The organism is Shewanella sp. YQ_9, from assembly GCF_043103185.1.
Taxonomy (GTDB): Bacteria; Pseudomonadota; Gammaproteobacteria; order Enterobacterales; family Shewanellaceae; genus Shewanella; species Shewanella algae.
The window spans coordinates 1-57,671 of sequence record NZ_JBICJO010000061.1 but is presented as its reverse complement, the minus strand read 5'-3'; the positions used below and the strand labels follow the sequence as shown (position 1 = coordinate 57,671).

Genomic DNA, 57,671 nt, shown 5'->3' with positions numbered 1-57,671 from the left:
CCACCAGACAGGTTTCGCAGGCGCTGGCGGCTTCGACTCCGGCCTGATACTGAGGCGATGGACTGAGGTTATCCACCCCGTCGGGAACCGTTGTCGGTTGTTTGAGGCTATTGATATAGGCTTGCCATTGGAATCCCCAATCGGCTTCTCTGGCTTCCTCACCTTCACCTATGGTTTCGGTCACATGGGTCAGCTGAGCGATACCAAATCTGAGGTCATAATCTTTGTTCAGACCCAGCACAGCCACACCATTGGCATTGGTCAACATAAAGTCGACCGTGACCTTGCCTGCTTCGACTTTGGCGTCGGTAAACTTGACCTTGAGTGTGGGAGTGGCATCGATATTCACTCCGATCACGCCGTCCTTGCCGTCTTCGCCATCCTTGCCGTCACTGCCACATGCCATGAGCGTCAGCGACATCAGAGTGGCCAATGCCAGGCGGGTATGCCCTTTAACCAGTCTTGAGCTTTTCATCATTATTTCCCTGCATTGCTTTGATTGCACGACTGAGCCAGCTTTTGAAGACCGGCCCGTTCCTGTAATTGCCGCCCTTAAAGGGCGGCTTATTGTTGTTACTGGGCGATAGGATGCACCTTGGTGACATCGGCCATGCCGCCCTGACCATGACAGGTGGCGCAGCTTTCCGTTCCTGCCTTGGCATCGGCTTCAGTGCCTTGGAACACGGCTCCCTGTTGCGTCATATGGTTGCGGGCACTATCGCTCTGGTGGCAGTTACTGCAGACTGCCGCCGTGGGGCTGGTGAAGCTGCCATCATCCAGACTCAAGGGTTGCACCGCCGGGCTGAGTGGCAGTGCCATACTCAGCACGTCATTTTCATCTTTGCTGTGGCAGTGAGCACAGTTGCCTATGTTCCCCGGGAATTGCAGCGTCTCGAACCCTTCAAAATTGGCCGAGTGCAGCGCATGGATCAACTGCTTGAAGTCGGCGCTGCTCGCTGATGGATTGGCAGCAGTGGCATCGGCCTGCATATTGGGGTTGTGGCACAGTTGACACTGGCCGGCCAAATCGTTGCGAGAGCCGTGGAAGTTCAACTGTTGATCGCCATGGCAACTGCCGCAGGTTTCGTTGCTGACCACCTGGCGCCGTCCGGCCGTGGTGAGGCCGGCCATGTTGAATGACTGATGGCTCGACTTGATAACCAACACACTGGCGGCGCTGTCACTGCAGTCGACCAGCATGCCTTGGCTGGCACAGACTCGGCCCTGAATCGCCAGGGTACCTGCATCGGCTTCACTGCCGGCGGGAATGGTCAGTCCATCCAACTGATACTGATAGATACCATCACTGCCGGACAGTGGTACCACTTCATGCACCCTAATTGAGCGGGCAGAGCGGGTGGCGTAATCAAAGCTGGTGCCCCAGTTGGCGTAGACCCTGAGATCGTTGACAAACACCTGCTTGTCGGCGCTGTCGTTATAGGCTGCACCTGTCTGCGGGTTACTCAGCTTGAGCGAGAAGCTCAAACTGCTGCCGCTGACACTGGCGTTGGTGACCTCGGCCTTGAATTGATCTAGGGCCGCCATGTTCTCCTGATTGGCATGTACTTCGCGGGTCCAATCCGGATTGTGGCAAGCGACACAATTGCTGTTATCCGCTTGCGCCGGATGACCTTCGCCTTTGATGAAGTCGATATTGTTATGACAACTGCCACAGGACTCCATGGTTGGCACCCGGAACCAGTTGTGCTGTTCGCTGAGGGTTTCATCCTCTTTATGACAGGTCTGACAGTCGGACAAGGGTTTGGGGAATCCGGCCAGATGTTTGGCATGGATCATTTGCGGGAAGATGTTTTCCGGATTGCTGACCCGAGTGGCATTGTGGCAGGTAACACAGGTTTCCACCTGGTTATAGTTACCGCCGTGAAACGCCAGGTCATTGTGACAGCTGTTACAGGTGTCGATGGAGACAATGTTGCGGCTGTAGGCCGGAGCACCACCTGGGGGCTGCCAGTCGTAATGGTCATTGGTTACCGGCAATGCGGTGCCATCGGCCAAGGTATCACCACCGAGTTTGATCACTACTCTGTGAGTGGCGCCGGCGATTTCAGCTATTTCATTCATCCCGTCGAAAGGGGCACTGAAACTGTAGGAGTAGTTGCCATTTTTATGGTCAACATAGGTGCCAGGGCAGCTGCTGGAGCAGGTCTCGGCGGTGAAATACTGCCATTCACTGCTGTTCCCGGCCCCACTGGTGCCTTCCGGCAACAACTGTGCGGCAATGAAGCGCCCTGAGGGGATACCGACTACCGGCTCGTCATCCTGATTGGTGACCCGGTAATCTACCCGGGTAATGCCCTCTTCGAGAGCCGTTTCCTTGACCTCAATATTGAGCTTACTGATATTCATCGCCGGCTCGCCGCCCGGTTCGCCTGGGGTTCCCGGGTTGCCATCGTCACCTCCGCAACCTGAGAGAGCCAACATGGCGGTCAGCAGGGGCGCGCCTAGGTAAAACAGGGGAGTTTTTGGGGTGTATTCCTTTGACATCGCTCTTCGCCTCTTGCTCTTATAGGGAGTAACTCAGTGTCAGCCCCAGATAGTGGGCGTTATAGTCCTGGCCAAGATCTCCAAAGCTGAGTACGTTGGGGATGCTATCCGGGGTTAATCCCTGATTGAGCCAGTCACTGTCCTGATAGTGTTCAAACAACCAATCCAGCCTCAATGCCATCTTGTCGCTGAAGTGATACTTGGCAAAGGCGTTGAAGGTATGACGGCGTGAATAATAGTCGCCGTAATTCAGAGTGAGCCCCTGGCTGACATCTGTGTCGCTTTCGCCTTTTGAGTATTGCCAGTCGAAGCCCAGATCCAGTTGTTTATCCAGCAACTCGTTATAGTAGATGCCGAAGCCGGCGACAGTGCTGCTGTCGCTGGCACGGCTGTACCAACCGCTGGGGCCGAAAGAAGCTGAGCCGGTTTGATCTGTATCCTGCCAGTCCTGATTGAGCCAGGCATTGAGGCCAAACTGGGCTGAGAATTGATAGTTGCCACTGAGGCCATAGCCCCAACTGCTGACTTCATCCAGGCCGATAAGCGTCTCATCATAGTCTTGCTGCTTGTGATTCAGCGCCAAGCTGAACGACAGGGCATCGCTGAAGCGGTAATCGTTTTGCAGTCGCAACAGGGTTTGCTTGCGATCTGCCAACCAATACTGACGCATCCAGGGATTATTGGGACTTTGGCTCAGCTCGGATGCCTGATAACTGCCGCCACTGCGCTCACTGAGTTCACCTTTGAACCACAACTGCCAGTCGCGGCTGGCACGCAGGTTCAGCTTGGCAAACACGCTGGATTGGAACAGGGATTCGCGCGCCAGATCGCTATAGCTGTGGTGTTCATACTCGTAACCTGCGTCAAGAGACAGGGCGCGGGTAAAGCGGTAGTTGAAGGCGATATCGGCTCTTTGGCGGGTGTGGTCATAGGCCGCGGGCGTCGCACTGCCCTGGTGCCAGCTGTCACTGCTCACCTGTGGCCATTCTTTAAATTGTGTCTTGTTTTCCCGGTCGCGATAGTCATAGCCGGCGCGAACCGACAAGCCTCTGCTGAGGCGAGCGGCATACTTGAGTTTGAGTTCCAGCACATCGACCTGCATGTCGCCATCGGTTGCGGGCAACTGGGGTGAAGGACCATTGATGGTGGCCGGTAACAGCGCCTGATCCTGAGTCATGCGGGTGAATGCCGTGTGCATCAATATTTGATGTCCGGCCTCGGATAACTGCAGATCGGCACCGACTCTCAGCGCCTTGTTGTCCGGATTGTCGGCGAGTTGACCATTATAGGCGGCGCCGAATGTGGGAAAGAAGGCGTTTTCCCAATAGAGTGCCTGATAGTCGTTACTGTATTGGCTCAGGGTCGAATTGAAGCCGGCCAGCCAGCCCTTTCCTTTGAAATAGAGTTTGGCTTCCAGCTCGTCAGTACTGTCATCCACCCGGGTGGCCAATGCCATGGAGTTGGTAAGAAAGTTGCCGTTGGTTTGGCGGGTGCCATCACGTTGCTCGTGACGGTAATTGAGCCCCGCCTTATAAAAGCTGCCCAGGTAATGGGCATCCAGGGTGAAGCGATCCCGCTTCATTTCCAGTCGCTGGCTTGTCAGGCTGTCATCAAGCCCCGGCATTTGCGAGGTGAGGGCGGCCGCTTGCCAGTTGTCCGGCAACATCAGTCTGTTGTCCTGATTGATATAGGGGCTCATGCCATTGTCCGGGCCGAAGTTGGCCAAGGCACGATAACCCAGACGGATATCAAATTGGCCGGGTCTTCCGGTACTCAGGCTGGCGCTGCCGGTGTCATAGCCCAGTTTGTCGGCTTCAATGTGGGTACGGTAACCCTGTTCACCATAAAAGACGACATCGCCGCCAAGGTGCCCCGTGGCGCCATCGGCATCTGTGCCACTACTGTTGGCAAACACCGCATTGTCGCCATCATTGTAGGCCACACCGGCTTCGAGCGTGCCGCGGCTTTCCTGTGGCAACTTGCACTGGCCGCAACTCCACTTGTCTTGCTTGAGCTCGGCGCGATTGGCCTGTTGCAGCGAATAGCCACCAGCCCAGGCCGGCTGCAGTGCACAGGCTATGGTGAGCGCCAGCAGTGATAGTTTCATCTGTGTCTGTTTCTCGATAACCATACTCAGCTCCTTATCGCTGCAAGAGTTTGCCGGATGGATGGTTGGAACCATGCACCTGGGTGTGGCAGTTCAGACAGGAGTTGCCGGCGTTATAGGCGTTGGGCATCAAGCCGGTTTGCTCATTGGCCGGGAAGTAGGCTCTGGCTGCATGGCCGTCGGAAGCATGGCATTGCTGACACAACTGAGGCGGTTTGGCCAACAGCATAGCTTCGTTGACGCTGCCATGAGGGTTGTGACAGCTGGCGCAGTTGTCTGTAACCGGGGCGTGTTCCCACAGCTTGGGCCCGCGCTTTTCGGCGTGGCAGCTGTAACAGTTTTCGTTGACCGTCATCTGCTTCAGGCTGGCGTCCCCCAGACTGCCGTGAGGATTGTGGCAGTCGCTGCAGACCATCTGCTCTGTGCGTATCGGGTGCGCGGAACGTTTGTGAATGTCGGCACGTTGCTCTGAGTGACAGCTGCTGCAAACGGCGACTTCGGTTTCACGGCTCTGGATGGGATCCTGGCCTGTATGCACCTGGTGACAACTGGCACAGGCAACTCCGGCCGTGTCGTGGTGGCTGGCACTCCAGCCCAGACGCTGTTCATCCTGGTGGCAACTGAGGCAGACGCTGTTTTGCTTGTCAGCCGGGACCGGCGAGTCGGCACCAAAGGTGATCATCGGTTCCTTGCCGCCGCGGTTGTGTTTCCCCATCGGGCCGTGGCAGGCTTCGCATTGCAGATCGGCCATAGGAGATTGAGAGAGGTTGGGATTGCCGTGGACACCATCAAAAAGCGCCATTACCTTCTGGTTCTTTTTGTGACACATCAGGCAGCTGTCAGCACCCTTGGGGGAGTATTTGCCTTCGGCAAATTTCTTGTCCAGTGTGGCTTCAACTTCGGCCGGATCCTGGTTGTCCCACGGGGTAGCTTTGGCCGGGAAGGCCAACAATAACAATAAGGGGAGAGCGCAACCCAACCCCCAAAGGCTTGGTTTACTCGAGTTATCCATTTTCATCATTCCATCCTGAGCGCGTTCATTGCCGATTTATAGTTATTAGGCATGCATCAGTAATTTACCGAATTGCTAATGTTAAAGAATAGAGCAAAAAAGTGACAAAGCGATAACTTTTTGATGATGCTTATGGGTAAAGAAGGCTGATTTAAAAAAGAAAACAACAAAGTGTGATCCATGCCTCGTTTTGGGTATGGTGTGTCTTTGTTCGAATTTGGGATCCGCCGCAGAAAAAGCCGCGGTTCAGTTACTTTTATTTGCAGTTAAACGGTTTATTCCAGCTAGCTTTTGTCCCATAATAGCCAACACAATTGAAAACTATTATCGTTACCAGTTGAAAAGCTTGATCCAGATAAAGTTCTTATTTGACTGTTTCAGGTAGAATCGAATCATTACCCGCATGCTTGCATGCTGTTTTCAGTGGTAGAGGCAATGAAGTTAAGTGAATTGAAACCCGGTGATCGCGCCATGATTTCCGAAGTTGGCCATCTGGATCTGCCTGCAGTGGTCAAACGCAAGCTCCTGTCCATGGGGATCACCCCCAATACCTGTTTTTCTTTGATCCGCCGTGCTCCCATGGGATCCGGGTTGGAATTGGACATTCGCGGCAGCAAGTTGTGCATGCGTCAGGATCTGGCACAGATTATAGAGGTGGAAAAGGCCAATGACTAAGCAGTTCCATTGTGTCACTGTCGGTAATCCCAATGCCGGTAAGTCGACATTGTTCAACGCCCTGACAGGTGCCAATCAACAGGTAGGTAACTGGTCCGGGGTGACAGTCGAGAAGAAGACCGGCCACTTTTCGCTTAATGGCGATGATGTCTTTCTAACCGATTTACCCGGCATTTACGATCTTCTTCCCGCCGGTAGCAACTGTGATTGCTCGTTGGATGAGCAGATTGCCCAGCAGTATCTGGCCAACCAGAAAGTAGATGGCATTATCAACCTGGTGGATGCCACCAATATCGAACGTCACCTGTATCTGACAGTGCAACTGCGTGAGCTGGGTATTCCCATGGTTGTGGTGCTCAACAAAATGGATGCGGCGGTCAAGCGCGGCATTCGGGTCGATACCCAAGCCATGAGTCGAGAGCTGGGTTGCCCCGTAATAGGCGTGACTTCAAGAGAAGCCAAAGACGTCGAGCGGGTCAAGGAACAGGTGATAGAGCTGCTGGAAGGGCGGGTTTCAGAGTCGCCTTTGATGCTGCAATATGACGCCACCATTGAAACCGGTGTCACAGCCATTATGGGCAGCGACAGTCAATTAAGCCGGGGCCGGGCGCTGGCCATGTTGGCCAATGGCTTGGGCTGTGGTTCTTGCCAGAACAATTTGCTCGATGAACAAGTCTCCAGGGTGACGGATAAACTGGCACTGGAAGGCAAAGACATAGAGATCATGGTGGCCACCACACGTTTTGACTTTGTTGAGCGTGTTTATAAGGGGTCGGTCAATGCCGACGGCCAGCTGACCTTGAGTGACAGGCTCGATAAGTTGGTATTGCATCCTGTGTTGGGTATTCCGGTATTTTTGCTGGTGATGTACCTGATGTTCATGTTTGCCATCAACGTGGGCAGTGCCTTTATCGACTTCTTCGATATCAGTGCCGGCGCGCTGTTTGTCGATCATTTCGGGGCTTTGCTGACCAATATAGGAGCTCCTGCCTGGTTGGTGACTCTGCTGGCCGGTGGTATAGGTCAGGGTATTCAGACGGTATCGACCTTTATTCCGGTTATCGCGGCGCTGTTTTTGGCTTTATCTGTGCTGGAAGGCTCTGGCTATATGGCCCGTGCCGCCTTTGTGGTTGACGGCCTGATGCGCCGTATCGGCTTGCCCGGCAAGGCCTTCGTACCCATGATTGTCGGTTTTGGCTGCTCTGTGCCTGCCATCATGGCGACCCGCACACTGGGCAGTGAGCGTGAACGTATTGTCACGGGTATGATGGCGCCCTTTATGTCCTGCGGTGCCAGATTGCCGGTATACGCCTTGTTTGCGGCGGCCTTTTTCCCTGATTCAGGTCAGAATCTGGTGTTCGGTCTCTACCTTATCGGTATTTTGGCTGCGATAGGCACAGGCCTGCTGCTGCGCAAGACCTTGCTGCCCGGTAACAGCAGTGCCGTAGTGATGGAGCTGCCAAGCTATGAACTGCCCAAGCTCAAAGCGGTGGCTTCTCGTACAGGTAAGCGTACCAAGAGCTTCATTCTCGGTGCCGGCAAGACAATTGTGGTTGTAGTGACTCTGCTCAACTTTATCAATGCCATAGGCGTTGACGGCAGCTTCGGCCATGAAGACAGTCAGGAGTCTTTGCTCAGTGTCGCCAGTCAGAAGATCACTCCGGTGTTCTCGCCCATGGGGATAGAGGAAGACAACTGGCCGGCTACTGTTGGGATAGTTACGGGTATCTTCGCCAAAGAAGCGGTAGTGGGTACGCTCAATAGCCTGTATAGCACAGCTGATGGCGGTGATGGCGAGCTTACTCCATTGATGGACAGCTTCTCCGAGGCGCTGGCGACGATTCCGGCCAACCTGTTCGGCATAGTGATGGAAGATCCGCTCAAGCTGTCTGTGGGCCATGTTGAGGATAAGACGCTGGCTGCCGAAGAGCAGGGGGTTGATCAGTCCACATTCGGTGCACTGCAGGCAGGGTTCAGCGGACAATTGGCTGCCTTCTCCTATCTGCTGTTTATTCTGCTCTACACGCCTTGTGTGGCCGCCATGGGTGCACTGGTGAATGAATTTGGCAGTCGCTGGGCTACCTTTGCCGCGACCTGGACCTTTGCACTGGCTTACGGCAGTGCCACTGTGGTCTACCAAGGTGCGACTTTTGCCGAGCATCCATTGCAGTCCAGCGCATGGATAAGCTTCTTTGTCCTCGCCCTGATAGGTTTCTATATGTGGCTGAAGCGTAAAGGCCGCAAGACCCAGGAGATCATTCCGGGTATAAAGATAGTGACTGAGTAAGGTCGCAGATAAAAAGCAGCCATCTTGGCTGCTTTTTTGATCACGGCGCCGGGTTTGACGAAGTGCGCCGCAGTTTTTATTCTAGAAGGATTGTAACCGGGCATGATCTGTAGGATCATGCCTCTTTTCGTTAGACAGCCATTGTTCGCAAAGAGGAATTTCATGAGTCATGTGGACACCGAAGTACGTCCAAGTAACTTCATTCGCAATATCATAGATGAAGATTTGGCGAGCGGTAAGCACACCAATGTGCACACCCGTTTCCCACCAGAGCCTAATGGCTTCCTGCACATAGGTCACGCCAAGTCTATCTGCTTGAATTTCGGTATTGCCAGGGACTATCAGGGCCAGTGCAACCTGCGCTTTGATGACACCAACCCGGAAAAAGAAAACATTGACTATGTAAATTCCATTAAAGCGGACGTGCAATGGCTGGGCTTCCAGTGGGCCGGTGATATTCACTACTCGTCAGACTACTTTGATAGCCTCTATGGTTATGCCGTTGAGCTGATCAAAAAAGGTCTGGCTTATGTGTGTTTTCTCAATGGCGAGCAGATGCGCGAGTACCGCGGCACTTTGAAAGAGCCGGGCAAGAACAGCCCTTATCGTGATACCGGCGTTGAAGAAAACCTGGCGCTGTTTGAAAAGATGCGCGCCGGTGAATTTAAAGAAGGCGAGTGTTCACTGCGGGCCAAGATAGACATGGCATCACCTTTCATGTGTATGCGCGACCCGGTGATCTATCGGATCAAGTTCGCTCATCACCATCAGACGGGTGATAAGTGGTGCATCTATCCCATGTACGACTTTACCCACTGTATCTCTGATGCACTGGAAAATATCACTCACAGCCTTTGTACGTTGGAGTTCCAGGATAACCGTCGCCTCTATGACTGGGTGTTGGATAATCTTGATGATTTCAAGATCCCCAACCGTACCCGTCAGTATGAGTTTTCACGCCTGAATCTGGAATATACCCTGATGTCCAAGCGTAAGCTCAACGAGCTGGTGGTACGTCAGTTGGTCAATGGCTGGGATGATCCCCGCATGCCGACTATCGCCGGTTTGCGCCGCCGCGGTTACACCCCGGCCTCCATCCGTGAGTTCTGTGATCGCATTGGTGTGACCAAGCAGGATAACCTGGTGGAAGTGGGTATGCTCGAAGCCTGTATCCGGGAAGAGCTCAACGACAATGCCCCGAGAGCCATGGCGGTTATCGAGCCGGTTAAGGTGATCATTGAGAACTATCCTGAAGGGCAGTTGGAGCATGTCAGTGCGCCAGTGCATCCCAATAAGGAAGAGCTGGGTAATCGTGAGCTGGCCTTTGGCCGTGAGCTTTATATCGATGCGGCCGACTTCCGTGAAGAAGCCAACAAGCACTACAAGCGTCTGGTGATGGGCAAAGAGGTGCGTCTGCGCAATGCCTATGTGATCAAAGCCGAGCGTTGTGACAAGGACGCAGACGGTAAGGTCACCACCATTTACTGCAGTTATGACCCAGAGACTCTGGGTAAAAACCCTGCCGATGGCCGCAAAGTCAAGGGCGTGATCCACTGGGTCGAAGCCAGCAGCGCTGTGCCTGCCGAGTTCCGTCTCTATGATCGCCTGTTTGTCGATGCCAATCCGGCCGCGGCAGAAACTGTGGACGAAGTGCTGAACCCGGAATCTTTGGTGGTTAAGCATGGTCTGGTTGAGGCTGGTCTGGTGCAAGCGGAGGCCGAGAAGGCCTATCAGTTTGAGCGTGAAGGTTACTTCTGTGCCGACAGCAAGGACTCAAGCCCAGATAAGCTGGTATTTAACCGCACCGTGGCATTAAGAGATTCATTCGCTTAAGTCAGTACCATTCTGTAAAGCTGTGGCTGACTAGACTTGTTTTTCGCAAGCTTAGTCAGCCGTCGGCTTCACAAGCCCGCTTATTTCCCTCTGCGCTTTAAACCGTTTCCAGGCCAGTGAGCCGATATAGAGCACCCGTGGGACTCGTTCGCACCTTCCCTTGAATAACTGGTTAAGCTGCTCTCGATTGATATCAGTAAAGACACAATCATTCTTCAACAGATGCTGAAGTGATAGGGATTATTTAAGCGTTAACAACTTGGATGTATATAAGGTATCTAAATGTTGATTCAACAAGCACATGAAGTCGAAGAAGCAATAAATAATGGTGACATAGAATCAATCAGGAACGATCTGGACTTTAGGGTATTGACCTCGATAATTGAGAGTAACAGGTTTGATCTAGTCGAAATAATTTACAATCATTTTAAAGATACCGAACCTATGGAGCAGCTAATTTTTAATGCTGTTGTCGAGAGTGCCGGTGTTGATATCACCCCTACGGCCATCCAGTGCCTCAACTTCTTAAAGTCGCTCGACAAAGGAATATCCTATGAGTTCGACGATGAAGATGCTCTCTATCATATGTGCCAAATCCCCGGCAGGGTTGAACTATTCAAATTAATGCTCGATATGAAGGCAGACATACCTTGGGGTTATGTTTTACAGGTGAGCTGTAACTTTATTTGTCGTGATACCATTGAGTTTTTGATTGCCAATATTCAAGTATCCAACGAAGAGCTTAATCTTGCCTTTGGCTACTTGGTTAATGCCAGTGTCACTTCCTGTTATCATGAAAACTCCGATCAAACCGAAATAATTTCATGGTTTATAAACAAGCTCAATGTGGATGTGAACTTAACGACGGGCAGTGATTATGGATGGGCGTATTTGGATTGCTTCATTAATGCACCCAATGCGGCTAAACACTTTTACGTTGAACGATTTAACTCCGGCATTATCAATTCGGAAGATTTTTGGGCGAAGTTTATTGAAGCTTACCTTGAGGATCAAAAGTTCAAGCAAGCATTTGCTCAAGCTTTTGAAGACCTAAGGAACAGCAGCATAGATTTAACTGAGTTGGTCACATTATTTGACCGTTTGGGCCATGACGCGCTTGCAAAGGAATTACTGAACTAGGGCTTGGCCTGTAAGTCTGTACAGAGCAGATGTAAGGCTTCTTAGCAGTTCTGCATGACGGATATCTCCTGCTTACCCAACACATCCTGGGTTCCGTTGGGGGATGCTATATGGCTAGGGCTGAATTGGACGTAAGAAAGGCGCTCAAGGAGCGCCTTTTTCGTCTCTGGTGTTTTGATGACTGCTTTTATTATTGCAGTATTGGGCCGAGTCCCATGCTCCAGAGGATCACGCTGCTGGCCATCAGAGCGACCAGGAGCACCAAACCTGCAGTCACCACAGAGCTGGCATAGATAAAGCCTTTTTCCTCGGGAATATTCATTATGATAGGGACCCCGGTATACAGCAGGTATACAGAGTAGCTAAGGCCTATCAGTCCTATCACCATAATAAACCAAAGCTCTGGATAGAGCGCCGCCAGTCCCACCATAAACAGTGGGGTGGCAGTATAAGACGCCAGTTCCAGGCACTGGGTAAAGTCCGGATGGGCATCAAAAGTTTGTCCCATCCAGTAGGCCAGGTAGGCGAGGGCGAACACACCGAATACCAGGCCGCAATACATGCCGGCGCACATGATGAAGCCGCTTTGGGCTGTTAGAAACAAGGGTTCGCCGGCACCTGGGTTCCAGCCGATATGCACGGCGGCGATATAACTACAGACAGAAGGGATGAGCGCAATGAGTAGCAGGTGACTGAGACAGCTTTTAAGTGCCTCATGGTTTTGTTCTATGGTTTGCCATTCCTGTTTGGGATGAGTATACAACCCCATTAAGTGATTCAATACCATTATAATTATCCTTATTCCGCTTTGACTTTTGCTCGTCAAACTGCAGACGAGCGTTTTACCGCTCTGCGTTTATTTATTGAACAAAAACAGCGGGCCGTCAAGTTTGTACTCCGAGAGGCTGTGGGCATAGCATTGGCTTGCTGGTAGACTTGGCGGCCTTGAAAACTCTTGTGGAAGCTTGACCTCAATGCAGCAGTTACTCGCCCCTGTAAAAGAGTTACCTTACTTTTACCTGAAACTCATAGAAGTTATTCAAAGCTTCAAAAGCCGAAAACACGTTCCATCCAAGTTGTTTCAGATCTGCTGCTGAAGCCATATTGATTAATACGGCGACTTTACGTCTAGGCCAACACAGATCAATGGAAATCATTTTACCACCGTTGTTTATCACAATCCCCAGGTCAGGAACCGTCAATCTTGTTGATTGGCATTTGCTGACCAAGCCTTCCAAGGCTGTATCTGCACATTCAAGTACATTGTCGTAGTTGAATACGTCGAACTTCTGCTGCTCACGACGGTATTCGTTTATTTTCAGGGTGTCTTCGTTGCTGACGTAGAGGTGACCATGGTGAGGTTGTTTTTTATGACAGTCTGCACAGAGCGCCCTTAGGTTTTCCCGGCAGTTGTCTGTTTTATTGCCATTAATGTGGTGTACATGTAAGAGCTTGGTGTTACCAGTCAGATTTACCCCACATTGTTCACAAGTATAGTCTAGTTCACTTCTCAGTTTTGCTGAAATACCGGGCCAGTCGGATGTATAGCCACCTGATTGGAAACCAACAGTCGATTTGGGTAAGAACTTAAAATATGAACTGTAGGTTTCGAAGAATTTTGCATACGAAAACTCATTCACAAACTTGGTTTTATCACCCCAACTAAGATTGGGGAAGTCCTTATGGTTAAGGAGACTTAAACAGTTTTGACAAACGGCTAGATCGGCATCTCCCTTTATTTCCCGCTGAGAGTGGAAGTCGATACCAAACACGGGGAATAGTCCATCAATCCTGTTGATAACATCATATCTGTCGTTAAACCTTCCACGTTCTCGCATACTTATGATGGTCTTACACTCAGCTACATGTACTCGTTTGGCACCTTTTTGCTTCCCGTCCGCCAAGACCTGCGTTATGTAGGTTCCCTGATCAGGGATGTAGAGCATTACCTGATGACCATTGTAATTGAGAATACCACTGGTTCCGTCGATATCAGCGAGCTGAATGTCTTTACCCAGGATCATCCCGCTTTTTAAGTGATCACCAATATCAACCCATCCACTGGAGTTACTCTGGATGGAAAAGTTGGTGATAACTTTTCCAAGAGGTGCGACTGCTCTGTGAAGCGCACTGAGATCGACTGTTAGTTTCACTTAGTTGTTCTCCAGAATACGCTTGATTTGAATATCAGCATTGGTGATAGCTCTAAAAGATACTCGGCGGGATTTAGCTGCATCTTCAACACCATCTTTCATTACCAGCCTAGATGATGAAAACCCTACAGCCGCAATGTTGGCCTTAATCCAATCAGTTTCTTCAGGCATGAGTGCATAACCGTATTCGAGCACAGCACGTGTACGTCCCTGAGACAGGCGCATATTGTAGAAATAGGCTTCTGCTTCTGTAGAACCACGCAAACCTACACTGGATGTGTGTCCCTCGATGCGGATTTCATCCAAAGAATCACGGTATGGTTTTAATACATTGATATAACGTGGAAAAAAATCATCCAAAATATCTTTGTACGCGGTGCTTAGGCGTGTTTCGTTGTTAGCAAACAGCACATCAGGTGATTGAAAATTGAATGCCAGTGTTTCTTGATCAATAGTTGCACCCCACTTATCAAGGTCATCTTTGAACTCTTGCTGTAGAGCTTCATAGATGGCGACCTGATTTTGTTGATATGCGACTGCAACATCCTTGATTTTGTTGTTTTCTTGCTGAGTAATCATCATAAAGACAATAGCAATAAACAGAAACACCATCATCAGTCCAGCCATCAGATCTGAGACTGTTAACCAGTGCTCGCCGCTTTCCTGAGAGTCCTTACTGGTTCCAAATAGCTTTTCCATTATGCAACCCGTTTGCTCACAATCTCATTCATGGCCTGAGTTAGTTTGATGTAATCCTCGACAAACTTGCCGCTGACTTGGGCAAGTGCCTGTCCCATTTCATTCATCACCCGATTGATTTCCTGCTGCATGGCGGAATCAATCAGTTTAAGCTGAGAATCAACAGCTTCAGCGGTAAAGCCTACTTGTTGCTTAACCTGGTCTTCTATTGCATCAAAGGTACGTTTTGCCTGATTGATTTGCTGGGTTGCTGCTTCATCAATCACCTCATTGAGGCGCTGCTGAAGCTTTTCGGTGGATTTAATCACGGTATCACGTACCTGCTCGGTATCGCTTGCCAGGTTGTGATTAGCTTCTTTAATGGTTGAAGTCATTTCTTTAGCGTCACTGACCATCTTCTCAATCATGTCGCGCATCACACTGTTGAGATCGCTTACCGCATCTTTCAAGTGCTGTTTTATCACTTCCGAATGTTCTTGCATACTTTCAGAATTATTCAATAGTTGCTCATTTGTCCTGTTTGAGTTGTCAGAGAAAATGTTTGCTGCTATTTCAATTTCATTGTTAATCCGCTCGGAGCTCTCTACCAGACGGTCTCTTACCTTGGTGATACCTGTTTCTGTCTCATTGGCAAACTTCTCCAATAGTTCATTGGATGTATTTACATGGGCCTTGATATATGCATCGGACTCAGTGAGCAACTGCTTATAGTGCTCACTGGCAGTAGAGACAGCGGCAGAAATATCATTAACTGTATCTTGCACCTGTTGCTGGATTTGCGGTACTGCTTCTACGGCTTTATCACGCATATCTTTAAAGGCTTCCAGATGACGTTCAAGCTCAGCTAATTGGTGTTGATTGACCTCCATGACGGTTTTTAAGTCATTCATGGATTCAGGGATGATTTTGCTTTGCTCACTGATATGGGCAACAGATGCTTCAGTGGCTGAAATAGACTCGACACCATGAGCATATTGCTGCTGCATTTGCTCTAGCTGAAGCTTGTAGTTCTCCTGCCATTCAACCAGTTTGTGGACGGCTTCATTGAGCTGCTTGAAATTTTCACCAAACTGTTCGGTCAGATTATTATTGAAATCAACAATGACCTGCTTCAGCGCTTCGATAACCTGTTCTGTCGCGGATTTCGACAAGGTGTCGGCGAAATCCTGAAGCTTCAGCCACAGCTTTTCAGAAAACTCATCAAAGTGCTGTTGTTGCTTGTCTGCTTGCTCTTTGGCGTTATTCAACGACAGCTTGGCGTTGTCATTAATATCACCTCGCAAGATTTTCAGTTGACCAAATAAAGTCGACTCTTCGTTGCCTACCATAGATTGTCTGAGTGTTTTAATTTCAGCAACCTGAGCTTGCATCGTACCGAGAATCGCCTCTGGCGTGGCATGAGAGCTGCTTTCTTCAATCTTTTTGGGCTTGAGGAGGTCGAAGGTTGATAAGGTTTTGAAAATCAGGGATGAGAAAATACCCGCCAGACTGGTAATAAAAGCGGTTTTCAAACCTTCCAGCAGTGGTGGAATACTGGCTTCAATGTTGTTCTGGTTAAAATCTAGCAGGCCCAGCACAATACCTAGAAAGGTACCAAAAATACCCAAAGTGGTGAGCAATGTTGGCACATAGTTTACGAACTTAACTTGCCTGGCTTGCTTGGTGTGCCAAAGTCCAAGTCCAAATATCGCTCCCATAGCGACCAAAATACAGTTGTTGACAACATCCGTGTTAAAACTTCGCAGTAAATTCTCTAATATTTCCATTTTGACGTTTCTTGTTTCAGTTAAAGAAGGTACATATACTCCGCATCGTTTTAGGAACTGTAGTTTGGTTTTCTTTGGTAACAGTTTTTCTTAAAACAATAGGTTCGGAGTAAAGGTCATAGATAACCCCTTATTTTCCACAAAATTTTGAGTTGGAGCAAAGCTCTTCTTAGTATTTGTGACTTTTGTTGGCTTGAAGGCGAATCAGGTTGTTCACAAGTTTTCTACAATTCAGTAACTAGGTTTGAGCATCACTTTAGCCAAGAGATTGGTACTAATCTCGGGAAATGGTCAGGAGTTCTTAGTTCTTGAGCATAGTTATTTCATAGTTTGCGGTCTTCATGAAGTGCAAAGTTATTGGAAACAGAGTAGGGGTATCCAGAAATTCACTATGGTAGAATTTTGAGCTTGGATAAACGTGTTGTAGAGATTGGTAACGTTGGACGAATTATTACAGCCGATTAAATGTTTTCTCAAATGTGAAACCCCTGACAGCTGGATAGCAGCTGCCAAAGAGGAGCATAGACTGGCCGAATTGCTGATAGATCACTGTAATTGTGAGCTTAAGGCGGCGCAGACGGCGATGTATTTGGTCCGCAAGTATGCGGTGGACAAGCAAAGTGGCGAGCAGTTGCTAACCTGGGCCAAGCCTTACGAAGAGTTTGTTTATCACAACGACAGGGATATGGCGGCATTTCTGGCCAGAGAGGTGAAGAAGAACGAGTTGATTGGTGAGTTGACGCCCAGGGCGGGGTTCCCCCATGGCCCTGAACTTATCGCCAAGATGATCCGCCTTATCAAAGAGGAGTTCCACCACTTTGAACAGGTGCTGGAACTGATGTTGGCGCGCAATATCCCATACAGCAACATCCGCGCCGGCCGTTATGCCAAGGGGATGATGAAACACGTTCGCACCCATGAACCTGCGACTCTGATAGATAAACTCATAGTGGGCGCCTTTATCGAGGCCCGCTCCTGTGAACGTTTCGCCAAGCTGGCGCCTTGGCTCGATGATGAGCTTAAACGTTTCTATATTTCACTGCTGCGTTCTGAAGCGCGCCACTATCAGGATTATCTTTCATTGGCCGAGGCGATTGCCGGCGAGGATATCAGCGCCAGAGTGGCTTATTTTGCCGAGGTGGAAGCCGAGCTTATTCTAGCGCCGGATGATGAATTCAGGTTTCACAGCGGGGCGCCGCTTTAAACTACTCGATATTGCGCCTACATAGATAAAGATGCCGACAGGGTCGGCAACTGCTGGATTGGAAGGGTTTTATAGGTTATCAGGGCTGGCTAGGTTCAATGCGAGCCGACTCAAGCCAAACAGATAAAAACCGAGTCTACTGGCTTTATTCTATGAAAGGCAGGCTGGTCAGTTCTATGTTGTCGGCACTGATGCTCAAGACACTTCCCTGTTCATACCAGTCTCCTACCACCAAGCGCTGCTTATTACCCGCTAATTGATGGATATCCGGTCTATGGGTGTGACCGTGGATCATCAACTCGGCGCCAGTACCGGCAAACAGTTCATCCACCGCGCTCGGCTCAACATCCATTATCTCAATGCTTTTCAGCTGATTCTGCATCTGGCTGTTTTGCCTGAGTTTGGCGGCAATATTGCTGCGGGTCTTTTTCGGCAGATGGCGGTATATCCAGCGGGGCAAAGCCATATTGCGAAAACGCCGAAAACGCTGGTAGGCCTTGTCCAGAGTGCAGAGGCTGTCGCCATGCAGCAGCACTGTCTTGTGGCCATAGAGATCGAGTCGATACACCTCGGGCAGTAAGGTTATCCCCGCTTTGGCGGCGTATTCTTTCCCCAGCATAAAGTCGCGGTTGCCGTGGATAAAGTACACCGGCAGGGTGCGGCTGACTTCATAGAGACGCTCGGCCAGCGCCAGAGCAAAGGGCTCGGCCAAATCATCACTGACCCAAACCTCAAACAGATCCCCCAAGATATAGAGAGCATCAACCTGTTCAAGACCGGTATCGAGAAATTGATAGAAGGCGTTGAGGATATCTTGGCGATCGGCACTGAGGTGCAGATCGCCGATAAAGAGAGTGCGCATTCAGAAGTTATCAGTCTGCTATGGTCACTTTCTCGATGATCACGGCTTCCAAGGGCACATCCTGATGCATGCCGTGGTTGCCCGTGCTCACGCCTTTGATGGCATTGACCACGTCCATACCTTCAACCACTTCACCGAATACACAGTAACCCCAGCCTTGGATGGATTCGTTTTTGAAATCCAGGAAGGTGTTGTCGTTGACGTTGATAAAGAACTGCGCTGTAGCGGAATGAGGATCGGAAGTGCGGGCCATGGCTATGGTACCTGTCTTGTTTGACAGGCCGTTGTTGGCTTCGTTACGCACTGGGGCATTGGTAGGTTTCTGTGACATCTGCTCGGTAAAGCCGCCACCCTGAACCATAAAGCCATCGATAACGCGGTGGAAGATAGTACCGTCATAGAAGCCTTCCTGGGCGTACTTAATAAAGTTGGCCGCAGTCAGAGGGGCTTTTTCACTATCCAGCGCCAGTTTGATGTCGCCGTGGTTGGTGTGCAGTGTAATCATGATCGGATCCTCAGGATAAATTTTGTTGGCGGATTCTAACTTATCCGACTCCGGCTATAAAGGGCAGTATTCAAGAGCTTTTGGCAATGCTAAACTGCCAGATTCGTTTTACCCACTAATCCTATATTGTTGAAGAGAAAGTCGATGTTGAAGATATACAACAGTCTGAGCCGCCAAAAAGAGGAATTTAAACCGATTAACCCAGGTAAAGTGGGTATGTATGTGTGTGGTGTCACCATATACGACTTGTGTCATATCGGTCATGGCCGGACCTTTGTTTCCTTTGACATGATAGTGCGCTACCTGCGTTACGCGGGTTACCAGGTTAACTTCCTGCGCAACATCACAGACGTGGATGACAAAATCATCAAGCGCGCCAATGAAAATGGCGAGAGCTGCGATAGTCTCACTGAGCGTCTCATCGGCCAGATGCACCAAGACTTTGATGCCCTGAACATGCTGCGCCCCGATATGGAGCCAAGGGCGACTCTGCATATTGGCGAGATTATCGAAATGGTCGAGGCGCTGATCGCCCGTGGTCATGCCTATGTGGCCGATGATGGCGATGTGCTATTCAGCGTCGCCTCTTTCCCTGAATACGGCAAGCTTTCCGGGCAGAACCTGGAGCAGTTGCAGGCCGGAGCCCGGGTCGAAGTGGACGAGCACAAGCGCGATCCCATGGACTTTGTGCTGTGGAAGATGTCCAAGCCTGGCGAACCTACCTGGGATTCACCTTGGGGCCCGGGGCGTCCCGGTTGGCACATTGAGTGCTCTGCCATGAATAGCAAACACCTGGGATTGCATTTCGATATCCATGGCGGCGGCAGTGATCTGCAGTTCCCGCATCATGAAAATGAAATCGCCCAGTCTTGCTGCGCCCACGACACGCCTTATGTGAACTACTGGATGCATACCGGCATGGTGATGGTCGACAAAGAGAAGATGTCCAAGTCGCTGGGTAACTTCTTCACCATTCGCGATGTGTTGGCGCATTATGATGCCGAAACCGTGCGTTACTTCCTGTTGTCCGGCCACTACCGCAGCCAACTGAACTATTCGGAAGACAACCTCAAGCAGGCCAGAGCCGCGCTTGAGCGAATTTACACTGCGCTCAAAGACCTTGACCTGAGTGTTACAGCCTCGCCTGCCGAAGAGTATGTTGAGCGCTTCAAGGCGGCGATGGATGATGACTTCAACACCCCAGAAGCCTACTCAGTGCTGTTTGAGATGGTGCGTGAAATCAACCGCCTCAAGGGCGTGGATATGGCGGCGGCCTCGGCCCTTGGCGTGTCACTGAAACAACTGGCCGCAGTGCTTGGGATTGTCAGCTCTACACCTGAAGCCTTCTTCAAAGGCGAGGGCAGCGACGATGAAGTAGCTGAAATCGAAGCACTTATTGCCGAGCGCAACCGCGCCCGCGCCGAGAAGGATTGGCCGGCAGCTGATGTTGCCCGTGACAGGCTGAATGAGCTGGGTGTGGTGCTGGAAGATGGCCCACAGGGGACCAGCTGGCGCAAGAAGTAATCCTTCTTTGCCAATAATCGAATCGAAACAAAAACGCCGGCTGTTGAAGCCGGCGTTTTTTATCGCTTGAAATTGCAAACCAAACTGAGGTTGGTTTCAATCTACCCTTAGTCGTGATATTGCTCCGCGGCAAACAGGGTATTTTCCAGCAAGCTGGCTATGGTCATAGGGCCCACGCCACCGGGAACCGGGGTGATATGGCTGGCGCGCTCACAGGCAAGATCAAAGTCAACATCGCCCACCAAACGGCCGCTGTCGAGACGGTTAATGCCCACATCTATGACTATGGCACCTGGTTTGATCCAGCTACCGGGGATAAAGTCGGGTTTGCCGACGGCAACCACCAGAAGATCGGCGCGGCTGACCTTATCCTTGAGATCTTTGGTGAATCTGTGACAAGTAGTGGTGGTGCAGCCGGCCAGCAGCAGCTCCAGAGTCATGGGACGACCCACGATGTTGGAGGCGCCAACCACAACCGCATCCAGACCATAGGTATCGATACCGGTAGACTTGATAAGGGTCATGATCCCCATGGGAGTGCAGGAGCGCAGTACCGGGATCCGTTGAGCCAGACGGCCGACATTATAAGGGTGGAAACCGTCGACATCTTTGTCGGGACGGATCCGCTCGATCACCTTGGATTCTTTAATATGTTCCGGCAGCGGCAGCTGCACCAGAATGCCATCAATGGCGGCATCTTCATTGAGTGAATCTATCAGGGCCAGCAGTTCTTCTTCACTGGTGGAATCCGGCAGATCATAGGAGCGGGAGATGAACCCCACTTCTTCACAGGCTTTACGCTTACTGCCGACATAAACCTGAGAGGCAGGATCAGCACCCACCAGAATAACAGCCAAGCCTGGGATACGTTGTCCCGCTGCTTGACGTGCAGCGACTTTTTGCTTTAGCTGTTGTCTTATGGATTGCGCAATCGCTTTGCCATCTATTAGTTGGGCTGTCATGGGTGTAGGATATCCTTTGTATGGCGCGATGTTGAAAACGGCGCTATTTTACCAGTGAGGCTTGGGAGTGTCATGGACAAACCTGCTCCAGAACACAGAATTTCGTCAAAGCAGCACGTAATTTCGCCAAGCAGATAAAGCGCTTAAAAAAATCGTTGACGCTTGTTGGGTGAGGGGCTAAGATGCGCTCCGTTCTCGAGGCAAGCCGGTTGTAACCGCGCTTGGAGAAAATTTTCGGTGATTAGCGCAGCCTGGTAGCGCATCTGCTTTGGGAGCAGAGGGTCAGAGGTTCGAATCCTCTATCACCGACCAGATTTCAAGGGCAGTGTGGATAGCATTGTCAGTACCGCTTAGGATGCAAATTGAATTTGCAGATCCTGCGCCCGTAGCTCAGTTGGATAGAGCATCCGCCTTCTAAGCGGATGGTCGCAGGTTCGAATCCTGCCGGGCGTACCATTTTCGGTGGTGATTGTAGCTCAGTTGGTAGAGCCCTGGATTGTGATTCCAGTTGTCGTGGGTTCGAGCCCCATCAGTCACCCCACTCTTTTATAAAAAAAGCGACCTTAGGTCGCTTTTTTTATGCCTTTTTCTGTGGCATTGAGGCTCGACTCCACTAAGAACGGTCGATATAATGCTGCGTCTTGATAACAATCAACAATGTGCGACCGGTGCCGGAATTCACTTCTGATGGGCATTTCAGTCAAGTTAAAGATCAAGAAACGAATACCTGAATAGTTGAAACAATCGGCTATTGCAAAGGACGTTAGACACATTTCGAGGTAAAACAATGCAAGTTTCTGTTGAAACAACCCAAGGCCTGGAGCGTCGCCTGACCATCTCTGTTCCTGCAGAGCAGATCGAACAACTGGTTAAAGACAGCCTGCAACGCGAAGCCAAGCGTGCCCGTATTCCAGGTTTCCGTCCAGGTAAAGTCCCAGCAAGCGTGATTGAAAAGCGTTATGGCAAAGCGATTCGCCAAGACATTACCGGTGAAGTAATGCAGCGCAACTTCATTGAGGCCATCATTGCCGAGAAGTTGAACCCTGCCGGTGCTCCTACCTTTACCCCAGGTGCCACTGACGCCGAAAAGTTTGAGTTCACCGCGACCTTTGAAATTTATCCAGAAGTTGAAATCAAAGGCCTGGACGGTATCGAAGTTGAGCAGCCTGTTGCCGAAGTACAACAAGCCGACGTTGACAACATGATCGAAACCCTGCGCAAGCAACACGCGACTTACGAAGCAGTTGAGCGCGCTGCCGAAGACGGTGACAAAGTCGTTATCAACTTTGTGGGTAGTGTTGACGGTGAAGAGTTTGAAGGCGGCAAGGCCGAAGACTTCGAACTGCAACTGGGCAGCGGTCGTATGATCCCTGGTTTTGAAGAAGGCGTTAAAGGCCACAAAGCCGGTGAAGAGTTCGACATCGACGTGACTTTCCCTGAGGAATACCACGCCGAAAACCTGAAAGGCAAAGCCGCCAAGTTCGCTATCACAGTGAAAGAAGTCAAGGGTGCCAACCTGCCTGAAGTTAACGACGAGTTCGCCAAGTTGTTCGGTATCACTGACGGTGGCATCGATGCTCTGAAAGCTGAGATCAGTAAGAACATGAGCCGTGAGCTGGAACAAGCTCTGAAAGCCAATGTGAAAGAACAAGTGCTGAACGGCCTGCTGGCTGCCAACGAAATCGAACTGCCAAAAGCGCTGATCGACGGTGAAGTTAACGTTCTGCGTCGCCAGGCCATGCAGCGTTTCGGTGGCCAAGGTGCCAACATGCCTGAGCTGCCAGCCGAGCTGTTCACTGAACAAGCCGAGCGCCGCGTTAAAGTCGGCCTGCTGCTGGGCGAAGTGATCAAGTCCAACGAGCTGAAAGCTGAAGAAGAGCGCGTACAGGCGTTGATCGCTTCTATGGCTTCTGCCTACGAAGATCCAAAAGAAGTGATCGAATACTACAACGGCAACGAAGAGTTGATGCAGAACATGCGCAACCTGGCTCTGGAAGAGCAAGCCGTTGAAGCGGTTCTGAAATCAGCCAAAGTGACTAAGAAAGATGTCGCTTTTGAAGAATTTATGAACAAGGCTACCGGCCGCGCATAACCTAAGCTTGACTTGCTTGGTTGTTCGCCATTTATAATGGCTCGTATGAGGTCCCTCATGCGGGCCGTTTTTTTATTTAGGGAAAGTTAATGATGCATAACGCGCCAGAATCAGTACTTAATGCACTCGTTCCTATGGTGGTTGAGCAAACTGCCAAGGGAGAACGCTCTTACGATATCTATTCACGTCTGTTGAAAGAGCGGGTGATCTTCCTGGTTGGTCAGGTTGAAGAACACATGGCCAATTTGATCGTGGCACAGTTGCTGTTTTTGGAATCAGAAAACCCGGATAAAGAGATCTCTCTTTATATCAACTCACCAGGCGGCTCTGTCACTGCTGGTATGGCTATTTATGACACCATGCAGTTTATCAAGCCGGATGTCAGCACTGTATGTATCGGGCAAGCGGCCAGTATGGGCGCCTTCCTGTTGGCCGGTGGTGCCAAGGGTAAGCGTCACTGTCTGCCTAACTCGCGGGTGATGATCCATCAGCCTTTGGGGGGCTTCCAGGGACAGGCATCGGATATCGCTATCCACGCCCAAGAGATACTGGGGATCAAACAGAAGCTGAACCAGATGTTGGCCGATCATACTGGTCAACCGCTGGAAATCATCGAGCGGGATACCGACCGAGATAACTTTATGAGCGCTTCTCAGGCCATGGAATACGGTTTGGTGGATTCGGTTCTGACCAAACGTTAAGGCTGATTTTTGCTTTTGGCTGGGCTATGCTCAGATTGAAGACGCTTAAGTGTATGGCAGTAGAGCAGACTGCAAAAGAGGTAGAGTAATGGGTGACAACAAAGGCAACGGTGATAGCGGCAAATTGCTGTATTGCTCTTTCTGCGGAAAAAGCCAGCATGAAGTTCGCAAGCTGATCGCCGGGCCATCTGTGTATGTATGTGATGAATGTGTCGAGTTGTGTAATGACATCATTCGCGAAGAGATAAAAGAGATTTCGCCCAACCGGGATCAGGACAAGCTGCCAACTCCCCACGAACTGCGTGCTCATCTGGATGATTATGTTATCGGCCAGGAGCAGGCCAAGAAGGTGTTGTCTGTAGCGGTTTATAACCACTACAAACGCCTGAAAAACAGTACTCCCAAAGATGGTGTGGAGCTGGGCAAGAGTAATATTCTGCTTATCGGTCCAACCGGTAGTGGTAAAACCTTGCTGGCAGAGACCCTGGCGCGGTTCCTGAATGTGCCTTTCACCATGGCAGATGCCACCACATTGACCGAAGCCGGTTATGTGGGGGAAGACGTTGAAAACATCATTCAGAAGCTGCTGCAGAAGTGCGACTATGATGTCGACAAGGCGCAGCGTGGTATTGTCTATATCGATGAGATTGACAAAATCAGCCGTAAGTCAGATAACCCTTCCATCACCCGGGATGTGTCCGGTGAAGGGGTGCAGCAGGCACTGCTGAAACTGATTGAAGGTACTGTTGCCGCCGTACCTCCTCAGGGTGGCCGTAAACACCCACAGCAGGAGTTCCTGCAGGTTGATACCTCCAAGATACTCTTCATCTGTGGCGGTGCCTTTGCAGGCCTTGAGAAGGTGATTGAGCAGCGCTCCCATGTGGGTAGCGGTATAGGCTTCGGCGCCCAGGTTAAAGGCCAGGCCGAAAAGGCCACCATTACCGATACTCTGCTGCAGGTTGAGCCGGAAGACTTGGTCAAATATGGCCTTATTCCTGAGTTTATCGGGCGTTTGCCTGTGGTTGCGACCTTGGGTGAACTGGACGAAGCAGCTCTGGTGCAGATTCTGTCTCAGCCCAAGAACGCCATCACCAAGCAGTTTGCCACTTTGTTCGAGATGGAAAATGTCGAACTCGAGTTTCGCGATGACGCCCTTAAGGCGATAGCACAAAAAGCCATGTCCCGTAAGACAGGGGCCCGAGGTCTGCGCTCCATCGTTGAAGCGATACTGCTGGATACCATGTATGACCTGCCGTCCATGGATAATGTGGTCAAGGTGGTTATTGATGAATCTGTGGTGAAAGGTGAGTCAGCGCCTATTCTTATTTACGAGAATAATGACTCCCAGGCTGCTGCCGGTGACCAATAACTGAGCAACAAGCTATCAAGTTGAAAATTAAGGAGTCCACTAGGGCTCCTTTTTTTGTCTTTACCATTGAAAGCCGGGAAAGCGTCCCAATATACTCTCTGTAATCTTTAACTGAAACGGAATCGAACTATGACCCTAGAGCGTGAAGCGCGAATCGAATTGCCCGTGCTGCCACTGAGAGACGTGGTGGTCTATCCCCATATGGTAATTCCGTTATTCGTAGGACGTGAAAAGTCCATCCGTTGTTTGGAAACTGCCATGGCGCAGGATAAACAGATCATTCTTGTGGCGCAGCGGGATGCGGATCTGGACGAGCCTGGCATAGACGATATTTTCGACGTAGGTACAGTCGCTTCTATTTTGCAGCTGCTGAAGCTGCCCGATGGCACAGTCAAGGTATTGGTCGAAGGCGGCAAGCGCGCCCGCATCGAACGCTATACCCAGGAAGAAGAGTTCTTTGTTGCTACCGCACACTACCTGGAGTCCGAAGCCTTGGACGACAGGGAAGAAGAGGTGCTGGTTCGTAGCGCTATCAGTCAGTTTGAAGGCTATATCAAGCTGAACAAGAAAATTCCTCCCGAGGTGCTCACTTCGCTCACAGGTATCGAAGAAGCCGACAGGCTGGCCGACACCATGGCAGCCCATATGCCTCTCAAGCTGGCAGACAAACAGTCTGTGCTGGAGATGGTCAAGGTCGGTGAGCGGCTCGAGTATCTGATGGCTATGATGGAAGCGGAAATCGACCTGCTGCAGGTTGAAAAGCGTATCCGCTCCCGGGTCAAAAAGCAGATGGAAAAGAGCCAGCGTGAGTACTATCTCAACGAGCAGATGAAGGCTATCCAGAAGGAGCTTGGCGATCTCGATGAAGGCCACGACGAATTTGAAAGTCTGAGCCGTAAGATTGAAGAAGCTGGCATGCCGGAAGAGGCCAAAGACAAGGCGTCTGCCGAACTCAACAAGCTGAGAATGATGTCACCCATGTCGGCCGAAGCCACTGTGGTGCGCAGTTATGTTGACTGGATGACCTCTGTGCCCTGGAAACAGCGCTCCAAGATTAAGCGTGATCTCTCCAAGGCGGAACAGGTGCTGGATACAGATCACTATGGCCTGGAGAAGGTTAAGGAACGTATCCTTGAGTATCTGGCGGTACAGAGCCGGGTGAAACAGCTCAAGGGGCCTATCCTGTGTCTGGTTGGCCCGCCTGGGGTAGGTAAGACATCCCTGGGGCAATCTATTGCCAAGGCGACCGGCCGTAAATATGTGCGGGTAGCGTTGGGCGGTGTGCGTGATGAAGCGGAAATCCGTGGTCACCGTCGGACCTATATAGGTTCTATGCCGGGCAAGATTATCCAGAAGATGGCCAAAGTCGGGGTGAAGAATCCGCTGTTCCTGCTCGATGAAATCGACAAAATGAGTTCGGACATGCGCGGCGATCCGGCCTCAGCTCTGCTGGAGGTGTTGGATCCAGAGCAAAACGCGACCTTTAACGATCACTACCTGGAAGTGGATTACGATCTGTCCGATGTGATGTTTGTGGCCACCTCCAACTCGATGAATATTCCGGGCCCCTTGTTGGATCGGATGGAAGTCATCCGTCTTAGCGGTTACACCGAAGATGAGAAACTCAATATTGCCAAGCAGCACTTGCTGCCGAAACAGATTGAGCGTAACGGCCTGAAGAAGAATGAAATCACCGTCGATGACAGTGCCATTCTCGGGGTGATCCGTTATTACACCCGCGAAGCCGGGGTGCGGGCGCTGGAGCGTGAGCTGTCGAAGATTTGCCGTAAAGTGGTCAAGCAGATCATGCTGGAGAAAGACACCAAGCACGTGGATGTCAATCAGGACAACCTCAAGTCGTTCCTGGGGGTACAGCGCTTTGACTATGGCAAGGCAGAGTCCAAGAATCAGATTGGTCAGGTGACAGGTTTGGCCTGGACCGAAGTGGGCGGTGACTTGCTGACCATTGAAGCCACCTCAGTGGCCGGTAAGGGCAAGCTCACCTATACAGGTTCTTTGGGTGATGTGATGCAGGAGTCTATCCAGGCCGCAATGACAGTGGTTCGGGCGCGCGCCGAGCAGTTGGGGATCAACCCTGACTTCTACGAGAAGCGTGATATCCATGTGCACGTACCCGAAGGGGCAACTCCGAAAGATGGTCCATCAGCCGGTGCCGCCATGTGTACCGCGTTGGTTTCCAGCCTGACGGGTAACCCGGTCAAGGGTGAAGTTGCCATGACAGGCGAAATTACCCTCAGAGGCGAGGTGCTGCCAATCGGTGGCCTGAAAGAAAAACTGCTGGCGGCCCACCGCGGTGGTATCAAACTGGTGTTGATACCCAAGGAGAACGAACGGGATCTGGAAGAAATTCCGGCTAACGTAGTGGCAGACTTGGATATTCGTCCGGTGCGCTGGATAGATGAAGTACTGCAACTGGCGCTTGAGCGACCAGTCGAGGGCTTTGAAGTGGTTAAAAATTTGGGCTAACGCAAGAAAATGTCCTATGCCACTAAAAAAAGTGAAAAAAGGGGCTTAACAAAACCCAGACCTGTGGTAGCCTAGGTCTGTGGAGAGCCAGTTGTGCCAAGCCCTTGGGGCAACTGGCTTTGAGCTGTATCCAATTTAAATTCTTTGGTTTTCCAACTGAGCTTGAACTTTGGTATCAAGCTTGTTATAAAAGCCTCCGCAGACCGCTCTAGAGAAGGATTTGGTTGCGGCGCGAAAACTACATTCAAGGGGATGACATGAACAAATCTGAACTAATCGAGAAAATCGCTTCTGGTGCTGACATTTCTAAAGCCGCTGCCGGCCGTGCACTGGATTCTTTCATCGCAGCTGTGACTGATGGTCTGAAAGAAGGCGACAAAATTTCTCTTGTTGGTTTCGGTACTTTTGAAGTGCGTGAGCGCGCTGAGCGTACTGGTCGTAACCCACAGACCGGGAAAGAGATCAAAATCGCTGCAGCTAAGATCCCTGCATTCAAAGCAGGTAAAGCTCTGAAAGACGCTGTTAACTAATTAACATCGCAGCCTTTGTAGGGCTTTCGTAAAGACTAAGCACTGCCTGGCAGTGCTTTTTACGGATTGGGAAGCGCCGGGTTAACCGACGTTTCGGAGTGTGAGGATAAGCTGAAGTAGCGTCTGCAGACTCCATTCATGTTACAGATAGGCGCATCCCACAAGAGATGCGCCTTTTTTTTACTATTAATCGCATAAGCGAGACGTCTGATGTTAGAGAAGATTCGCGAAGGGTCACAGGGCGTAATTGCCAAAGGTATTTTGGTACTGGTGATACTTTCCTTTGCATTTGCTGGTGTAAGCAGTTACCTGGGTTCCTCCTCAGTGGCTCCGGCCGCCACAGTCAATGGTGAAGAGATTTCCACAACCGAACTGGACCAGGCCTATCAAAGCGAGCGAGCCCGTCTGGAACAACAGCTGGGTGAGATGTTTGACGCCCTGGCGGCTAATGATGCTTACCTGGCCAGTATCAAAAAAGGCGTGCTTGAACGTCTGGTAGCGCAAAAGTTGCTGGATCAAGCTGCCGCTGAAATGGGCTTGAGAGTGTCCAATGCCCAAATCATAGAAGCAATTAGACAAGAGCCTGCTTTCCAGACTGAAGGCAAGTTCGACAATGATCGCTTCGAGGCCATTCTGCGCCAATTGGGCTATCAGCAAGCTGCTTTCCGTGAAAGCATGCGGGTGGACATGACTCGTCGTCAGCTGATCAGCGCCTTGATTGGCAGTGAGTTTGTTCTCAATGGTGAGGCAGAATCTTTGGCCAAGCTGCAGGGACAAACCCGTGATATTCGCTATCTCTTGGTTGATGCCGAGCCTTTCCTGGGCCAAGCGACAGTGACCGAAGAGGAAGCCAAGTCATTCTACGACACCAATCCGGCTCAATTTGAACGTCCGGAGATGGTCAGCTTGGAATATATCGAGCTTAACGCCAAAGATCTGGTCGATGGTATCGAGGTCAGTGACGAGCTAGCCAAGACTTACTATGATGAGCATCAGAATCAATACCAGACCGCAGAAAAGCGTTTGGCAGCCCATATTCTGATTGACGCCTCGACCGACAATGCCGAAGCCAAGGCCGAGGATATCCATAAGCAACTGGAAAACGGCGCCGATTTTGCTGCGCTGGCCAAGTCTGATTCCCAGGATACCCTGAGCGGTGAGAAGGGGGGCGAATTGGGTTGGTTTGAGCCTGGTGTGATGGATCCCGCTTTCGATGAAGCCCTGTTTGCACTGAACAAGGGTGATATCTCTAAAGTGGTCAAGACACCTTTCGGTTTCCATATCATCAAACTGCTGGATATTCAGAGCGGTCAAACTGCGCCTTTCGCTGAAGTGAAAGACAAGATAGTCGAGCAGATCAAGCAGGAAGAAGCTGTAAAACAGTTCTATGGCCTGCAGCAGAAACTGGCCGATACCAGCTATGAAATTCCTGATAACTTGCAGGAAGCGGCCAAGGCCGTTGGTGCAGAGATCAAGACTACCCGACTGTTTGGCCGTGACAACGCGCCCGCACCTTTCGATAAGCCTGAGCTGTCCAAGGCTGCCTTCTCAAGTGATGTACTGGGGGGCATGAACAGTGAGCTGCTTGAAGTGGATCGCAACCATGTCGTAGTTGTTCGCGTTAAAGAGCATCAGCAAGCCGGTACGCTAGAATTCGCCGAGGTTAAGCCTGCCATTGAAGCACGTCTCAAACAGCAAAAAGCCAATGAGATTGCCCGTGACAAGGCACAGGAATACATGGTCAAGCTCAAAGAAGGCAATGCCGACATTGCGCTGCAAAGCCGCGCCAACCTGGGACGTTTCACCCAGGATGTAGATTCCGCTTTGGTGAGTAAGGCATTCCAGATGGCCAAGGCTAAAGAAGGCTTGAGTGTTGATACCGTGTCTCTGGCAACCGGTTATGCGGTAGTGGTACTGGATGCAATCCATGACACTGAAAGCGCACCTGCCGATCAGGTCGCGGCCATCAAGCAACGTCTCAACAGCCAGTTTGGTGAGAATGACTATCGCGCCGTTATCGATATGCTGAAGGCCAAGGCCGAGATCATTTATCCAGAAGGTGATGAGTAACTTGACTCATTGATTTAAAGTTAAAAAACCGGTCCAAGCGACCGGTTTTTTATCTCCAGCGTTTATGTCCAGCGGTTAACTTGGCTGCTGGAACTTGCGGATAAAACGGGTTAATCCGGCAAGCGCCAGTCTATGGGAGGCTTGCCTTTGGCTATGAGGTAATCGTTGGCCTGATTGAAATGATTGCAGCCAAAGAATCCTCTATGAGCCGAGAGCGGTGATGGGTGAGGGGCCTTTAAGATAAGGTGTTTGTTGCCGTCAACCCGCTGGGCCTTGAGCCCGGCATGCTTACCCCAAAGCAGAAACACCACGCCTTCCGTGTATTTATCTATGGCCTCTATCACTCTATCGGTAAACTGCTCCCAGCCGAGATGGGCGTGGGAATGTGCCTGACCACGTTCGACACTGAGCACAGTATTGAGCAGCAACACGCCCTGACTGGCCCAGCTGCAAAGATTGCCATGGCTTGGATAGCTGAAGCCTGGGACTGTATTGGCCAGCTCCTGAAACATGTTCTGCAATGATGGCGGTGGCATCACCCCTTTGGGCACTGAGAAGCACAGGCCGTGGGCCTGCCCTGGACCATGATAAGGGTCTTGCCCCAGGATCACCACTTTGACTGCCGATAGTGGTGTATAACGCAAGGCGTTGAAGGTATCGTTTTTGGGAGGATAGATAGTCTTTCCCCGGGCGCGCTCGGCGTCGATATAGGCCAGAGTATCCCGAAAGTAGGCTTGTTGTTTTTCCGGGCCCAGCACTTCGGCCCAACTGATGTCCTTATGCATAACTAAAAAAGCAGCGCCTTGCGGCGCTGCTCATCTATTACTCGTCCACACCCAGCATCACGCTGCTGGCTTTGATCAGTGCATATGCACTGTCACCCACTTTAAGCCCCAAACGCTCACAGGAGGCCTTGGTGACTACGGAAGTCAATTCGACACCCGGAGCCAGTTCAATGGTGACTTCGTTGTTTACAGAGCCTTCTTCGATGGCTTTGATGGTGCCGCCAAGACAATTACGTGCACTGATTTTCATTGGTTTTCTCCCGAAAGAACGATTAGCAGGATCAAGAGTATAAACCGAATTGCCATTAAGTTGGGATGCTTCGATAACAAATTTGAGCGTCAGAGGAGATTGAAATGACGCCAATGTCACGCCGAAAGTCGATACAGGACGCTGGTCCCCGGATGGCAGGCTTATGCCGGCAATAAACCTGGTCAGCGCCATTGCTCGCAGTCAGAGTACCACGGGGACTTATTCACACCTTTTAGTCGTTATCGAATAAGGTCCTCATGGCGTGGTTGATTTCCGGATAGTTGAATTCAAAGCCGTCGGCCTGGGCATGAACCGGTAATACAAACTGACCCTCGGTCAGCAGGGTCGACATCTCACCCATGGCCAGTTGCAGGGCCAATGCCGGTGCCGGCAGACAAGCGGGGCGGTGCAGCGCTTTGCCGAGGGCCTTGCTGAAGTCACGATTGCTGACAGGCTGAGGCGCAGTGGCATTGTATATGCCGCGGCAGGCTTCAGTTTCCAGCAGAAATTCAATAAGGCGCAGCAAGTCTTCGCGCATTATCCAGCTCATTCCCTGACGACCATGGCCAATCGGGCCGCCAAGGCCCAGTTTGAAGGCTGGCAGCATTTTGGCCAAGGCGCCGCCATCTTTGCCAAGCACTATGCCGATACGAAAGATACAAACCCGAGTGAGATCGGCAACCGCCAGGGCTTTTTGCTCCCATTGGGCACAGACCCTGTGGCTGAACTCATCATGGGGCGTGGCGTTTTCGTCTATGGGTTCCGGCCCCTGACGCCCGTAAAAACCCACCGCCGAGGCGCTGAGAAAGACTTGGGGTTTCTTTTGGCTGTTGCGGACAAGCGTGGCCAACTGCTCTGTGATATCCCAGCGGCTGTGGCAGATCCGCTGTTTCTGCTCATCGCTCCAGCGTTTGGCAACTATGGGTTCACCGGCGAGGTTGATGATGGCATCTATCTCCTCAAGCAGTCCGGGTGTTTGCAGCGAATCTATGTAACGGGTTTGTGCCAGCGCCAGCTTTTGCTCGGCCGCCGCGGGGTTGCGGCTCAAAATAGTCAGCCTATGGCGTTTTGCCAGCCGCTGCGCCAGTTCTGAACCGACAAACCCGGTTGCACCTGTGAGCAAAATATTCATGCTTTCTCCCTGAATCACTGAAGGTTTCTCCAGAGTATAGACTGACTTACACCGGCTTACGGTAGCTCAGTTGCAGTGAAACCGAGTCGGCATACCTCAAGGCATGGGGCTTGTCGATTTCCACGCTGGCGTACTCTACCCATTCATGCTCGCTGGCAATTTCCAGTACTTTCCCTGTGAGGTGCTCAAGCAAGGAGAAGCGGTTGTCTTCCACCAGGTTAATGATCGCCTTGGTGATGGTGCGATAATTGAGTGCGTGCTCCATGTCATCACTTCTACGCGCCTTGTCGGCACAGTAATGGATGCAGACATTGATGATCACATCCTGGCGATTGTTGATTTCCTCTTCCTTGATACCGATAAAAGTGCGCAAGCGCAGGTTTTTAATGCGTATAATAGCTAATTCGGGTTTCATCATGTCACTACTTTTTGTTGTTGATGCAACGGCTGATTGTGACAGAGATCAACAAGGAATTTCAATTATGTCATCAGCCTATCGTCCGTCCATGGCGCTGAAAGGATTTGCTGTCATGGCCTGCCTGGTCATAGTGCTGGCGGGAATTAAGGCCGCCAGCGCCATAGTGGTGCCTTTTGTGTTGTCAGCCTTTATTGCGGTTATCTGCAGCCCGGCCATCAATGCCTTGAGTCGTTACCGCGTGCCCCGAGCCCTGGCTGTATTTGTGTTGGTGGCGATCATTTTGTTACTTGGGCTTTGGCTGGCCTCTGTGGTGGGCAGTTCCATCAATGAGTTTTCCCAGCAATTGCCTCAATACCGGGCGCAGTTGGTGGAGCAATTTGCCTGGATATTGGATAAGCTCAAGGAGCTGAATATTCACATCTCCAAAGAGAAGGTGCTGGCCTATCTGGACCCCGGCATGGCCTTGTCTTTGACCACCAATACGCTTTCCGGCGTGGGTAATGTCATGGCCAACCTGTTTCTGATAGTGCTGACCATAGTCTTTATGCTGTTTGAGGCACAATCTTTGCCGCGCAAGGTGCATCTGGCGCTGGATGACCCCGAGATGCGTTTATCCCAGATTGAGCGCTTCTTGCAATCAGTGAACCAATACATGGTGATCAAGACCCTGGTCAGCCTGGCAACCGGTGTTATTGTTGGTGTCGGTCTGGCGCTGATGGGGGTGGATTATGCGTTGCTCTGGGGCGTAGTGGCTTTTTTGTTTAACTATATTCCCAATATCGGTTCTATCATCGCCGCCATCCCGGCTGTGCTGCTGGCCTTTGTGCAGTTGGGCACAGCGGGTGCCGGCGCCGTTGCCGCCCTGTATCTGGCAACCAATATGGTAATGGGCAATCTGGTAGAACCCAGATTCATGGGGCGCGGCCTCGGGCTGTCCACCCTGGTGGTATTCCTGTCGTTGATCTTCTGGGGCTGGCTCTTGGGCTCGGTCGGCATGTTGCTGTCCGTGCCGCTCACCATGATAGTCAAGATAGCTCTGGAATCGAGCCAGAGTGGCAGTTGGCTGGCAATCTTGCTCTCGGACGATGCCAGTATTGCCGTGCGGGAAAATGCCGATAAAGAAGCGGCATCCGATGCCGAATAAAGGCAGAAATAAGAGGTTGAGGATTTCATGCAGTTATTTTTGGAAGCCATCACAGACCTGATACCAGGCGATGAGTGTGGCCGTTTGTTTCATGGTCGCGGTGGCCGTTATCCAGGCAGCGAGCACTTATGCTTGGATTGGTTTGCACCTGTGGTGTTGCTGACCGCCTTTAAACCACTGACGCCGGAAGAGCTGGCGCTGGTTACCGAGCGTCTGCAATTACGCTGGCAAGCCTTGGGGCTGGCCCTGAATCTTGTCTATCAATACCGCGCCGCCGGGCAGACCCGCACCGAGCTCATTGCCGGCGAGATACCCGAGCCACATCTGGCCAGCGAGCTTGGCTGCCGTTATCAATTGCATCTGTTACGGGGCCAGAATCATGGTTTGTTCCTGGACATGCGAAACGGCCGCGAGTGGGTGATGGCCAACAGTGCTCAGCGGAAAGTACTGAATCTGTTTGCCTATACCTGTGCGTTTTCGGTGGCGGCCCTCAAGGGCGGCGCCGATGAAGTGGTCAATATGGATATGAGTAAAGGGGCGCTCGCCATCGGCAAGCAAAACCATTTGCTCAATGGGCTTACTGCCGGCGCCCGCTTTCTGGGGCATGATATCTTCAAGTCCTGGGGCAAACTTAAAAAACTCGGGCCCTATGACTTGCTGATTGTCGATCCGCCCAGCAACCAAAAGGGCAGCTTTGTGGCAACCAAAGATTATCTGCGATTGCTGCGTCATCTGCCGCAACTCTTGAACCCAGGCGCCGAGCTGTTGCTCTGTCTCAATGCGCCTGAGCTGGACAGAGCCTTTTTGCAGAGCCAGGTCAGTGACGCTGCACCAGAACTTGAGTTTGTTAAGCAGCTGGATAACCCACCGGCCTTTGCAGACCGGGCTCCTGACAGGGCATTGAAAGTGTTGCTGTATCGCTATGAGGGAGAACCGGGCTCGGATACTCAATAACTGAGGCGTTCAGAGATCAGGGATTGGCCGCCTTCTTCCAACAGGGCGGCTATGCCTTCAACATCAAAACTGCTCAAGCCGGATGCCTGATGCAGTAGCCTGTCCTGGACATCCAAGGGCATCTGCATCCTTTCCATAAACATGCGCATTCCCAATATATCGCCACTGGCCAGCAGGGTGGCGAGGGTTCGTGCTTCAAAGTCGACAATATGATTCATGGCGTCGTCCTCTTGCTGATTTACGGGCCGGGGAGGCCTCCTTTAAGCAATAGCAGTTGCAGCGCCCGCCGCTAGACCCAATGTGTTTAAAAAATTTCGCCTCAGAACCCGGGGGTATATCAAACTGAAAGTCTTTCAGTGCTTCCTACACAACTGGTGGGTATTTGAGCTTTTTAAGGTGGTTTCACCAGTTTATGGTAACGAAAGTGAAAGTTTTCTGTAATTCTTTCTCGGGCCCTGTTATACTGGCGCCGCCTTAGGGGAAACACCCAGGGCTCCGAAAAGCCGGAATCGGGCATAAAGTGTCGTCGGGACCTGAACTTAACAGGAATCCAAGAAAAAGATACGCCCTGTACCCTACAGAATAGACTGGAGTTGTTATGGAAATTCATGAGTACCAAGATGCTTACTACCAACTGCAGGATGAAGTGATTGAATCACTTCCGGTAGAGAAAGACGAAGAAGCGTTTTTGGATTAAGCCTCAGCCAGGCAGCTCAAATCTTGAAAAAGCGGCAACCTCAGGGTTGCCGCTTTTTTTGTTGCCATTGAATTACGGATGAGTCATTCGAGGGCGGAGCCGGGGTAATAATGCTCGATAAGCTGGGTCAATATCCGCTGCTGTTGAGCAAGCTTTTGTCTTTGTGCCTGGCGCTGCAAGCCTTTGAGTGCATGATGCTGAGGCTTGATTTCAATACCCTGGCTCTCGCTCAAGCGCGTGAAGCGACTGACCACTTCAGTCACGCTGAAATCCTCGGCGAATATATCCAACTGTTGCGAGTGCATCAGCCAGCGAATACCTTGATAGACACCTATGTGAGGCAGGGAGTGATGATCTTCGTCACTGAAGAACTCGCTGTGAAATATAAGTTGCTGAGACGGCAGCGCCGACAGATGTTTGGCCAGCGCCAGATTTCGCTGTTTGTGGTAGTCATTGCGGCCAAGTCCTGGGGTGGTGGCCTGGTTACTGATCGCCATGTACAGGGGCTTGCCTGTTAGCTTGCCCTGAGTGAGTGCCTGCTCGAGCTCATCGGCATAAGTCGGGCTGTCGTACCAGAGACTGGCATCCAGCACCAGGTAAGCATTGAACATAGGCTGTTGCCGGCGCAGCGCCTCCAGTGCCAACAAGCCCCCAAAAGAGTGACCGATAAGCACAGTAGGGCCGGGCTGCCCAAGCCTGGCATTCAGCCAGGGGTGAAGTTCCTGATTGAGAAAGTCGAGAAAAGCGCCGGCATTGCCCGATTGCTGATAAAGCGGCCCTGCGGGTCTACCACCGGGTAGTGTTTCCAGTTTCACCGGCGTGAAGTCACGAATACGGTTACGGTTGATGATGCCGACTATGACGCCTTCAGGTATCGCAGGATTAACCCCGGAAGCCAGATAGTCCAGCATGGGTGTAAGATGCTCAAACTGCTGCTCGGCATCCAGGATCACATAACGGGCAAAGCTCTTGCTGTGCCTGGCGTCCCAGTGTTTGGGAAGACGCAGCAATACTTCCCGCGATTCTCCCAATATATTGGAGTTCAGCGTCAGTCGCTGTTGTTTCCCGGCGGCTTCTTTATCCAGGCTTTGGGCGCTGCAGCCTACCAGCAGACCGAACAATAGCGTCAGAGGGATAAACAGTGATTTTTTCATGGAAATTTTTACTCGGTAAAGGTGACATTTTCAGCTTGAAATTCAGCCCTGATGGGCTTTTGAGTGGCCTGGCTCACATTCGCGTCATTATATTGTAAATGATAACCAATATCATTTATATGTTGTAAAGATTATGCTACTTTTTCGCGCCATGGAACCAGGGGCTTTACCTGGATTTACCCAAAAGCAACAACTTACAAGGCGCAATCGTCGCCGCGATAATCGGGGGAATAGAATGAAACTGGATAAGTGCCGCAAACTGCTTACCTTGAGCCTGGTCGCCATGGCTGTCAGTGGTTATACCAAGGCAGATGAAGGTGAAATGGAGCATATGGTCGTTACTGCCAGTGCCAAGGATCAGCAACTCAGCACTGCACCTGCCTCAATCTCGGTGATCGATGCCGAAGCGATTAAGCTGATGCCGGTCAAAGATCTGGGGGATGTGCTGAGAAACAGTGTCGGCGTGAATGTAGTGACCAACGACTCGGGCCGAAACAGCATCTATATCCGTGGTATGGATGAAGACTATGTACTGATGTTGATCAACGGCAAGCGGGTTTCTTCTTCCAATGGTCTGTGGCGCGGCGGTAACTTTGACTTGACCGCTATCCCCATCGACGCCATCTCCCGGGTGGAGATTGTCCGCGGCCCCATGTCGGCTCTCTATGGTTCAGATGCGGTTGGCGGGGTCATCAACGTGATCACCAAGGCGCCAGATGATGACTGGCAACTGGTACTCGACAGCGAGTACAGTTGGATGCAGGACGGCGAGGGCGGTGATCGCAGTCGTACCAACCTGTTTGGCTCGGGCAAACTCACAGATAATCTGGGGCTGATGTTCACCGCAGAGGTGGCCGAGCAGGACGCCTGGTTGATGCCCGAACTGACCCCGAATCAGGACACCATAGAAGAGCGCAAGACCCGCAAGCTCTATGGCTCGCTCACCTGGCAGTTGGCAGACAATCAATCGCTGGACTTGGATTATCAATACGATAATGACAAGGTGCCCTTGACCACTTTTGCTGCCAATTCAAAACGTGAGCAGAAGATAGAGCGCAACACCTTTGCTTTGACTCACAGAGGCGAGTGGAGCTGGGGTGGCACCGAGCTTTTGGCCAACCTGGAAAAGTCGGATATCTACGACTACAACAGCCGCTATTCGCTGCAGCCCCCTTTGGGACGCGACATCGAAGAGAAAAACACTACCTTCAGAGGCTCGGCCTTCTTTAACCTGTGGCAGCAGGACTGGACAGTCGGCGCCGAGTACTTTGAAACTGAAGTCGACGATCCTGTGCAATATCCGCTTACCGGTGGTGACAGTGTTGAACAATACTCGCTGTTTATTCAGGATCAGTTCGATTTCCTGGATGATTTCACCCTGACCCTCGGCGGCCGCTACGAAGACAACGAAAAGTACGGCAGCCATTTCAGCCCCAGGGCGTATCTGGTTTACCGTGCTTCGGATGCACTGGTGCTCAAAGGTGGTGTCGGCACGGCATTCAGGGCTCCGGCACTGTTTGAATCATCTCCGACTTTCTCTTCAGTCAGTTGCCGCGGCGCTTGTACTGTAGTGGGCAATGCAGATCTTGAGCCCGAAACCAGTGTCAACTATGAGCTGGCAGCCTTGTGGAGTCAGCCTTCCTATGAGCTGTCTGCAACCTTGTTCCATAACAAGGTGGAAGATCTGATCACGGTTTCGGCTTGGGATGGTTCCAGCCCAACCCGTACTTACTACAACGAATCCAAGGTGACTTTGCAAGGGGTAGAGCTGACCGCCAGCGTGGATATCACGGCGGATCTCGGCCTCAAGGCAAACTACAGTTATCTCGATACCGAGACAGGTGACGGTGATGAACTCACTGGTCGTCCTCGCCAGAGTGCCAATGTGCAACTGGATTGGTATCTCACCGACGATTGGCAGCTGTATGTTGCCGGTAACTATTTCGGTTCATATCTGGATAGCAGTGCCGTGCGTCAGGATGGCTACAGTCGCTTCGATATCGGCAGCAGTTATCGGGTGAACGATCACCTGAAACTACGCGCCGGGGTAACCAACTTTACCGATGAGCAACCGGCCGAGGAAGACACCAACAGCGATATGATACTGCAAGGCCGTGCCTTCTTTGTCGGTGTCAGCCTGAGCCTCTAAGCGTCTGGGCCTACTCCCGGCCTGAATCCTTTAAATAGCCAGGATTGCAATAAGAAAAGCAGCGACTTGTCGCTGCTTTTCTTTTGGACAACATTTTATTTCTCCATCGAAAGGCTCAGGTGATAACCACCAAAAGGCATTGAGCCGTAACCTAACCGCAGGCCTTTTGCCCTTTGCCTTTGCGACCATCTTTATCCAGCGGGCAATCGGCGCACATTTGGGTGCAGGGAAGCTTGTGCCGCAGGCAACAGGCGATACGCGGGCTTTGCTGCTGCTTGAGCCTTAGCTTTCGCCAAAACGGATGAGCAATCGGCGCAACATAGGTACGTGGCTGCAGCTCAGCTTGCTCGAACATCTCTCTTATCAATTGTTGTCGCCAACTGACGGGCAGTGACAACTCACCCAGATACCAATGCACAATATAGGCTTGATGGCTGAAATGCAGCTTTGATGGCACTGGCCCCAGTTCTGCCAGGCGCTCGACAATGGGAATGAGCAACTGCTCGAGTAAGCTTTCCCAACTGGCAAGTTGCCCGGCGGGAGCCGGATGGCTGACATCTGCATCAAGCAGCAGATAGAAGGTTTCCGCCCGGCCGTTATCAAAAGGTTCAAGGTACCAGTTGCCACTGCAAGCTGCAGCCGCAATGGCGCGGTTAAGTGCGCTGCCGGGCTGACTGGCAAACAACCACAGCAGCAGGGGGGGCAGTTGCAGGCCGAAAAACCACTGGCTCCACATGGAGTGCAGTGCCCGGGCGTCTATCTCGGGCTTTGTGGCACAAGTTGTGGACACCTTGGCTTGATAACTCAGGGCAAATTGTTGCAGCAGCGCCGGGTAATGTGCCTGGCTCAAGACTGAGTTCAAGCTGATGGCTTCTTGGGGTAACTGCTCCAGACTCTCTATGGCTTTGAAGTGCTCGCCATAGAAGGCGGCTTTTTGTGCCAATAGTTGGTTGAGCTCGCTGGCAATACTCATTCCCATGACGGCAGTCCTCCGGTGGCATTGTTGCTCGAATCTTCCCCGCCATGGTGCCCGGCGGCTCTGGGCTTTACTCTGGGTCTGGGTCTGGGGATAATCATCGGGCAGTTGGCCTCGGGATCTGTGATTATGCTGGCATTGATATCGAACACCTGTTCCAGCAGGGCCTCGGTCAACAGTGACTCAGGCGCGCCGCCGGCAATCAACTTGCCATCACGCATCAACAGCAAGTGATCGCCGTAGCGCAGAGCCTGGTTGATGTCGTGCAGCACCAATACCAAGGTGCGGCCCTGATCCACCAACGCCCGGCAAAAGTCGAGTACTGCCAGCTGGGCGCGGATATCGAGAAACGAGGTGGGTTCATCGAGCAGCAGCAAGTCGGTTTGCTGCGCCAATACCATCGCCAGCCAGACTCGCTGTTGCTGGCCGCCTGAGAGCTCGGCCACCGGCCTTTGTGCCAGTGTGGTTAACCCTGTGGCAGCCAGGGCTTGGGAAACAGCCAGTTCATCTTGCTCTGACCATTGGTGCCACAGGCTCTGATGAGGGTAGCGGCCGCGACTGACCAGCTCCTGCACATCTATTCCTTCCGGTAATTCAGGCTTTTGCACCAGTAGTGCCAGCTCCCTGGCTCTGGCCTTGTTGCTCAACTGCGCCAAGGGGGTGTGACCCAAGATGACCTGGCCGCGTGTGGGCGGCAGTACTTGGCTTAAACACTTGAGCAGGGTCGACTTGCCACAACCATTGGGGCCAAGGATCACCGTCAGCTTACCCTTGGGGATGGCCAGGTTCATGGCGCTTATTATGGGCCGCTGGCCGTACTCGAGATAAAGCTCATGCCCACTGAGGGCTATGTCATAGTCAGGGTATTGGGTCATGATCTTTCTCCTTTCAGTCCCTTGGCCAGTTGCGGTTGTCCCCGGATTTCGCGGCTCAACAGCAGCGCCAGATAGGCGCCGCCGATGAGGGCGGTCAATACGCCCACCGGCAGCCTTTGGTTGCCCGGCAGCAATAAGGTAAGAGTGTCGGCCCCGAGCAGCAACAGTGCGCCTATCAGCGCCGAGCGCAGCAGTGCCAATTGACGATTGCCAAAGCGGGCCAGATGCGGCGCCACCAAGGCGACGAAGGCTACCGGGCCGGCGCAGAGTACGGCGCCCAGCGCCAGTAAGGTGGCAAACAGCAGCGCCAGTGTTTGGCTTTGGCGCACCGGGTTGCCAAGCGCCTGAGCCAGTTCCTGGCCCAAAGCCAGCAGTGACAGACGGCGGGAGAGCAGCAACAGAGCGGGCAGCGCCAGCAGTAACACTGAGGTTATCAGCAGCACATCACCCCAGGTGCGGTGTGCCAGACTGCCGGACAGATACCCCAGCATCTGCTGCGCCTGCTCTCTTTGCACCAGTGTCAGCACAAACTGCACCAGGGCGATGGCAAAGGCGTTGATGGCGATGCCCATCAACACCAGATTGCGGGAAAACTGCCATTGGCGTCCGAGCCCTGCGAAAAACAGCAGGAGCACAACCCCAGTGCCCAAGAGGGCGCCGGGCAGCAATGGCAGTTCCGGCAGCCATAATAACCAGAGGACGGCGCCGGCACTGGCTCCGGCATTGACCCCGAGAATATCCGGGCTTCCCAGCGGGTTACGGCTCAGGCTTTGAAACACGGCGCCGGAGAGCCCCAGCGCCATGCCGGCGCCGAGGGCACACAGGGCCCTTGGCAGGCGTGATTGCCACAAAAGCCAGTTTTCATAGTCGGAGGCTTCGGCAAACAAGGCCTTGGCAAGGCTCACCGGAGCCAGGCCCTGATGTCCCAGCATCAGGCTAAGTAGCAGTGCAGCGCCAAGCAGGACTACGGCCAGCAAGGCACCTTTAATGGCGCCGGATGAGGGGGCTCTTAAGGCTATCGGGCCCCATTGCCAGATGGGAAAACGGGTTTGTTTCATGACGCCTCCTTCAGGTTTTGCCCTCGGGCCATCAGGTACAGAAACGGCGCTCCCAGCAGGGCGACCATGATACCGGTCAGCAGCTCGGCCGGCGGCATCAATACCCGCGCCAACAGATCTGCCAATAACACCATGGCGCCGCCTATCAAAGCGGCTCCCGGTAATAGCAGGCGGAAATTGAGTGTCAGATAACGCCTGGCCAGATGGGCACTGGCCAGGCCGACAAAGGCCAGCGGGCCGACAATGGCGGTGGCTGCGGCGCACAGCAAGGTGGCACCCAGCCAGGCGAGCAGCCCCTGCCAGCCCTGGGAGGCACCGAGCGCTTTGGCGGTATGATTATCCAGCAGCATCAGATTCAGCGCCGGCGCCAGCAGCCACAAGAGTACCGCGGCGGGCAGCAGATAGGGCCAGAGCGCATGAAACTCCGGCCAGCCCAGCCCGGACAGGGAGCCCGCCATCCAATACCTGAAACCATCAAATAGCTGCGGGTTCAGCAACACTCTGGCCTGGACATAGGCCCCGAGCACGGCGCTGATGGCGGCGCCGGCCAGGATCAGCCTGACCGCCGCGGATTGCCCCTGGGATTGCTGCGCCCTGGACATCATATACACCAAGGCGCTGGCCAGCAGCGCTCCGGGCAAGGCCTGCCAGAAGAGACTCAAACCCGCTGTTGCGCTCCATAGCCCCAGAGTGACCAGAGAGGCGCTGGCGCCGGCATTGACGCCGAGCAGGCCGGGATCCGCCAAGGGGTTGCGGCACAGCGCCTGGATAACGCAACCGGCCATTGCCAATGCCATGCCGGCCAACATGCCGCACAGCAATCTTGGCAGCCTTGCCTGTAACACCAGCGACAGATGATCGTCTGCGGCCGGTTGCCAGAGCTTGCCCAGCATAGTCAGCGGTAGTGTGCGGGCGCCAAAGAGCAGGTTGGCCAATACCAGCAGCGCCAGTATCGTCAGCAGCCCAAGCAGGGTTACCGCGTTACGTCCAAGACGGTTCTGGGACAGGGTAGCTCCATGTTGCAGAAAGATTTTTGGGTGTGTCATCCCGGCCTCCCATTTTTATTCGATGGCGCGCCTGTATCTGCGTCTGTCTGTGTGTCTTGATGCCGGTATTGGCGAGGGTTTTCTTTTTGCTCTGCCAGGGTTTGTTGCAGTTGCGGCACCAGCTTGGGAATAGCCCATTTAACGCTTAGCAGCGAGCCGTAGGAGCTGGCCATCACCAGCGCCGGGTCGGTTATTGCCAGATACCGACCGCGGCGCATGGCGGGCAGACGACGGATAACCGCCATGGCTTCTACCTCGGCTCTGGCCTTGTCCGAGCTGTACCAGCTGAGCAGCAGCTCGGCATCGTCCAGCATGTCGGCGCGCTCCAGTCCTATGTGGGCGGCGAAGTGGCCTCGGCTGGCATTGAGCCCAAAAAGTTGTGGCGGCAATACAAACCCCAGCGCCAACAGCAGATCCACTCTGGGATCGCCTGTGACATAAACCGAGAGATTGCCAACTCGACTGGCGGCATTGATATAGGCCAGGCGAACGCCATTGAACTCAGGGTTTTCGGCGGCGACTCGGGCGATATAAGCCCGTTGCTGTTTCAAAAGCGCTTCGGCCTGCACTTCTTTGCCGAGCGCCTTGGCTATCAGTTCCACCTGCTGCTTAACCGGAGTCAGCCAAGGTTTGTCCGGATAGGCGATGACGGGGGCCAGAGCGCTCAGCTGTAAAAAGCTCTCGCGGGTGATACCGGACTGGGGCGCCAGAATAAGATCCGGTTTCAACGCTAATAATCGCTCCACATCCAGCTCGGGGTAACTGCTGATGATGGCGGGCAGCGGCAGCTCCTGCGCTTCTAATGCCTGGCGAAACCAGGGTAGATAACCCTCTGCATCTCCGCCCCAGTAATGGGGTTCAATGGCGATGGGTACAACACCTAAGGATAGGGTCCAGTCTTCGGCCCCGGCTCCCAGGGTTACCACTCGCTTGGGCGGCGACTCGATACAGCTGGTCCCGTGGGCTGTGGTAATGCAAACCGGATAACCGTCTTGCGGCGGTGTTTGGGCTTTGGTTTGCGGAGGGTCATAACAGCCCGTCAGCCCCAGGCTCAAAAACACGACAAGCGCCAACAGGCGCCTTGCTTCACACAACATATTTGTTATTCGCCCCGCAGTGCGGGGCGCTCCTTATTATGGATAGTTTCACGGCATAACGCGGCTCAGAAACGGTAGTCCAGGGTGACGCTGAAGTTACGCGGCGCGCCATACTGGAATTGGTTATAGAAGCCGAGCTGGCTGTAATAGCTCTTGTCGAGGGCGTTATCCAGATTGGCTCTCAGACTCAGCTGTTCATTGAACTTGTATCTCGCCATCAGCTTCACCAGGGCGTAGCTGCCTTGTTCCACTTCGACTTTACTCTTGTCCGGTTTTGAGACTTGGCTATAAATGCGGCTCTGCCAGTTGACCCCGGCGCCCAGCTGCAATCCGTGAAGCCAGCCATCGAATTCATAAGTGGTAAAGAGCTTGAGTTGCCGTTCCGGGTTGGTGGTGTTGATCTTTTGCCCTTTGGGATCTTCGGTATCAAACTGGGTGTAGCCCAGGTAAAGATCCCAGTTGTCATTGATGGAACCGTTGACCTCAAACTCAAAGCCGCGAGTCTTGGTACCGTCGACACTGCGGTAGATGGGAATCGTGCTGTTGGGCAGGTTTTCGCCGGTTTGCTCACCGACATTGTCCTGACGGATCTCAAAGGCGGCCAACGACAAGTCCAGCGCCTCATCGAACAGGCTGGCTTTGATCCCGGCCTCATAGTTGCTGCCCTTGATAGGGTCCAGGTAACGGCCATCGGCCTGAACTTTGCTTTGCGGGGTAAAAATATCCGTGTAGTTGGCATACAGGGCATATTCGTCGCTCAGGGCATAGGTCAGCCCCAGATAACCGGTGAACTCACCATCGACCTTATAGTCATGTTTGGCACCAAAGTTATCCTGATCTGTTTCCCAGTTATCCAGGCGGCCACCGAGTACCATGGACAGGGCATCGGTCAGCTCAAGCTGGGAAGCGACATAGACAGCCTGTTGCTTGGTTTCGCCCCAGGAGCCGTAAAGCACCTGATCGCTCCATTGCGGCTTTGGGTAATCAAAGCCGGGCTGCCCGAAGTCTCCCAGAGGCGGTTTGGCACCGAGAGCGCCATAGTAGGGGTTGGCAAAATCCTGTTTTTGTTGATTGGCACCGGCCACCAGTTGGTGGTTGCGGCCAAAGGCGTTGAAGCTGCCGGACAGCTTGAGATCAAAGGTGTGCTGGGTGCGACTGCCGTCGATAAAGGCCAAAGAGCCGGGGACCATGCCCTCATTGGTGACGGGATCCGGGTTACCTGTTGGCCAGAGCACATCAAACTCCAGGCTGTTGTCACCATAGATATAGCTGCCTTTTAGGCTCCAATCTGGGTTGAAGTGGTGCTCCAGAGTCACGAAGCCGTTGAGCGCATCTGTCTTGGCGGAGGCCCAACTGGGGGCGGTGGATACATGACGGTCGTAATTGGTGCGGTTGCCGTCACTGTCAAACAGCGGCAAGCCGCCGGACATGGTGCCTTCCGGCCTGGTATGCTGGAAATCACTGCCCAGAGTCAGCAGAGTATTGGTCCCCAGATCCGCTTCCAGGATGCCATACAGGGTTTGCCGCTGCTGCTCATATCTGTGTTGCCAGTTTTCCCTGTCTTGATAGGCCAGCACCACCCGGCCACGGATGCTGGCATCCTGATTGAGGCCGCCGGAGAGATCGACCACGCCGCGCAGCATGTCCCAGGAGCCGCTGCTCAGGCTGACGCTGCCCTGAAACTCGGCAGTGGGCCGTTTTCGCACCAAATTGATGGCGGCAGAAGGGCTACCGGCACCCAGCATCAAGCCGGTGGCGCCGCGCACCACTTCAATGCGCTCGTATAGGGCGCTGTCCATCAGGTTATCGCCATAGTTGAAGCGGGTGTCATAGGTGGTTGCCACGCCATCATAGAGAATGCTGCTGACCGAGATCCCGCGGGCGCTGATGGAGTATCTGTCGTTGTCCGAGGGGCGGGCGTTGATCCCGGCGACACTGGTCATAACATCTATGATAGAGTTGAGCTGCTGATCTTCAATGGCCTTGGCGGTGACGGCTGTGACAGACTGCGGCGTCTCGAGAAACGAGAGCTTCATGCCTGTGGCCGTGCTCATGTCACTTGCCTTGTAGCTCATGGGCTGGCTCTTGGCACCGACCACTGTCAGTACCTCCATCTCTTTCTCCTGTGTTTCGCTCTTGTCGGCGGCGAATGCCGGGGCGCTCAATAGCACAGAACAGAGAAGGGCGATGGGGGTCGGCCTGAAGCCATTAAGGGTTTGCATGTTTGTGTCCATTTTCCTGTTACTTCCTGGAAGGTTTACAAGGCCGGGTCTGCAAGACGCTCGGCCTGGGTGGGTGTCACGCCAAAGCTGTGGCTGGCGGCAAAGGGGTGCAGCGGATTGTCGATATCGCCGGCAAAGCGCAGGTTCTTCTCCCTGTCTTCGAGATCTATCATCTGCTGGTTGTTGTTGAGCTGGATCCGGTTCAGACAGGTGCGGACAAAGGTCGGCTGGAACAGGTCGTAGCGGCGATACTTATCGGCAAACTGGGGGTGGGAAGCCTGATAATCACGGACCTTTGCGGCCACCAGGCTCCAGAATCCCTGTTCACTCAGGCTGGTGTGGCTATCGAGCAGCGGCGCCATAAAGCGGAAGATGCAGTCGAAAATATCCAGCAGTATGTAGTTGAGCTTCATCTCCTCTTCGAGTGAGACCGCCAGTTGCGCCACCCGTCCCGGCAGCGGCGCACTGCCGTTGAGAATTGCGACTTCTTCGCCTATGTCCTTCATCAATATGGTGACAGGCACCTTATCATCCAGCACCAGAATAAGGTTCTCGCCATGGGGCATAAACACCAGATCGTAGGCAAAGAAGGCGTGCAGCAAGGGGGTAAGGTAAAGATCCAGCAGCCGGCTCATCCAGTCGTGGGCACTCAGGGGGGAAGCCTCGATAAGCGCCGCCAGCAGGCTCTGCTGCTGATTGTCCTGGTGCAGCAGGGCCGCCAGTGTCATCAGTTGCTGTCCGGGTTTTACCAAAGGCTCGCCCTGGAAGCTGAGAGCATAAGGGCTTTCACGCCACAGTGCCGAGAGCATCTTCTTGTAGGGGGTGTCTTTTTCCAGCGCCTGCTCATAATACCTGTGGTGATAGCCTATGGCGGCGATCTCCCTGAGCAGCACAAATCTTTGCTTGGCAAAGAAAGGGTCGCTGTCGATAAGCTCGGCGACAAAGGCATTGATCTCCGGGGTACGGCTCATGTAGTAGGGCGATAAACCCCGCATAAAGCCCATATTAAGAATCGACAGCGCCGTCTTCACGTAACAGCGCTTGGGTTGGCTCAGGTTGAAGAAGGTGCGGATGGATTGCTGCACCTGATATTCATCACGGCCTTGTCCCAGGTGAATGAGGCGATCGCGGGCCAGATCGGCGGCGAATATGCGGCTGATCTTTTCGCGCCACTGCCATGGATGAACGGGCATCAGAAAATAATCGTCCGGGTTTTTGCCCTGTTGCCGGATCTTCTGCTCAAATCTGAGCAGCAAAGCATCGCCCAACTCATCTTGCAGCAGTTGGCGATAGTCGAGCCCGGCTATCAGCGCCAGGCTGGTATGTTCACTGCTGACCGCCAGCCACTCGAGTTGCAACGGTTGGCCGCTCTCCGGCGTAAAGGCCAGCCAGTCATCGACATCAAAACCTATGCGGCCGTTGTTGGCGACAAACACAGGGTGGCCTTCGGTCATGGCCGCTTCTATCTGCTGATAGTCGCAATCCACCAGCTCCTGCACCGGCTTTGCCTGCCACAGAAGTTTGAAGGCCTTGCTGTAGAGGGTGCTGGTGATCTCTTCAAGATAGGTGGGCAGCAATGCATCGCTTATGCCGAGTCTCTCCTTGAGGGCAATGATAAGCAGCATGGCGTCCGGCTGTTGCTGCTCGCCATCTTTGAAACACTCGATGGAATCCGGCGCTATCTGCAGGTGATCCAACTGATAACGGCGACCGCTGAAGCGGTAGCTGAGCTGACCATCCCGGGTATCCAGCTTGAGCTGCCAACAGGTCTCTTGCTCTGCTTCTGCTGGCAACAACAGCTCTGGCGCTATTAGCTTTTCATGACTGAATTCACTGAGAATTTTCGCCAGCAGATGGCGGCTTGCCTGGCTCCAGATGGCAGGCGTCAGATGGCTGAGGCGGTTCTGTTCGATAATGGATGCTGTCATTGTGTGGCTCCTGTTGCCAGTGCGGCACTGAACCCAGGCAGGGTGCAAAAACCCAGCATGGCTTGTTTGTTTTCGAGTTGAATGGCGTGGCTGTAGCAGATGCCTACCGCACGGTTCAGCGGGTGAATCTTTTGGTTGTTGATATCCGGCTCTACCACCAGGCGGGCAAAGCCCAGATGCTGCAGTATCAGAGACACCACAGCAGTGATGGCCTGGCGGCTGAAACCGCGCTGCGGCTTAGTGGGAGGAGCCAGCAGCAAATGCATGCCGCAATCGCCGTGTTGGCAATCAAAGTGTTGGCCCACTTCATCAAAGCGGGGATCGTACAGCTCGGTATAGAGCACAGGCTCCGCGTCGCGATAGGCCATCAGGCCAAACTTATCTGCAGTGGGGGCGAGCTCAACGCGGCGCTCGGTGGGCGTTAAGGATTGCATGCCCCAGAAGGCGGCATAGTCGCGGCCGAGCCAGTCGCTCAGGGTGTCAAAGTGCTCGCTTTCCCGATAGGCACAAAAATCAAAGTCGTTGACCTTGAGGCGCTTGCCCGGCGCAAAGCCGTATCTGGCGCTGAAGCCGGCTGTGTCGGCAGCCGGATTAACTGCTGTTTGAGAGGCCATCAGCTGGCCTCCCGCTGCAGAGCTTGATTGCTGCTTTGCCGGCGTTTGGGCGCACTGGCGTCTTGCTTGGGAATACCAAAGCTCTGGAAGGCAATTTGCTGCTCTATCTCGTAAGGTGCTTTGCCCAGGATCTGCCGCAATATGGTGGCGTTGCGATAGCAGCCCATTCCCAGATCCGGCGAACACAGCCCGTGGGTGTGCAGCCCCAGGTTCTGAACAAAAATTCGCCCGGCCTTGTCTATGTGATAATGACGCTGGACATCGGGCTCGCCCTTTTGATCGAACAGCAGCTGCGAGTGGAGCGGCTCGAGAAAGTCCGGCAATCGGTAGCAGTAGCCGGTGGCCATCACCAGTGCCGAGCTGGTCAGCTCAAACTCCTGTTCAAGTTCTGTATGTCTGCAACCCAGCAGCAGTTGCTGTCCGTCGCTGTGAACGCTTTGCAGTGCCGTGTTGGTCAGCAGCTGTACATCAAAGTCACAGTGCAGGCGTTTTTGGTAAAGCAGATCATAGATGCTGTTGATCAGATCGGCGTTGATCCCCTTATAGAGGCTCTTCTGTGAGCCGATAAGTTCGCGGCGCTGTGCCTCGGGCAGGGCGTGGAAATAGTCGATATATTCCGGCGAGGTCATCTCCAGTGTCAGCTTGGTGTACTCGAGTGGGAAGAATCTTGGTGAGCGGGTGAGCCAGCGCAGGCGATAACCGTATTTGTCGATATCCAGCAGCAGATCTTCGAAGATCTCTGCCGCGCTTTGGCCGCTGCCGACTATGGTGATGTCATTTTGGCTCTGCAGCGCCTGTTTACGGTGCAGATAGTTGGCCGAGTGCAGTACCCGTTTGTCGGCGCCGGGGCAGAAGTGAGGCATCCAGGGTTGGGTACCGGTTCCCAGCACCAGGTGACGGGCGCGCAGGCTCTGCTCTTGGCCACTGACTCTGTCCTGCCCCTTGACCAGATAGGTGTCGGTTTCGGCATCGAAACTGACCCGGGTGACCTTGAAATTGAATTTAAGGTTACTCAGCTCGGCGCAGACCCATTGGCAGTATAGATTATATTCCTGCCGCGGCAGGAAGAAGCTTTCGCGAATATAGAAACTGTAGAGTCGGCCGGTTTGTTTGGCGAAGTTCAAATAGCTGTAGCGGCTGGTGGGATCGGCCATGGTCACCAGATCCGACATGACAGGGGTCTGCAATCTGGACGATTCCAGCAACATGCCGGGATGCCAGTCGAAACCGGCGCCGGCATCGACAAACAGACACTCAAGACCGTCAAGCGGCTCGGCCAGGGCCGCCAGGCTCAGGTTAAAGGGGCCTATCCCTATGCCCAGGATATCGTAGACTTTGGTTTGCATCAGTTCCTCCTCAGGCGCTGCAAAGCGCGCTGGTCTTGTAGTGACGGGCCTGCTCGCGACCGATTTTGCAGATGTCGGTCAATACGGCTTCGATATCCTCGAGACGGGTGTGAGGGTTGAGCAGGGTAAACTTGAGATATTGGCTGCCGGCCACTTTGGTCGCTGCAATCATGGCGCGGCCTTCGCGGGCCAGGCGGGCGCGGATATGGCGATTGCATTCATCCAGTTCGGCGCTGCCGAGTGCCGGGTCGTTGAAGCGAAACACCAGGGTAGTCAGCGACGGGTGCTGCGCCGTCTGCAACTCGGGGAAACGGCTAAAGCTTTCATAAAGCTCGGCTGTGGTGGCAATCAGGGTGTCGAACATCTCGCCTATGGCATCCGGCCCGGCGGCTCTCAGGCTCAGCCACAACTTAAGGGCATCAAACCTGCGGGTGGTCTGCAGGCTCTTGTTGACCAGATCCGGCACTCCGGCCTGGGCCTGGGACTCAGGGTTGAGGTAATCGGCATGGTAGGTGAGGTAACCGAGCACGCCTTTGTCCTTGACCAACAGCGCCGAGCAGCACACGGGCTGGAAGAAGGACTTATGGAAATCCAGGCTGACAGAGTCGGCCAACTCTATGCCTTCGAGGCGTTGGCGCTGAGTGCGTGACAGCAACAAGGCGCCGCCGTAGGCCGCATCCACATGCAGATAACAGCCGAACTCGCGGCAAAGGGCGGCGATGGGCGCTATGGGATCTATGGCGCCAAAGTCAGTGGTCCCAGCGGTAGCGACCACGGCGATGGGGATCAGTCCTGCCGCTTTGAGCTGCCTGAGTTTGCCTGCCAGCGCCTTGGGATCCATGCGCCGATTGGCATCACAACCGACACTAACAACCGCCTCGTGTCCCAACCCTAAAAGTGCGGCCGCCTTTTGAATGCTGAAATGGCTGAATTCAGAGCAGAGAATGCGGTAGCGGCGGGCATTGGCAGCCAGGCCGGCCAGAACATTGCCTCTGTGACCCGGCTCAAGGCTGCCGGCCAACTCTCTGGCAAGCAGCAGCGCCATCAGGTTGGACTGGGTGCCGCCGGTAGTGAAGACACCGTCGGCAAATCCTTGATATCCCACGCGCTCGCAGGCCCAGTCGATAACCTTCTGTTCAATCAGAGTCCCGCCGGCGCTCTGATCCCAGGTTTCCACCGCAGTATTGATGGCAGAACTCAACTGCTCGGCCAACAAGGATGTGAGCATTACAGGGCAGTTGAGGTGGGCCAGATAATCAGGGTGTTGGAAGTAGATGGCGTGGCTGAGATAGAGCTTGTCCAGTTCGGCCAGAACTTGCTTCATGTCCCCGAGGGGGCGGTCAAGATTGATATCGGAAAATGCGCTTTGCAGCTCTTCGGGGCGAATGCCACTGCTGGGGCCATCCAGCCGTTCAAGGCGGTGTTTCAGGGTATCCATGCCCAGTTGCATCAAGCGGGAGTAGTGGTGTTCGGGTGCGATACCAAAGAGTTCAGTGTGGGGAGCGAACGGCAGGTGGCCGGCGGCATCATAGCTCGGGTCATTGCTCGCCTGTTCAGGCTCCATGCTGGGGTGTGTCACTTTTGCCTCCTTTGCGACTGACATGAGGTCAGTCATCAATGACAAGTCACCCAGGGATAAGGAACTACTTCGGCCTTTCCCTGGGCCATTCCTTTTTTGCTGTCATCCGTTTCTCAACGACAGCGGCGACAAATTAGCATGCACTCAAATACAAATGCAAATGATTCTCAATTGATTTGTGTAAAGATGTAACTGGTCTGATTAGAAGCCTGTACCGATAACCATAAATTGGTCGGATAAAGACGGCATTTACAGCATTGGGAGCGACTGATTTGAGAGTGGCTGAGTTGAGAGCGATTTGCTCAAGAGTGACGGAATTCCCATTGGCTCCGTCGGCGGAGAGGTAAAGGACGGGAGTCGAAGACGGTGGAGCAAGCTTGCTCAAATATCCTCTTAACTGGGCCGACTAAATTCCCCAACATAGGCACGAATGGAGAATTAACTCACTGCCATATAAGCACTAAACTGAGTATATTCATCACAAGAGGAATTTTTGAGGAGCAGGGGATGAAAGCCACAGCCGGTCGTCCTAAAGGCCATTCAGGGGCCAGGGATGCTTTGATAGAAGCCGCGCGCAGTTGCTTTACCCTGAAGGGGTATGAGCGGGTTTCCACCCGAGAGTTGGCGCGCAAGGCGGGAGTGGATGCGGCGATGATCCGTTATTACTTCGGCTCCAAGGCAGGCCTGTTTGAGGCCATGGTCAGAGACACAATCGCTCCAGTGCTGGAAGCCTTCAAACATTACAATGCCGCGCAAAGTCATCAATCTGCCAGTGAGGGCTCTGCAAACAGCCCTGAGCCCAGCAATAGCCGCCTTGAGCTTGGTAATAACAGCCTTGAGCCCAGCAAGATGAGTCTTGATTCGAGCAAGAAAAGACCCGAGCCAGGTTTTGGCGGGCCATTTGAGCTGATGCAGGTCTATTACCGCGCCATGGCTGCCAACCCGGCCTTGCCCGGGCTTATCATCCAGGTGTTGAATCACAGAGAAGGCAGTGAAGCCTTCGATGCCCTTGCCAGCGTATTCAGTGACATGCTCAGCCGCTCGAGGCTGTGGATCCGCCAGCTTGGGCAAGATCAAGGCCTTAATCCCAACCTGGACCCTACCTTGGCGCGGCTGAGTTTTGTCAGCCTGATGGTGTTTCCGCTGATCGCCCCGGCCCATCTGATGCGGGACTTCGGTGTCGAATTGAATGAAACCTGGCTCAAACAGCTGGCAGAGCACAATGCCAAAGTCCTGCATCAAGGCTTATTGCGCCAGGATATTGCCGCCACCCCAGGCTGTGAGGAACCCCAATGAACAAGATATCCCTGATACTGACAGCGACACTATTGCTGTTGCAAGCTTGTGGCGACAACGGTGAAAGCCGTGCCATGGGTACACTGGAGCGGGATCGTATCCAGCTTTCAGCCCCCGTTGCCGAGCAAATAGCCGATATCCATGTGGCCGAGGGTGACAAGGTCGAGGCGGGGCAGTTGTTGCTGCAATTGGACAGCCGCAGCGCGGCAGCCAGAGTGGCACAGCGCCGTGCCGAATTGGCTGAGGCCGGCGCCAGGCTCAATGAGCTGCAACAAGGCGCCAGGGTAGAAGAGCGGCGGGCGGCCAGAGCCGCCATAGAGGCGGCAACGGCAGCCGCGACCGAAGCCAGACTCAGATATCAGCGCACCCGCGAGCTGTTTGCCGCCAAAGTGGTGGGGCAGGCGGAGTTGGATGCGGCCATCGCCGAGCGGGATCACACCAAGGCCTTGGTCGAGCAGGCCAATGAACACTGGCTGCAACTGGAAAACGGTACCCGCAGCGAACAACTGGCCCAGGCCGAAGCCAGAGTGGCTGCCGCAGCGGCGGCGCTCAAGGCCGAGGAGAAAGCCTTGGACGACCTCAGTCTCAGGGCGCCGCTGGCATCAGAGGTGGACATATTGCCCTGGAAGAGGGGCGATCGAGTGGCTCAGGGCACTCAACTTGTCGCGCTTTTGGCACTGGATAAACCCTATGCCAGAGTCTATCTGCCGCAAACGGCCATCAGTAAGCTTTCCCGCGGCGACAAGCTGGAGGTCTGGGTCGATGGGGTGGAGCAGCCGCTCAAAGGCACTGTCAGAAATATCCGTTCCCAACCTGCCTTTACTCCGTTTTATGCCCTTAATGAGCGCGATCGTGCCAGATTGATGTATCTGACGGATATCGATGTCGAGGGCGCCGAGTCTCTGCCCTCAGGGCTGGCGCTGGAGGTACGACTGCCATGACTCAGTCAGCTGATGCCGGTGCTTCTTCGGCCACTCAAGCCACCTTGTCCATTGATTCTTCCCTGGCCATTGAAGCTCCCCTAGCTATTGAAGCTCATGGGCTGACCCGGCGCTTTGGTGAGTTGACCGCGGTGGATAATCTCAGTCTCGCCATTCCCCGTGGCAGTATTTACGGCTTTCTCGGCCCCAACGGTTGCGGCAAGTCCACTGCGATTCGGCTGCTTACCGGCCTGTTGTTGCCGGATGCCGGTGAGGTGACCGTATTGGGAGAGCCGCTTGCCGGTAACGAAGAGGCGCTCAAGCAACGTATAGGTTATATGACCCAGAAGTTCTCTCTCTACGATAATCTGTCTGTGCTGGAGAACCTCAGATTTGTCGCCAGTATTTATGGCTTGTTCGGCCGCCGCGGCAAGGCGCGCATCGAAGAGCTGCTGCATCTGTATAGCCTGGAGGGCAGGGAGTCTCAGTTGGCCGGTTCCATGAGTGGTGGTCAGAAGCAGCGTCTGGCACTGGCCTGCGCCACACTGCACTCCCCCGAGCTGTTGTTTCTCGATGAACCCACCTCGGCGGTCGATCCGGAAAACCGCCGCGAGTTTTGGGAGCGGCTGTTCGATCTCTGCGCAGCCGGGACCACTATTTTGGTGTCAACCCATTACATGGACGAGGCGGAGCGCTGCCATGCATTGGCAATCCTTGAGCGCGGCGCCAAGCGGGCCGATGGCTCCCCGGCCGAATTGATGCAGCAGATGGGCGCCAGCGTGGTGGAAGTTAGCGGTGAGCAGCTAAGGGCGCTCAAACAGCAGCTGGTGGCCTTACCTGAGGTTGTTTCTGCCGCTCAGGTAGGCACCCGGCTCAGGGTGTTGGTGCGGCGTGGTGACACAGATCCCATCGCCTTTCTCAGCCCCTATTGCGATGGGCACAAGCTCGCCATGGCGCGCCCCAGTCTCGAAGATGTGTTTGTATCCTGCACCGGAGGTCGACATGTGGGCTAGGATATTGGCAATCATGCTCAAGGAGCTCAGGCAGTTGTCGCGGGATAGGATGACCTTCGGCATGATAGTGATGATCCCTCTGGTGCAGCTGCTGCTGTTTGGCTACGCCATCAATACCGATGCCAGGCATCTGCCCGCCGGCTTGGTGGATATGTCCGCCAGCAGCTACAGCCGGGCCTTGGTGCAGGCGGTAAAGGCCACCCAAGTGGTGGACTTCAAGGCAAAATATGCCTCTATCGAGCAGGCCGAGGCGGCCATCACCTCGGGGGAAGTGCGCGCCGTGCTCTATTTGCCGGCGGATCTCAATGCCCGTCTGGTGAATCATCCAGCCTTCGACCGTCGTCAAAGCGACAGCCAGCTTACCCGGCCCGTGGCCCAGTGGCTGGTGGATGGCTCGGATACGGTTATCGCCGCCGCGATTCGTAGCCTGAGAAGCATGCCGCTGGATGAGGTGGCCGGTTTCAGCAGCCAAAACCGGGTGCCAAGTTTTGAGGTGGTGCAGTACTTCAACCCGGAGCAGCGCACAGTGGTTAACATAGTGCCCGGCTTGCTGGCGGTGATTTTGACCATGACAATGATCATGTTCACCTCTGCCGCCATTGTCAGGGAAAGAGAACAAGGCAATATGGAGTTTCTGATCACCACCCCGGTCAAACCCATGGAGCTGATGGTGGGGAAAATCATCCCCTATGTGCTGGTGGGGCTTATCCAGGTGAGTATTATCCTCAGCGTGGGCCACTTCCTGTTCGGTGTGCCGGTGCGCGGCGGTCTGGATAGCTTGTTGCTGGCCTCTTTGCTGTTTATCTTTGCCAGCCTCAGCCTGGGCCTGGTGATCAGCACCATTGCCAAGACCCAATTGCAGGCGATGCAGCTGACGGTATTTATCCTGTTGCCCTCTATTCTGTTGTCAGGCTTTATGTTTCCTTACGAAGCTATGCCAATTGCGGCGCAGTGGATAGCCGAAGCGCTGCCGGCGACCCACTTTATGCGTATGGTGCGCGCCATAGTCCTGCGTGAGGCCGATATCCTGATGTTGGCTAAAGATGCCTTTTGGCTGGGGGCGTTCACCCTGGGAGGCGTGTTGCTCGCTTCATTGAGGTTCCGTAAGCGTTTGGGATGAGCGCTGTGGTTCAGCGCTCTTCATCTCTGAGGGTCAGCACTTCATAGCCGGTATCTGTCACCAGTATGGTGTGCTCCCACTGGGCCGAGAGTTTTTTATCCCGGGTCACTACAGTCCAGCCATCTTTCTTGGTCTTTATTTTGGCGCCGCCCTGATTGATCATCGGCTCTATGGTAAAACACATACCGGCTCGCAGTTCCAGGCCGCTGGCAGCGCGGCCATAGTGCAGCACCTGGGGCTCTTCGTGCATCTCGCGCCCTATGCCATGACCACAATATTCCCTGACCACACTGTAGCCTTGGGATTCGGCATACTGCTGAATCGCATGGCCAATATCCCCGAGGCGGGCACCGGGCCTGACCATCCTGATCCCTCGCCACATGGCTTCATAAGTGGCCTGTACCAGGCGTTTGGCCAAAGGCGATGCCTGTGGCATCAGGTACATCTTGCTGGAGTCGGCAATAAAACCGTCTTTTTCGAGGGTAATATCCAGATTGACAATATCGCTGGCCTTCAGCAACTGCTGCTCCGAAGGAACCCCGTGACACACGACTTCATTGACCGAGCTGTTGAGCACATAGGCATAGCCGTATTGGCCCTTGCTGGCCGGACGCGCCTTAAGCTCGTTGACGATAAAGTCTTCTACTCTGTCGTTGATGGCCATGGTCGAAATGCCGGGAACAACAAAGTCATCCAACATGGCAAATACCTTGGCAAGCAGGGCGCCTGAGCGGCGCATCAGCTCGGCTTCTGCCGCGGTTTTTAAATGAATTTTTCTTTTTTGATCAAGCATTTTGCGCTCCAGGTACCTTGATGGCTTCCCGCTGATACAGCTCGGCCATCAGCTCATTGAAACTCCGGTCGGGGTTAAGCTCGGCCAGCATGCCCATCTTGATCCAAAACTCCGCCTGAGCGTTGATGGAGCGCGCCATCAGGCCGCTGGCCTTGCGCAGCTCCTCATGGAGTTCATCGGAGATCTTGATAATTCCCATATGCTAAAAATACACTTTATATATAAAACATATGTGAATCGTATACTGTGTGGCGGTGAAAGAAAAGCATGTTGGTTGAAAGATTGCGGCGCCTTAAGAAAGTGTGGCGTTGTCAGAAAAGGGCTTAAGGCAGTTCTTTGGGCAAGCATAAGCAGTCTTGGCTCTATTTTGCAGGGTCAACCTGATGGGTGGCTATGATGTTAAAAAGCCTGCTTGGGGAAGCAGGCTTGAGATTGAGCTCAAGGGTGAAGGTGAAGCTAGAGAACCGTTTGTTGCTCGTCTTCCGTTGTGCTGAAAGCGAGAGCCGGTTTTTAACAGCCCTGGTTTATAACAGCTCTAGGCTTTTAACAACTTTGGTTTATAACGGCTTGGGTCTTAGCCGTTTTGCTCAGAATGCTTTTGTTCAAAGGCAAGCGAGGCTTA

At 53.2% G+C, this 57,671-nt stretch carries 49 protein-coding genes and 3 tRNA genes (1 of these 52 running past the window's edge); 23 read left to right on the top strand and 29 right to left on the bottom strand.

Annotated features, from left to right (window positions below; all coding sequences use genetic code 11):
• The 4 genes from ACF8D4_RS16880 to ACF8D4_RS16865 all read right to left on the bottom strand — a co-directional run.
• Positions 1-478 carry the start of an OmcA/MtrC family decaheme c-type cytochrome gene (locus tag ACF8D4_RS16880; protein ID WP_167714832.1) on the bottom strand. Its footprint begins 1,709 nt before the window's first position, so only the first 478 of its 2,187 coding nucleotides appear in the window; its start codon is at positions 476-478; its stop codon lies beyond the left edge, outside the window.
• Between the two features lie 95 nt (positions 479-573).
• Entirely contained in the window at positions 574-2,505 is a 1,932-nt protein-coding gene (locus ACF8D4_RS16875) for an OmcA/MtrC family decaheme c-type cytochrome (protein ID WP_392465427.1), read from the bottom strand.
• Positions 2,506-2,524: 19 nt separating this feature from the next.
• Positions 2,525-4,636 carry an MtrB/PioB family decaheme-associated outer membrane protein gene (locus ACF8D4_RS16870; RefSeq protein WP_145838820.1) on the bottom strand — a complete coding sequence of 704 codons (2,112 nt, stop codon included), beginning with the start codon at positions 4,634-4,636 and terminating at the stop codon, positions 2,525-2,527.
• A 10-nt stretch (positions 4,637-4,646) separates the two neighbouring features.
• The gene (locus tag ACF8D4_RS16865; RefSeq protein ID WP_045282415.1) at positions 4,647-5,630 is read right to left on the bottom strand and encodes a DmsE family decaheme c-type cytochrome; all 984 of its coding nucleotides are present in this window, start codon (positions 5,628-5,630) and stop codon (positions 4,647-4,649) included.
• Between the two features lie 429 nt (positions 5,631-6,059).
• On the opposite strand from ACF8D4_RS16865, the gene ACF8D4_RS16860 reads away from it, so the two are divergent.
• From ACF8D4_RS16860 to ACF8D4_RS16845, 4 genes are all read left to right on the top strand, one after another.
• Positions 6,060-6,299, top strand: a complete 240-nt coding sequence (locus tag ACF8D4_RS16860) for a FeoA family protein (RefSeq protein WP_025010714.1) — start codon at positions 6,060-6,062, stop codon at positions 6,297-6,299.
• Entirely contained in the window at positions 6,292-8,586 is a 2,295-nt protein-coding gene (gene feoB, locus ACF8D4_RS16855) for a Fe(2+) transporter permease subunit FeoB (protein WP_044734231.1), read from the top strand. The genes ACF8D4_RS16860 and feoB overlap by 8 nt, the downstream gene beginning before the upstream one ends.
• A gap of 162 nt (positions 8,587-8,748) precedes the next feature.
• Positions 8,749-10,419 (top strand): glutamine--tRNA ligase, encoded by a 1,671-nt coding sequence (glnS, locus tag ACF8D4_RS16850; RefSeq protein WP_044734232.1) that lies wholly within the window; start codon positions 8,749-8,751, stop codon positions 10,417-10,419.
• A gap of 282 nt (positions 10,420-10,701) precedes the next feature.
• Entirely contained in the window at positions 10,702-11,559 is an 858-nt protein-coding gene (locus tag ACF8D4_RS16845; protein WP_054744737.1) for a hypothetical protein, read from the top strand.
• Positions 11,560-11,749: 190 nt separating this feature from the next.
• Here the strand turns inward: ACF8D4_RS16845 and ACF8D4_RS16840 are convergent, their stop codons facing one another.
• The 4 genes from ACF8D4_RS16840 to ACF8D4_RS16825 all read right to left on the bottom strand — a co-directional run bounded on the left by ACF8D4_RS16840 (position 11,750) and on the right by ACF8D4_RS16825 (position 16,177).
• Positions 11,750-12,346, bottom strand: coding sequence for a Yip1 family protein (locus ACF8D4_RS16840; RefSeq protein ID WP_101059139.1), 597 nt, complete (start codon positions 12,344-12,346; stop codon positions 11,750-11,752).
• Positions 12,347-12,563: 217 nt separating this feature from the next.
• Positions 12,564-13,712, bottom strand: a complete 1,149-nt coding sequence (locus ACF8D4_RS16835; RefSeq protein WP_129979576.1) for an HNH endonuclease — start codon at positions 13,710-13,712, stop codon at positions 12,564-12,566.
• Positions 13,713-14,411 (bottom strand): OmpA family protein, encoded by a 699-nt coding sequence (locus tag ACF8D4_RS16830; protein ID WP_129979577.1) that lies wholly within the window; start codon positions 14,409-14,411, stop codon positions 13,713-13,715.
• Complete coding sequence (locus ACF8D4_RS16825) at positions 14,411-16,177, bottom strand: MotA/TolQ/ExbB proton channel family protein (RefSeq protein WP_144190895.1); 1,767 nt, start codon at positions 16,175-16,177, stop codon at positions 14,411-14,413. Before ACF8D4_RS16825 ends, ACF8D4_RS16830 begins: the two co-directional genes overlap by 1 nt.
• 439 nt (positions 16,178-16,616) lie before the next feature.
• Here ACF8D4_RS16825 and miaE point away from each other — a divergent pair, with 439 nt between their 5' ends.
• Complete coding sequence (gene miaE, locus ACF8D4_RS16820; RefSeq protein ID WP_144190894.1) at positions 16,617-17,381, top strand: tRNA isopentenyl-2-thiomethyl-A-37 hydroxylase MiaE; 765 nt, start codon at positions 16,617-16,619, stop codon at positions 17,379-17,381.
• A gap of 145 nt (positions 17,382-17,526) precedes the next feature.
• On the opposite strand, the gene ACF8D4_RS16815 is transcribed toward miaE, so the two are convergent.
• The gene (locus tag ACF8D4_RS16815; protein WP_345852408.1) at positions 17,527-18,243 is read right to left on the bottom strand and encodes a UDP-2,3-diacylglucosamine diphosphatase; all 717 of its coding nucleotides are present in this window, start codon (positions 18,241-18,243) and stop codon (positions 17,527-17,529) included.
• A 10-nt stretch (positions 18,244-18,253) separates the two neighbouring features.
• The gene (locus ACF8D4_RS16810) at positions 18,254-18,748 is read right to left on the bottom strand and encodes a peptidylprolyl isomerase (RefSeq protein WP_025010708.1); all 495 of its coding nucleotides are present in this window, start codon (positions 18,746-18,748) and stop codon (positions 18,254-18,256) included.
• 144 nt (positions 18,749-18,892) lie between these two features.
• Here ACF8D4_RS16810 and cysS point away from each other — a divergent pair, with 144 nt between their 5' ends.
• Complete coding sequence (gene cysS, locus ACF8D4_RS16805; protein ID WP_208167457.1) at positions 18,893-20,272, top strand: cysteine--tRNA ligase; 1,380 nt, start codon at positions 18,893-18,895, stop codon at positions 20,270-20,272.
• Between the two features lie 107 nt (positions 20,273-20,379).
• On the opposite strand, the gene folD is transcribed toward cysS, so the two are convergent.
• Entirely contained in the window at positions 20,380-21,234 is an 855-nt protein-coding gene (folD, locus tag ACF8D4_RS16800) for a bifunctional methylenetetrahydrofolate dehydrogenase/methenyltetrahydrofolate cyclohydrolase FolD (RefSeq protein ID WP_144217272.1), read from the bottom strand.
• A gap of 235 nt (positions 21,235-21,469) precedes the next feature.
• Here folD and ACF8D4_RS16795 point away from each other — a divergent pair.
• From ACF8D4_RS16795 to ACF8D4_RS16755, 9 genes are all read left to right on the top strand, one after another.
• A tRNA-Pro gene (locus ACF8D4_RS16795) sits at positions 21,470-21,546 on the top strand.
• Positions 21,547-21,613: 67 nt separating this feature from the next.
• A tRNA-Arg gene (locus ACF8D4_RS16790) sits at positions 21,614-21,690 on the top strand.
• A 9-nt stretch (positions 21,691-21,699) separates the two neighbouring features.
• Positions 21,700-21,775: transfer RNA gene (locus tag ACF8D4_RS16785), tRNA-His, on the top strand.
• A 246-nt stretch (positions 21,776-22,021) separates the two neighbouring features.
• Positions 22,022-23,326 carry a trigger factor gene (tig, locus tag ACF8D4_RS16780; protein WP_025010707.1) on the top strand — a complete coding sequence of 435 codons (1,305 nt, stop codon included), beginning with the start codon at positions 22,022-22,024 and terminating at the stop codon, positions 23,324-23,326.
• A 92-nt stretch (positions 23,327-23,418) separates the two neighbouring features.
• A complete protein-coding gene (gene clpP / locus ACF8D4_RS16775) occupies positions 23,419-24,027 on the top strand; it encodes an ATP-dependent Clp endopeptidase proteolytic subunit ClpP (RefSeq protein WP_025010706.1) in 609 nt (202 codons plus the stop codon).
• An 88-nt stretch (positions 24,028-24,115) separates the two neighbouring features.
• On the top strand, positions 24,116-25,396 hold the full coding sequence (gene clpX / locus ACF8D4_RS16770; RefSeq protein ID WP_025010705.1) for an ATP-dependent protease ATP-binding subunit ClpX: 1,281 nt from the start codon (positions 24,116-24,118) through the stop codon (positions 25,394-25,396).
• A 129-nt stretch (positions 25,397-25,525) separates the two neighbouring features.
• Entirely contained in the window at positions 25,526-27,883 is a 2,358-nt protein-coding gene (gene lon / locus ACF8D4_RS16765; RefSeq protein ID WP_025886755.1) for an endopeptidase La, read from the top strand.
• Positions 27,884-28,140: 257 nt separating this feature from the next.
• Positions 28,141-28,413: a nucleoid-associated protein HU-beta gene (gene hupB, locus ACF8D4_RS16760; protein WP_025010704.1), complete on the top strand. Its 273-nt coding sequence runs from the start codon at positions 28,141-28,143 to the stop codon at positions 28,411-28,413.
• A gap of 210 nt (positions 28,414-28,623) precedes the next feature.
• Complete coding sequence (locus ACF8D4_RS16755) at positions 28,624-30,483, top strand: SurA N-terminal domain-containing protein (protein ID WP_144160449.1); 1,860 nt, start codon at positions 28,624-28,626, stop codon at positions 30,481-30,483.
• Between the two features lie 110 nt (positions 30,484-30,593).
• Here ACF8D4_RS16755 and ung read toward each other — a convergent pair whose 3' ends face one another.
• The 4 genes from ung to folX form a co-directional block, all read right to left on the bottom strand.
• Positions 30,594-31,268 carry a uracil-DNA glycosylase gene (ung, locus tag ACF8D4_RS16750; RefSeq protein ID WP_392468865.1) on the bottom strand — a complete coding sequence of 225 codons (675 nt, stop codon included), beginning with the start codon at positions 31,266-31,268 and terminating at the stop codon, positions 30,594-30,596.
• Positions 31,269-31,305: 37 nt separating this feature from the next.
• On the bottom strand, positions 31,306-31,518 hold the full coding sequence (locus ACF8D4_RS16745; RefSeq protein ID WP_025010701.1) for a molybdopterin-binding protein: 213 nt from the start codon (positions 31,516-31,518) through the stop codon (positions 31,306-31,308).
• A gap of 232 nt (positions 31,519-31,750) precedes the next feature.
• Entirely contained in the window at positions 31,751-32,650 is a 900-nt protein-coding gene (locus ACF8D4_RS16740; protein WP_144132151.1) for a TIGR01777 family oxidoreductase, read from the bottom strand.
• Positions 32,651-32,696: 46 nt separating this feature from the next.
• Positions 32,697-33,065: a dihydroneopterin triphosphate 2'-epimerase gene (gene folX, locus ACF8D4_RS16735; protein WP_208126154.1), complete on the bottom strand. Its 369-nt coding sequence runs from the start codon at positions 33,063-33,065 to the stop codon at positions 32,697-32,699.
• A gap of 67 nt (positions 33,066-33,132) precedes the next feature.
• On the opposite strand from folX, the gene ACF8D4_RS16730 reads away from it, so the two are divergent.
• Together ACF8D4_RS16730 and ACF8D4_RS16725 are read left to right on the top strand one after the other, a co-directional pair.
• Positions 33,133-34,212, top strand: coding sequence for an AI-2E family transporter (locus ACF8D4_RS16730; RefSeq protein WP_109247639.1), 1,080 nt, complete (start codon positions 33,133-33,135; stop codon positions 34,210-34,212).
• A 27-nt stretch (positions 34,213-34,239) separates the two neighbouring features.
• Positions 34,240-35,166, top strand: a complete 927-nt coding sequence (locus ACF8D4_RS16725; protein WP_392468861.1) for a class I SAM-dependent methyltransferase — start codon at positions 34,240-34,242, stop codon at positions 35,164-35,166.
• Here the strand turns inward: ACF8D4_RS16725 and ACF8D4_RS16720 are convergent.
• Both ACF8D4_RS16720 and ACF8D4_RS16715 read right to left on the bottom strand, forming a co-directional pair.
• On the bottom strand, positions 35,160-35,384 hold the full coding sequence (locus tag ACF8D4_RS16720; RefSeq protein WP_025886758.1) for a hypothetical protein: 225 nt from the start codon (positions 35,382-35,384) through the stop codon (positions 35,160-35,162). The genes ACF8D4_RS16725 and ACF8D4_RS16720 overlap by 7 nt on opposite strands.
• Positions 35,385-35,946: 562 nt before the next feature.
• On the bottom strand, positions 35,947-37,017 hold the full coding sequence (locus tag ACF8D4_RS16715; protein ID WP_392468859.1) for an alpha/beta hydrolase: 1,071 nt from the start codon (positions 37,015-37,017) through the stop codon (positions 35,947-35,949).
• Positions 37,018-37,252: 235 nt separating this feature from the next.
• On the opposite strand from ACF8D4_RS16715, the gene ACF8D4_RS16710 reads away from it, so the two are divergent.
• Positions 37,253-39,166 carry a TonB-dependent receptor domain-containing protein gene (locus ACF8D4_RS16710; RefSeq protein ID WP_335922307.1) on the top strand — a complete coding sequence of 638 codons (1,914 nt, stop codon included), beginning with the start codon at positions 37,253-37,255 and terminating at the stop codon, positions 39,164-39,166.
• Positions 39,167-39,317: 151 nt separating this feature from the next.
• On the opposite strand, the gene fhuF is transcribed toward ACF8D4_RS16710, so the two are convergent.
• From fhuF to ACF8D4_RS16660, 10 genes are all read right to left on the bottom strand, one after another.
• Positions 39,318-40,145, bottom strand: coding sequence for a siderophore-iron reductase FhuF (gene fhuF, locus ACF8D4_RS16705; protein WP_107004610.1), 828 nt, complete (start codon positions 40,143-40,145; stop codon positions 39,318-39,320).
• Positions 40,136-41,017: an ABC transporter ATP-binding protein gene (locus ACF8D4_RS16700; protein ID WP_107004611.1), complete on the bottom strand. Its 882-nt coding sequence runs from the start codon at positions 41,015-41,017 to the stop codon at positions 40,136-40,138. Before ACF8D4_RS16700 ends, fhuF begins: the two co-directional genes overlap by 10 nt.
• The gene (locus ACF8D4_RS16695) at positions 41,014-42,075 is read right to left on the bottom strand and encodes an iron chelate uptake ABC transporter family permease subunit (RefSeq protein WP_144190883.1); all 1,062 of its coding nucleotides are present in this window, start codon (positions 42,073-42,075) and stop codon (positions 41,014-41,016) included. The genes ACF8D4_RS16700 and ACF8D4_RS16695 overlap by 4 nt, the downstream gene beginning before the upstream one ends.
• On the bottom strand, positions 42,072-43,121 hold the full coding sequence (locus ACF8D4_RS16690; RefSeq protein ID WP_392465401.1) for a FecCD family ABC transporter permease: 1,050 nt from the start codon (positions 43,119-43,121) through the stop codon (positions 42,072-42,074). Before ACF8D4_RS16690 ends, ACF8D4_RS16695 begins: the two co-directional genes overlap by 4 nt.
• Positions 43,118-44,218, bottom strand: coding sequence for an iron-siderophore ABC transporter substrate-binding protein (locus ACF8D4_RS16685; RefSeq protein WP_392465398.1), 1,101 nt, complete (start codon positions 44,216-44,218; stop codon positions 43,118-43,120). The genes ACF8D4_RS16690 and ACF8D4_RS16685 overlap by 4 nt, the downstream gene beginning before the upstream one ends.
• 65 nt (positions 44,219-44,283) lie before the next feature.
• Complete coding sequence (locus ACF8D4_RS16680; protein WP_301561377.1) at positions 44,284-46,440, bottom strand: TonB-dependent siderophore receptor; 2,157 nt, start codon at positions 46,438-46,440, stop codon at positions 44,284-44,286.
• Positions 46,441-46,475: 35 nt separating this feature from the next.
• Positions 46,476-48,368, bottom strand: a complete 1,893-nt coding sequence (locus tag ACF8D4_RS16675) for an IucA/IucC family siderophore biosynthesis protein (RefSeq protein WP_301561378.1) — start codon at positions 48,366-48,368, stop codon at positions 46,476-46,478.
• On the bottom strand, positions 48,365-48,982 hold the full coding sequence (locus tag ACF8D4_RS16670) for a GNAT family N-acetyltransferase (protein WP_025010688.1): 618 nt from the start codon (positions 48,980-48,982) through the stop codon (positions 48,365-48,367). Before ACF8D4_RS16670 ends, ACF8D4_RS16675 begins: the two co-directional genes overlap by 4 nt.
• Positions 48,982-50,328 carry a SidA/IucD/PvdA family monooxygenase gene (locus ACF8D4_RS16665; RefSeq protein WP_345868482.1) on the bottom strand — a complete coding sequence of 449 codons (1,347 nt, stop codon included), beginning with the start codon at positions 50,326-50,328 and terminating at the stop codon, positions 48,982-48,984. Before ACF8D4_RS16665 ends, ACF8D4_RS16670 begins: the two co-directional genes overlap by 1 nt.
• 10 nt (positions 50,329-50,338) lie before the next feature.
• Positions 50,339-51,907 carry an aspartate aminotransferase family protein gene (locus ACF8D4_RS16660; protein ID WP_212669138.1) on the bottom strand — a complete coding sequence of 523 codons (1,569 nt, stop codon included), beginning with the start codon at positions 51,905-51,907 and terminating at the stop codon, positions 50,339-50,341.
• Positions 51,908-52,414: 507 nt separating this feature from the next.
• Between ACF8D4_RS16660 and ACF8D4_RS16655 the strand changes: the two genes are divergently transcribed.
• Genes ACF8D4_RS16655 through ACF8D4_RS16640 form a run of 4 tightly spaced genes read left to right on the top strand, consistent with a single transcriptional unit; the run spans position 52,415 to position 56,256 of the window.
• Positions 52,415-53,203, top strand: coding sequence for a TetR/AcrR family transcriptional regulator (locus tag ACF8D4_RS16655; protein ID WP_301561380.1), 789 nt, complete (start codon positions 52,415-52,417; stop codon positions 53,201-53,203).
• Positions 53,200-54,144 carry an HlyD family secretion protein gene (locus ACF8D4_RS16650; RefSeq protein ID WP_208221603.1) on the top strand — a complete coding sequence of 315 codons (945 nt, stop codon included), beginning with the start codon at positions 53,200-53,202 and terminating at the stop codon, positions 54,142-54,144. Before ACF8D4_RS16655 ends, ACF8D4_RS16650 begins: the two co-directional genes overlap by 4 nt.
• Positions 54,141-55,136 carry an ABC transporter ATP-binding protein gene (locus ACF8D4_RS16645; protein ID WP_208172218.1) on the top strand — a complete coding sequence of 332 codons (996 nt, stop codon included), beginning with the start codon at positions 54,141-54,143 and terminating at the stop codon, positions 55,134-55,136. The genes ACF8D4_RS16650 and ACF8D4_RS16645 overlap by 4 nt, the downstream gene beginning before the upstream one ends.
• Positions 55,126-56,256 (top strand): ABC transporter permease, encoded by a 1,131-nt coding sequence (locus ACF8D4_RS16640; RefSeq protein WP_044734253.1) that lies wholly within the window; start codon positions 55,126-55,128, stop codon positions 56,254-56,256. The genes ACF8D4_RS16645 and ACF8D4_RS16640 overlap by 11 nt, the downstream gene beginning before the upstream one ends.
• Positions 56,257-56,266: 10 nt before the next feature.
• Here the strand turns inward: ACF8D4_RS16640 and map are convergent, their stop codons facing one another.
• Complete coding sequence (gene map, locus ACF8D4_RS16635) at positions 56,267-57,049, bottom strand: type I methionyl aminopeptidase (RefSeq protein ID WP_167714789.1); 783 nt, start codon at positions 57,047-57,049, stop codon at positions 56,267-56,269.
• Positions 57,042-57,248, bottom strand: coding sequence for a ParD-like family protein (locus ACF8D4_RS16630; protein WP_025010681.1), 207 nt, complete (start codon positions 57,246-57,248; stop codon positions 57,042-57,044). Before ACF8D4_RS16630 ends, map begins: the two co-directional genes overlap by 8 nt.
• A 194-nt stretch (positions 57,249-57,442) precedes the next feature.
• On the opposite strand from ACF8D4_RS16630, the gene ACF8D4_RS16625 reads away from it, so the two are divergent.
• Positions 57,443-57,671, top strand: a 229-nt coding sequence (locus ACF8D4_RS16625; protein WP_392468852.1) for a hypothetical protein, incomplete at its 3' end; no start/stop codon positions are given.

Coding starts and splice junctions, on each gene's coding strand:
- ACF8D4_RS16875 (WP_392465427.1), bottom strand. CDS start 2,505: ATGTCAAAGGAATACACCCCAAAAACTCCCCTGTTTTACCTAGGCGCG.
- ACF8D4_RS16870 (WP_145838820.1), bottom strand. CDS start 4,636: ATGGTTATCGAGAAACAGACACAGATGAAACTATCACTGCTGGCGCTC.
- ACF8D4_RS16865 (WP_045282415.1), bottom strand. CDS start 5,630: ATGAAAATGGATAACTCGAGTAAACCAAGCCTTTGGGGGTTGGGTTGC.
- ACF8D4_RS16860 (WP_025010714.1), top strand. CDS start 6,060: ATGAAGTTAAGTGAATTGAAACCCGGTGATCGCGCCATGATTTCCGAA.
- feoB (WP_044734231.1), top strand. CDS start 6,292: ATGACTAAGCAGTTCCATTGTGTCACTGTCGGTAATCCCAATGCCGGT.
- glnS (WP_044734232.1), top strand. CDS start 8,749: ATGAGTCATGTGGACACCGAAGTACGTCCAAGTAACTTCATTCGCAAT.
- ACF8D4_RS16845 (WP_054744737.1), top strand. CDS start 10,702: ATGTTGATTCAACAAGCACATGAAGTCGAAGAAGCAATAAATAATGGT.
- ACF8D4_RS16840 (WP_101059139.1), bottom strand. CDS start 12,346: ATGGTATTGAATCACTTAATGGGGTTGTATACTCATCCCAAACAGGAA.
- ACF8D4_RS16830 (WP_129979577.1), bottom strand. CDS start 14,411: ATGGAAAAGCTATTTGGAACCAGTAAGGACTCTCAGGAAAGCGGCGAG.
- ACF8D4_RS16825 (WP_144190895.1), bottom strand. CDS start 16,177: ATGGAAATATTAGAGAATTTACTGCGAAGTTTTAACACGGATGTTGTC.
- ACF8D4_RS16815 (WP_345852408.1), bottom strand. CDS start 18,243: ATGCGCACTCTCTTTATCGGCGATCTGCACCTCAGTGCCGATCGCCAA.
- ACF8D4_RS16810 (WP_025010708.1), bottom strand. CDS start 18,748: ATGATTACACTGCACACCAACCACGGCGACATCAAACTGGCGCTGGAT.
- cysS (WP_208167457.1), top strand. CDS start 18,893: ATGTTGAAGATATACAACAGTCTGAGCCGCCAAAAAGAGGAATTTAAA.
- folD (WP_144217272.1), bottom strand. CDS start 21,234: ATGACAGCCCAACTAATAGATGGCAAAGCGATTGCGCAATCCATAAGA.
- tig (WP_025010707.1), top strand. CDS start 22,022: ATGCAAGTTTCTGTTGAAACAACCCAAGGCCTGGAGCGTCGCCTGACC.
- clpP (WP_025010706.1), top strand. CDS start 23,419: ATGCATAACGCGCCAGAATCAGTACTTAATGCACTCGTTCCTATGGTG.
- clpX (WP_025010705.1), top strand. CDS start 24,116: ATGGGTGACAACAAAGGCAACGGTGATAGCGGCAAATTGCTGTATTGC.
- lon (WP_025886755.1), top strand. CDS start 25,526: ATGACCCTAGAGCGTGAAGCGCGAATCGAATTGCCCGTGCTGCCACTG.
- hupB (WP_025010704.1), top strand. CDS start 28,141: ATGAACAAATCTGAACTAATCGAGAAAATCGCTTCTGGTGCTGACATT.
- ACF8D4_RS16755 (WP_144160449.1), top strand. CDS start 28,624: ATGTTAGAGAAGATTCGCGAAGGGTCACAGGGCGTAATTGCCAAAGGT.
- ung (WP_392468865.1), bottom strand. CDS start 31,268: ATGCATAAGGACATCAGTTGGGCCGAAGTGCTGGGCCCGGAAAAACAA.
- ACF8D4_RS16745 (WP_025010701.1), bottom strand. CDS start 31,518: ATGAAAATCAGTGCACGTAATTGTCTTGGCGGCACCATCAAAGCCATC.
- ACF8D4_RS16740 (WP_144132151.1), bottom strand. CDS start 32,650: ATGAATATTTTGCTCACAGGTGCAACCGGGTTTGTCGGTTCAGAACTG.
- folX (WP_208126154.1), bottom strand. CDS start 33,065: ATGAAACCCGAATTAGCTATTATACGCATTAAAAACCTGCGCTTGCGC.
- ACF8D4_RS16730 (WP_109247639.1), top strand. CDS start 33,133: ATGTCATCAGCCTATCGTCCGTCCATGGCGCTGAAAGGATTTGCTGTC.
- ACF8D4_RS16725 (WP_392468861.1), top strand. CDS start 34,240: ATGCAGTTATTTTTGGAAGCCATCACAGACCTGATACCAGGCGATGAG.
- ACF8D4_RS16720 (WP_025886758.1), bottom strand. CDS start 35,384: ATGAATCATATTGTCGACTTTGAAGCACGAACCCTCGCCACCCTGCTG.
- ACF8D4_RS16715 (WP_392468859.1), bottom strand. CDS start 37,017: ATGAAAAAATCACTGTTTATCCCTCTGACGCTATTGTTCGGTCTGCTG.
- ACF8D4_RS16710 (WP_335922307.1), top strand. CDS start 37,253: ATGAAACTGGATAAGTGCCGCAAACTGCTTACCTTGAGCCTGGTCGCC.
- fhuF (WP_107004610.1), bottom strand. CDS start 40,145: ATGGGAATGAGTATTGCCAGCGAGCTCAACCAACTATTGGCACAAAAA.
- ACF8D4_RS16700 (WP_107004611.1), bottom strand. CDS start 41,017: ATGACCCAATACCCTGACTATGACATAGCCCTCAGTGGGCATGAGCTT.
- ACF8D4_RS16695 (WP_144190883.1), bottom strand. CDS start 42,075: ATGAAACAAACCCGTTTTCCCATCTGGCAATGGGGCCCGATAGCCTTA.
- ACF8D4_RS16690 (WP_392465401.1), bottom strand. CDS start 43,121: ATGACACACCCAAAAATCTTTCTGCAACATGGAGCTACCCTGTCCCAG.
- ACF8D4_RS16685 (WP_392465398.1), bottom strand. CDS start 44,218: ATGTTGTGTGAAGCAAGGCGCCTGTTGGCGCTTGTCGTGTTTTTGAGC.
- ACF8D4_RS16680 (WP_301561377.1), bottom strand. CDS start 46,440: ATGCAAACCCTTAATGGCTTCAGGCCGACCCCCATCGCCCTTCTCTGT.
- ACF8D4_RS16675 (WP_301561378.1), bottom strand. CDS start 48,368: ATGACAGCATCCATTATCGAACAGAACCGCCTCAGCCATCTGACGCCT.
- ACF8D4_RS16670 (WP_025010688.1), bottom strand. CDS start 48,982: ATGGCCTCTCAAACAGCAGTTAATCCGGCTGCCGACACAGCCGGCTTC.
- ACF8D4_RS16665 (WP_345868482.1), bottom strand. CDS start 50,328: ATGCAAACCAAAGTCTACGATATCCTGGGCATAGGGATAGGCCCCTTT.
- ACF8D4_RS16655 (WP_301561380.1), top strand. CDS start 52,415: ATGAAAGCCACAGCCGGTCGTCCTAAAGGCCATTCAGGGGCCAGGGAT.
- ACF8D4_RS16650 (WP_208221603.1), top strand. CDS start 53,200: ATGAACAAGATATCCCTGATACTGACAGCGACACTATTGCTGTTGCAA.
- ACF8D4_RS16645 (WP_208172218.1), top strand. CDS start 54,141: ATGACTCAGTCAGCTGATGCCGGTGCTTCTTCGGCCACTCAAGCCACC.
- ACF8D4_RS16640 (WP_044734253.1), top strand. CDS start 55,126: ATGTGGGCTAGGATATTGGCAATCATGCTCAAGGAGCTCAGGCAGTTG.
- map (WP_167714789.1), bottom strand. CDS start 57,049: ATGCTTGATCAAAAAAGAAAAATTCATTTAAAAACCGCGGCAGAAGCC.
- ACF8D4_RS16630 (WP_025010681.1), bottom strand. CDS start 57,248: ATGGGAATTATCAAGATCTCCGATGAACTCCATGAGGAGCTGCGCAAG.